This window comes from Citricoccus sp., assembly GCF_032154715.1.
In the GTDB taxonomy this organism is placed as follows: domain Bacteria; phylum Actinomycetota; class Actinomycetes; order Actinomycetales; family Micrococcaceae; genus Citricoccus.
Map to the genome: position 1 here is coordinate 1 of NZ_JALDXU010000015.1, position 46,627 is coordinate 46,627.

Consider the following 46,627-nt stretch of genomic DNA (forward strand, 5'->3'; position numbering starts at 1 on the left):
CGCACTACTGGTGCTGTCCTCCGCGGAGGGAGTGGTTTTCGACTTCATGAAACGCCTCTTCTCTGCAGGAACCACCGGGCCAGGCCGACTCAACCGCGCAACCGCGTCATCTCCGGGTCGTACAGCGGATCGTCCACCACGGTGGCCGCGATCCGGCGCCCGAGGTACTCGATCTCCACCGCGTCCCCGGTCTCGACTCGGTCGGGCAGCCACGCATAGGCGATCGGCTGGCGCACGGTGTATCCGTAGGCCGCGCTGGTGACGTAACCCGAGGCCTCGCCTCCCACATACACCGGTTCCTTGCCGAGGACCACCGAGACCCCGTCGTCGACCGTCAGGCAACGCAGGCGCGTGGTCGCCGCCGCGGCTCGCTCCGCCAGCGCGCTCTTCCCCACGAAATCGTCGGTCTTCGAGGCCTTGACGGCGAAGCCGAGCCCCGCCTGCTCCGGCTCGTGGTCGCTGGTCATGTCCGTGCCGAAGGACCGGAAGCCCTTCTCCAGGCGCATCGAGTTGAAGGCCTCGCGGCCACCGGCGATGATCCCGTGCTCCCGGCCCGCCTCCCAGATCACATCCCAGAGACGGCTACCGACGTCGGCCGAGGCGTAGAGCTCCCATCCGAACTCGCCCACGTAGGACAGGCGCATGGCGGTCACCGGAATGCCACCGATCGAGATCTCTCGGGCCCGGAAGTACTTCAACCCGTCCTTGCTGAGATCGTCACGACTGACCTTCTCCATGACCGCGGCGGCGAGCGGACCCCAGAGGCCGATGCAGCAGGTGCCGGCGGTGATGTCCCGGACGGTGACCCACTGGGCCGGATTCTCCTCGCTCTGGTGGCGTGCCGCACGGGAGATGTAGGCCAGGTCCACGTTGGAGTTCACACCGGCCTGGTACGACTGCTCGGACAGACGCGCGACCGTGATGTCGCTGGTGATTCCCCCGGCCTCGTCGAGCAGCAGCGTATAGCTGACGGCGCCGGGCGCCCGCAGCATGCTGGATGTCGTCAGGCCGTGCAGCAGGGGGCCGGCGCCCGGTCCCGTGATCTCCAAGCGCTTGAGCGGAGTCATGTCGAACATGGCCACGGCCGTCCGGGTCTTCCAGACCTCGGCGGCGGCGATCGGGGAGTGGAACCTGTCCGACCAGGCATCACGTTCCGGTGCGGCCCACTCCGTCGGCATCTCCTGCAGCAAGGCGGCGTTCGCCTCGAACCAGTGAGGTCGCTCCCAACCGGCGGCCTCCAAGAAGAACGCGCCGAGGGCCTTCTGCTGTTCATGAAAGGGACTGACGCGGACGTTGCGCGGGGACAGCCGGGGCTCCAAGGGGTGGCGCACGTCGTAGATCTCCACGAAGTTCTGCTGGGAGGTCTCGGAGACGTACTCGGGCGTGGTCTGCACGTCCTCGAACCGGTTCAGGTCGCAGTCCGAGAGGTCGATGCTTGACTGCCCGCACGCGATCAGCTCGGCAACGGCCCGGGCGATGCCAGGACCGTGCGTGACCCAGACGGCCTCAGCCACGAAGAAGCCGTCGACCTGGCGGGATTCACCCACCAGCGAGCCGCCGTCCGGGGTGAAGGAGAAGATGCCGTTGAACCCGCGCTTGATCTCGGTGTTCCTCAAGTCCGGGAGCAGCTCCTGGCTGGCCTCCCACTCCCCGGCGAAGTCCTCCGGGGTGAAGGGCAGGGATGAAGGCATCCGCTCGCCGGTGATGTCTTCTGGCCGGTAGGCCGGCAGGGCATCGAGGTCCACCGGCAGGGGACGGTGTGCGTAGGATCCGATGCCGATGGTGTCACCCCACTCGCGGTAGTACAGGTCCCGGTCCTGGTAGCGCAGGATCGGGCGGCTGGCGCCGTGGGGCAGCTCGTTGACGCCGGCCAGGGACGGAACCGGGGTGGACCAGGCGAACTGATGGGCCAGCGGCAGCAGGGGGATCTCGGTGCCGACCATCCTGCCGATGTTGGGACCCCAGAAGCCGGCGCAGGAGACGACGACGTCGGCCGGGAAACGCTCCTCGCCCGCCCCGACTGCCGTGACCCGGCCCCCGGCCTGCTCGATGTCGGTGACGGTGGTCCGGTCGCGGAACTCGACTCCGGCAGCCCGGGCCCGCTCGATGACCAGCTGGGTTCCCTGGGCGGCCAGTGCCAGGCCATCACCCGGGGTGAGGAGTCCGCCGAGCGGCAGGTCCGGATTGAGCAGGGGGAAGAGCCGGAGGCACTCCTCGGCATCGACGACGTGCGCCTCCACGCCGTACGACCGGTTCCAGCCCGCACGGCGGTGGAGGTCTTGCAGACGCTCTTCAGTGGTGGCGATCTCGAGGCCGCCGACGGGCAGGAAGGAGCCGCGGCCGTCAGAGCCGGTCAGCGAGGTCAGCTTCTCGATCGTGTACTGCGCGAACGCCGTCATCGACTTCGATCCGTTGGAGGAGAAGACGAGGCCCGGCGCGTGTGAGGTCGAGCCACCGGGAATTCCCAGCGGCCCCTGCTCCAGGACGAGGGTGTTGGTGTGTCCGAGCTGAGCGAGCTCGTCCGCGAGGTTCGCGCCGACGATGCCGGCTCCGATGATGATGACCCGGGGAGAGGGGGTAGGCCTCATTGATCACTCCTTGTTGTGCTGATTCAGGGTGGTTAGGCGTCGACGACCAGGTCGGTCTGGGCCGTCGAGCAGCACGGCAGGAATTTGCCGGCGTCGATCTCACGGGCGCGGATGCCGCCCTGGTGATTCATGTCCACCTCTCCGCTGATCTTGACGACCTTGCAGGATCCACACATGCCCTCCCGGCAGTTCGCCCCGATGCGCACGCCGGCCTCGCGGGCGGCGTCCAGGACGTTCGCCTGCGGGTCGACGCGCACGTTCAGGCGGGTACGCAGGAAGGACATCGTCAGGCTGCCCTCCCCGACCACCTCGAAGGTGGACGGGTCGACCGGCCCGGAGGCCTCAGACGCGGCCGCACTCTCAGGGGCCGGCTTCGGCGTGACCGGACTCGACTCGGTAGACGTGCCGCGAACCTCGGGGGTGTTGAGTTCCGCAATCCGGTAGAGGTCCAGGGCACCCGTGGGCGGATCGACGATGTCGGCCGAGGCTTCCCGGGCGGCATCCTGGGCGGCCGCCATCTCCTCGGCGATACCGCCGGCGAGGGCCACCTCCTCCCGATACTCCAGCACCGTCTCTCGGGTACCGGAGAAGGACTCGATGAAGATGGACGTCTCGTCCACCCCCACCCGTCCCAGCAGGTCGGCGGCGACGTCGATGTAGCCCTCGGGCCCGCAGGCGAACACCTTGCGCCCGTTGGCATCAGGGACGACCGTGTCGATCATCTCCGCGGTGAGCCGCCCGACCATGCCCTCCCACGTGCCGGGGACGCTGCGGTCGCCCAGCGAGTAGTACACGGTGATCCGCGAGTCGACGGCTGCCAGGTGCTCGAGTTCGTGGGAGAACGCGAAGGTACCGGGTGCTGCCCCGTGGTACAGCATGATCACGTCGGCATTGCCCGGGAGGGAGTGGATCGTCCGGATCATCGACATCAGCGGGGTGATGCCGGAGCCGGCCGCCAGGAACAGGTAGCGGGCGCGGCGGTCGTAGTCGGCCAAGTGGAATGCCCCGACGGGACCGAGAACCTCCAGCACGGCCCCGGGCCGGATGTTCTCGTGGATCCACGGCGAGACGGCGCCGCCTTCTTCACGCTTGACCGTGATGGCGAAGGTCCACGGCTCCGTCGGGGCGCTGGAGAGCGAGTAGCTGCGGCTGACCGGCTCGGCGTCCGGACCGTGGACGGGGAAGGCGATGTTGAGGTACTGACCGGAGCGGAAGGCGAGCGGTGCGCCGTCGGTCCGTCGCATGACCACAGTGAGCATGCCCCCGGCCTCGGGAATGGTCTGAACGCACTCGGCGAGAAACTCCTGCGGGTACCAGGGGGCCAGCGCCGTGGCCGCCGCCGCGAAGGGCAGGTCGGCGGAGGCCTGGACCACCCGGTTCCACGGCATCTCCAGGCCTCGGACGCGCCGGACCTCCGGGATCGTGGTGAGGGTGGTGCTGACGGTCATGCCACGTGCTCACGCATACGCCGGGTGTACCAGTTGATGAACGCCTCCACCTGATACTCGCTCTTCATGTACGGTCCCGGCTCGTAGGCCGGGCTGTACGCGCCCTGCTGGCACATCTCCACGAAGTTCTTGTCCTGCAGGTTGGTCTGCTTCCACGTATGGGTGAGCGTGTCCACGTCATAGTCCACCCCCTCGACGGCGTCATCGGCCACGAGCCAGGTGGTGCGCACCAGCGTCTGGTGCTCGTTGATCGGAAACGCGGCGAAGGTGATCACGTGGTCGGAGATCAGGTGGAACCAGGAGTTCGGCTGCAGGTGCATGGAGCAGCGGCCCAGCCGAAAGTCGCGCAGGTCGCCCAGCAGCTTCTTGGACAGACGGCGGCCCGTGGCCGAGAAGGACTCGCCCGCGCCGTCGAGCGGCTCACGGGAGATGCGGATCCCGGTAACGCGGGTGTCGAGTTCCTCAACGACCTCGAAGGGCAGCCCGTAGCGGGTGCAACGCCCCCGCAAGGCATCCTCGGCCTCCACGTTGCGGTTCCAGACATCCTCCAGGTGGGGCGGGACGATGCCCTCAGAGAGGCCCCAGGTCGGGAAGAGCGAGCACGCCAGCTCGGGGTGGCCATCGCAGTGGTAGCACTCCCGGTTGTTCTCCATCACGAGTTTCCAGTTGCCCTCCTCGATGATGTCCTGTTGGTAGGCGACCCGGGCGTTGGCGATCTCGTGCGGGGCCAGGTACGGCTCGAAGATCCCGGCGACCTCATCGAAATCGGCGGGTGGCTCGTCTGCGAGGCAGACGAACACCAATCCGGCGACCACCCGTCCGTGTGCCTTCTTGAGCGCGAAGCACGCTTTGTCGAACGACGTCTCGCCGGGCGAGGAGGCGTGGATCAGGTCGCCATCGGGCGAATAGGTCCAGGAATGGTAACCACACACCAGGTTGCCGGTGGTGCCCGTCTTCTCCGGGAGCACCCGGGCGCCGCGGTGACGGCACACGTTGTGCAGGACGTTCACACCCTCGTCGGTGCGGAGGACGATCAGGGAATACGGCCCGTAGTCGACGGTGACGTAGTCACCCGGCTCCGGGATCTCGGCGAGGCTGGCGGCGAAAAGCCAGTGCCGGCCGAAGATGCCCTGCATGTCCGCGGCGAAGATCTCAGGATCGGTGTAGAACGGCGCCTCCAACGAGTAGCCGGTGCGGCGCTCGTCGAGCAGGAGTCGCAACTGGGCCGTCTGCTCCTCGGTGGGGGCGGCGGCAAGGCGGCCGCGGCTGGCGGCGCTGGATTTCACGGCAAGGGTCACGGTACTGATTCCTCGAGTCTGCGGGGATTGGTGGCGGTACGGCGGGCCGAGCGGGGGGCCGATAACGGCGGTGTGATCAAGGACACGTCGAGCGTAGTAGTCCGGACGATGCAATAAAAAGCGCGAATAACCGAAGATAACCGTGCAGAATAAGTGCATGATCGACCGCCGCCTCCTCACTCTCCGGACGTTCGCCTCCTGCGGCAGCGTCGCGGCGACCGCCGAGCTCACCGGCTACTCCCCGTCCGCCGTCTCGGCGCAGTTGCGAGAGCTCCAGCAGTCGCTCGGCATGCGCCTGATGCTGAAGGAGGGCCGCGGACTGCACCTCACGGCCGCCGGGCGCTATCTCGTCGAGCAGACGGACGGTCTGGTGGAGGAGTGTGACCGCATCACCTCCACCATGGCGTCCGTCGCCGGGGCCACGCCCATCGAGTTCGGCCTGGGCGGCTTCTCGACTGCGGCGTCCAGCCTGCTCGTCCCGCTCGCGGCGGAGTTGCGGGCCACGCAGCCCAAGGTCACCGTGCGCGTGGTCGAGGCGAGCCCGGCGCGGTGCCTGGACCTCCTCCTCGCGGAACGGATCGATCTCGCCGTCGTCGTCGCCACCGAGGCCGAGGCCGACGTCGGGTCGGATTCGCGCGTCGAGGAGACGTCACTGCTCGACGATCCGCTGGACATCATGCTCCCGCTGAAGCACCGCCTGGCCGAACGATCCTCCGTCTCGTTGCAGGAACTCGTAGGGGAGGTCTGGATCACGGACGCGCCGGGGACCGCCTACCGCGCGCTGTTCTCCGCGGCGTTCACCGCGGCCGGCGTGAACCCGAAGATCCAGCACGAGGTCACCGAGTGGGAGACGACGACGGCCCTCGTCGGGGCCGGGATGGGCCTCGGCCTGGTGCCGCGCCTGGCGAGCCTGGCGGGGGCCGAGAACGTGCGGCGCGTGCCCATCTCGGGTCCTGCCCGGCCGACGCGGCGGATCGTCGCCGCGGTGCGCCGCGGCACGGCGACCGCCCCCGTCATCGCCGCCTCCCTGGCCCACCTGAAGGGTGCCGCCCGGCACTTGCTCTCGGAGCGCCTCGCGGAGAATTCCTAGCCCCCCCGACTACGCCGGGATCTCGCCCGGCTTGTACCGGGGCAGCCGTGAGGCGGGAACGGCGGCGATGACGCTGATGCCGGCGAGGATGAAGAATCCGAGCTTCAGCGTGCGCAACCGCTGCTCCTCGTTCAGGGCCACGGCAGCGTCGACCTGCTCCGGGGTTGCGGTGGTCCCCTCGAGGAGGCCCCGCAGGTCGTCGTTGCTGACGAAGTTCACTTTGTCCAGGTCCACTTGGGACACCAGCTCGGGCGGAAGCTCGGGGTGATCCTCCACTGCCTGGGTCAGGCCGAGGCTGAGGACGGTCACCAACACCGCACCCATTACGGCGGTGCCCACCGCGGAGGCCAGGTTCTGGGCCGTGCCCCGGATCGAACCGACGTCGCCCGCCAGATCCTTGGGCGCGGCGGTCACCAGAACGTTGAAGACCAGGGTGACCAGCGCGCCCTGGCCGATTCCGAAGACCACCAGGCCCAGGATGGTCGGCAGGGTCTCCCAGTTATTCGTCACCACCAGGGCCAGCCACACCAGGGCGGCGGTGGTGAGCCCGAAGGCGAACAGGGCGATGGTCCGCGGCGGGAAGCGCTTGTAGAACCGGACGATCAGTGTGGCGGTGACGAACACCGTGAGGTTGAACGGCATCATCGCCAGCGCGGTGTCGAAGGGGGTCCGTCCCTGGACCACCTGGATGTAGGTGGGCACCGTGAAGTTCACGGCGGCTTCCATCACCACGATGGTGAACATCGCATAGACTGCGGCCCGTTCGGTGGGCCGGGCCAGGACGCTGATGTCCACTAGCGGCGTCCGGCCTCTGTCCGTTCGCCGCCTGGTCCAGAGGAAGAAGAGCTGGCCGAACACCACGCCCAGGACCACCATCACCGGCGCCGGGGAGAGCCCGATGACGGAGAAGGGGGCCTCCTCCTCGGCCAGGACGATGCCCCAGGCGTTGAGGTTGTTGAACCCCAGGGTCAACAGCACGATTGCGGCGCCGATCAGCACGGAGGCGACCAGGTCGATGTGGACGTTCGGGTTCCCTCGGTCCGCCCGGAGGCCGAAACTGAGCAGGAAGACGGCCGCCGCGATGGCCAGGGTGATCCCGAAGATGGGGCGCCAGCCGATGAATGTGCCGAGCGCGCCGCCGATCAGGAAGGCACTGACCCCGGAGATCGCCCGGGCCGAGCCGAGGGAGCCCACGGCGGTAGCCTGCTGGTCCCCCGTGTAGTTCTCAGCGATCAACGCGACGAGTGCCGGCACGATGATGGCTGCGGCCGCCCCGGCGAGGATCTGCCCTCCGATGGCCCAGCCGATGGTGGGTGCCAGGATCATCATGAGCGAGGAGCCGGCGAACACCACGAGCACCGCGCGGAAGATCAGCACCCACCCGATCCGCTGCCCGAGCTTCGCGCCTGTCATCACCAGCGCGGCCACCGCCAGCCCGTAGACCACGATCGTGCTGCTGGCCACCGTGGGTGGGACCCCGAACTCCTCCACCATCCCCCCGAGGGAGATCGGCAGGGCGGCCACGTTGAAGGACATCAGCACTTGTGCCAGGAACAGACCAACCATGGGAGCCCAGGAACGCTGCTCGGGAGCGGACGCGGTCGCTCCGCCTGCGGTAGAGACCGTCTCGGACATCGGTCAGCTCACTTTCTGGGAGACGGGGTGGGCGGCGGAGGCGAACAAGCTCAACCCCAGGGACCGCGAGAGATACGCGCAGGCCCGCTGGCCGCGCACGCTGTTCCCCGCGAGGTCCAGCAGGGGTGAGAACGTACCGACAGCGCCCTTGCCCGGCGACACGGCGACGATCCCGCCCGAGACCCCCGACTTGGCCGGCAGGCCGATCTCGAACAGCCATTCCCCGGACCGCTCGTACATGCCGCAGGAGGCCAGTACCGAGAGGGTGTCCCGGGCGACTTCCGCCGAGACCACCCGCTCGCCCGTCCGGGGGTTCGTGCCACCGTCGGCCAGGGTGGCTCCCATGACGGCCAGGTCCGTGGCGGTCACCAAGAGCGAGCACTGCCGCGTGTAGACGTCCACCGTGTCCAGCGGATCAGTGTCCAGCCGCCCGTAGCTCTCCAGCAGCCTACCGATGGCCTTGTTCCGCTGGTTCGCCTTCCGCTCCGAGCGGTAGACCTCTCCGTCCAGCTCCAGGGGGCGTCCGGCGAATCGGGACAGTCCCGAACGGATGTGCTCCCACTGCTCGGCGGGCGTCCCTCCGGGCATCAGCGCGGTCGTGGCGATGGCACCGGCGTTCACCATGGGGTTCATGGGGCTGCCGTCATTGAGCTCGACGGCGATCACGGAGTTGAAGGGCAGCCCCGTGTTGTTCACGCCCACCCGATCGTGCACCTGCTCGTGACCCATCGCCTCGCACACCAGCGCGAAGACGAAGGCCTTGGAGATCGACTGGATGGAGAACCGCACCTCGGTGTCTCCTGCCGCGTGCTCGGTGCCGTCCACGCTCACCAGCGAGAGTCCGAACCATCCGGGGTCGGCTTGCTCCAGCAGGGGGATATAGTCGGCCAGCCGCCCCTCGTCCAGCCCCGCATAGCGTCGGTGTGCACGGGCAATGAGTTCCTCGACGCGGACCTCCGGGGGCAGGTCCCCGGTGAACGCGCGTTGCGCCACGTCCTGCGTATCCGTCTCGAACACCGTCGTCGTCCCCCGTCGCCGCCTGGGTGTGCTGAGACTCTCGCGCGCCTCACTGGCACACAGCGTAGACCTGCTTCTCCGTGCCTGACTAGGTTCTGACTTGGACTGACTAGGAGTCCCGCTGGAACGCCACGATCCGCTCGATCGCCTTCGCCACCGCGTCGTACCCGGCGGCGAAGGACAGCCGCACGTAGTCCTCCCCGTGCGCGGTGTCGAAGTCGGTGCCGGGCGTCAGCGCCACATGGGCCCGCTCCAGCAGCGCTTCGCAGTAGGCGGTCGAGGTGCCGTACCGCGCGAGCATGGCCTCCCCCGGCTTCGCCCAGAAGTAGAAGGCGCCATCGGCGGGTGCGGCATCGGTCCAGCCCAGCCGGTCCTGGTTCTTCAGCACCAGGGCGCGGGCCCGGGCGAAACCGGCCACCTGGGCGTCGCAGGCGGCGTAGGACTCCTGAGAGAAGGCCTCGACCGCCGCGTACTGCGCGGGGGCCGGCGGGCAGAGGGACACCGAACCGGAGAGTCCGCCGATCGCCGGCGCCAGGTCCTCCGGCATCAGCATCCAGCCGATGCGCCAGCCCGGCATGCCCCAGTACTTCGAGAACGAGCTGATCACCATCGCCTCCGTGGAGTACTCCCAGGCGCAGACCCCGACCCCGTCGAAAGATCCGTACGTGATGCCGTGATAGATCTCGTCGGACACCAGGCGCACCCCGCGCTCCCGGCACCACGCGGCCAGCACGGCCACCTCGGCCCGGGTCGCCATGGTGCCGGTCGGGTTGTTCGGGGACGCCAGGATCAAGCCCGCCAACGGGCCGTGGACGGACTCCGCCTCCTCGAGCAACGCGGGGGTGGGCTGGAAGCGGACGGCCGGGCCGGCGTCGAGCTCCACCACCTGGCAACCGAGCGCGGCGAGGATGTTGCGGTAGGCGGCGTAGCCGGGCCGGGCCATCGCCACCCGGTCCCCCGGGTTGAATGCCGCCAGGAACCCGGCCATGAACGCCCCCGAGGAGCCGGTGGTCACGGCCACCCGCGCCGGGTCCACCTCGATGCCGTACCAGCGCTGGTAGTGCCCGGCGATGGCCGTGCGCAGTTCCTCGATCCCGAGTGAGGGCGTGTAGTTCAGCGCCCGCCCGGACGCGTGCAGCTCGACGGCCCGGGCGCTGACCCCGGCCGGCGCTCCCCCGCCGGGCTCACCGGCGCACAGGCTCACGACGTCGGCCCCGGCCGCCCGCAGCTCCGCCACCCGGCCGAGGATGGTCATCACCTGGAAGGCGGGCACCTGGGAGCGCGAGGACGGGGCGAGACCCGGACGACCGGCGGACGCGGCCCCGGCAGCACTGGTAGGGCTGCAGTGGGAATCAGGGTATGCGGGCAGATCGGGCATACACCGAGCCTATCGACCTGGCGCAGGCCCGGGATCAGCTTACGTACCCCCGCCGGTTCGACGCCGCCGCAGGTAGCTGGACAGCCCGACCGCGACCAGCAGGGCGGCGCCGTTGAAGACCTGGTCCACCCAGTTCTGGGCTCCGCTGAGGGTCAGGCCACTGACGCTGACGGCCACGAACAGGACCCCGAGGACCGTGCCGAAGACGTTGAAGCGACCCGGCAGGATGGCCGTGGCCCCGAGGAACACCGCGGTCAGCGCCGGGAATAGCAGATAGGTGCCGTTGTCCGCATTGGCACCACCGGTCCGGGCCGCCAGGAGCACTCCGGCCAGGGAGGCGAGCACCCCGGACAGGATGAACGCTGTCATGGCATGCCGCGTGGCCGGAAGTCCCACGAGAGCGGCGGAGCGGGCGTTGGAACCGATCGCATACAGCGCCCGCCCGAACGGCGTGTGCGTCAGCAGGTACCAGACACCGAGGACGATGACGGTGACCACGAACACGACCCGGGGCAGCCCCAGCCAATTGCTTGAGCCGAAGGCTGCGAAGCCCGGATCGACGCCGATGATCGCCAGTCCGCCGGTGTACCACTGGATCAGCCCGGCCAGCAGCGTGGACATGCCCAACGTCGAGACGAAGGCGTTCATCCCGAACCTCGCCACGAGGACCCCGTTGACAGCGCCGATGACGGCGCCTCCGGCTATCCCGGTCAAACAGGCCACCCACCACGGGAGGTTGAAGTGGGCCATCCCCGCGGCCGTGACCACACTGCTGAAGACGGCAATGCTGCCGACGGAGAAGTCGAAGTGGCCAGCGACCAGCGGGAGGAGCAGTGCCACGGCCACCAAGGTGACGACGGCCTGGTTGCCCAGCACCACGCCGATGTTCGCGCCGCTGAGGAACACTCCGCTGCTCGCCGGGAAGACCGCGAAGAAGACGATGATGACCAGGAGCAATAGGGGAAGCGCAAACCGCTCGAGGTGCTGGCCCATCGGCGTGCGCCGCCGGTCCGGCGTGGGCGCCACGGCCTCGCCATCGGCCGGTCTGCTCCGGTCGGCGCCCCGGCCCGCCCCGGGGCGGCCCGGCGAGGCCCCCGGAGCATGGGACGGCTCGGCTTGGGACACGGGGGGTGAGGAGGGGGAGGTGTTCATGACTGCTCGGTTCCCTTCATCTGGCGAGCGGGGCGGCCCGTCAGGACGGCCGCGGCGAGCTCTTCACGGCGTAGGTCCTGCGCGGAGAACTCGGCGGTGACCTGGCCGTCGGTGAGGACCAGGATCCGGTCGCAGAGTTCAGTGAGTTCATCGAGATCGCTGGATGCAACAAGGACGGCGCAACCGTCCTCAGTGGTCCGGCGCAAGGACGAGTAGATGTCATGGCGGGACATGACGTCCACGCCCTGGGTCGGCTCGTCGAGGAGAAGCAGGTGCGGGTCCAGCTGGAGCCAGCGGGCCAAGATGACCTTCTGCTGGTTCCCGCCCGAGAGCCCGGACAGCGGGAGCTCGGTCCCTGCCGTCCGGATACCGTGACGGTCGATGAGCTGCCGGGTGTCCGCCTGCTCGGCCCGGCGGTCCATCACCCAGCGGCGCCAGTACCGGCCGATGCGGGTCATGGTGGCGTTCTCCCGTACGGACATGTCCAGGAAGGCCGCATCCCGGGCCCGGTTCTCCGGAACCATGGCGACGCCGGCCGCCACCGCAGCGCCCGGCCGCCCCGGGTGATAGGGCCGGTTCCGCAGTCGCAGAGACCCGGACGTCAACGCCAGGTCCCCGAAGACGGCGCGCAGGATGGAGGACCGCCCCGAGCCGGCGAGTCCCGCCAGCCCGACGATCTCCCCGGCGGCCACGGAGAGGTCCACCCCTTTCAGGAGCCCGGTCGTCAGACCCGTGGCGATGAGAACCGTCCCCTGAACGGCCCTCTCCGCGCCGGAGGCCGCTTCCGGCCGTGCGGGGAGGTCGGCCGCCACCGGCGTGGCCAGTGGTCCGGTCATCAGGTCGACGACCCGTCCGGAGGGCATCTCGATGGCTGTTCCGGTGCCGGCGACCGCGCCATCCCGGAACACGGTGATCTCGTCCGCGACGGCCTCGATCTCGCGGAATCGGTGGCTGACCAGGACGATCGACTGTCCCTGGTCAGCTCGGCGGCGGAGCGCCTGCATGAGTTCCGTAGACTCGTGCTCGGGCAGGGATGCCGTGGGCTCGTCGAGGATGAGGATGTGTTCGCTGCCTCGCTGTCCGGCCAGGGCCCGCGCGATCGCCACCATGGTCTGCTGGCTGGGACGCAACGACCCGAGTCGATCGCGGGGGCTGACCCGGATATCGAAGCGGTCGAGCACCTCTGCGGCGTGGTCATGTAGTTCTCGCCATCGGATCCCGCGCCAAGCGGTCGTCGGGAACCCGCCGCCGAGGGCCAGATTCTCGGCCACCGTGAGTGAGTCGAAGATCCCGAGGTCCTGGTGCACGAACCGCAGTCCAGCCGCGTGGGCCGTGCGGGGCGTGACCTCACTGGCGGTCAGGGGAGCACCGTGGACGCTGACCGTGCCGGCGTCGGCGGTATAGACGCCGGCGATGCACTTGATGAGCGTGGACTTCCCGGAACCGTTCCCGCCCAGGAGGGCATGGATGCTTCCGGACGAGACTGAGAGCCCGGCCTGATGGAGGGCGGAAACCCCACCGAAGGACTTGTCGATGCCCGAGGCCACCAGCGCCAGGCGGTGCTCCGCCGGGCGTGGTGGCGTCTCCGGAGAGGCGATGGTCATCGGCCCCACGCCTGCTGGTAGGCGGCTTTGAAGTCCACTTCGGGGTTATAGGAGAAGTCGGCACCCGGGGCGGGCATGTTGTTCTCCGCATCCACCACCTGCAGGCCCGTACCGCCGGGTCGGATCTCCTGGCCGTCCATCAGGCGCAGCGCGGCGTCCACGCCGGCCCAACCGTCCCACTCCAGGTTGAACGCCACTGAGGCGTCCTGGCCCTGACCCGCGGCGATCAGCTCCAGGTTGGCTGTCTGACCGAAGGCACCGATCACGGCCAACTCGTCCGAACGGCCGGACGACTCGATCACCTGGGACAACCCGGCCATGAACCACCCGTCGATCGGGATGGCCACGGCATTGGCCTCCGGGGCCTGCACCAGGGCGCTGGACAGCTTCGGGGCCAGCTGACCGCTCGCGGCGTCACTGACACTCAGGGACAGGGTGGAGACGATCTCACAGGACTCACAATCCGCCATGGCGGCATGCAGGCCGTCATTGAGCCAGGTGCCGAAGCGCGGGGTCTCGAAGATGACGTCCAGGAGCTTGACCTGCCCGTCCGTCTGATCGATCAGCCACTCACCCTGCAACTCACCGACGGTGTTCCACCATTCTTCATTGGTCATTCCGCCGAACTGGACGGTGGTGCCGGAGTACAGCGGCTCGCCTCCGTCAATGTCGCAATCGTTTCCCCCCACACCGATCGTCATGATGCCGGCGTCCTTGGCCTCCTGCAGAGCGCCCTGGACGCTGGAACAGTCCTGTCCGATGACGAGAATCGTGTCAGCACCGGCCGCGATCCCCTGCCGGATGCAGTTTGCCCAGCCGTTGGGATTCTGTTGCCCGTCGCAGATGTTCGACTCCCACCCGAGGGTCTTGGCGGCGGTGGCGACGCCCTCCGAGGGGGTGGAGCAGGTGCCCTGGACCTGACCGCAGGAGACGATCCACGCGGAAATGTCCTCAGGAACGGCCACGGGATCGGTGGGCGGGGCACCGATGATGCCCTCATATGCCGTCAGCTCGGCCGGCTGCCCCTGTGGTGCCGCCGTCGAATCCGTCGCCGGACCCTCCCCGGCAGGATCGGCACTGGCGTCGACGCTCGCGTTCGTCGCCGCGCCGCTGGGCTCTACCGCGGATTCGCCGGCAGGCGCCGCGCAGGCGGAGAGGACGAGCAGTGCTGCGGCTGCCAACGCGGCGAGCGAGGCCAGGGGACCGCGGCGGTGAATCGTTTTGTCAGTCATGTTAACCCCAAAGGTGAGACGGGAGATTTCACGTGATCCACGTCACGTTGATCTAGTCAGCATGCTCAGTCTTTGAAGGAAGCAGAAACAGGAACAACGGATAGAAGGTATCGGCCAGGGCGATAGTCACCTGGCGGCATTCCCTCGCGGCAAAGGCCCCGCCGGACACGGGTGACCGTGCCCGACGGGGCCTTCCTTCGGCGGTAGCGTGTGCCGCGCGTCAGTTCGCCGCGGCCTCCTACCGGCAGGTGTTGCGCAGGGTACCGATGCCGGAGACGGAAGTCTCCATCACGTCCCCCGGCTGAAGCCAGCGCTGCCACTTGCCGCCGTTGCCGGCCGGACTGCCCGTCAAGATGAGGTCTCCGGGCAACAACGGGGTGATCGCCGAGGCCTGGGAGACCAGCCGCGGGACGTCGAACAGCATGTTGGCGGCGGTGTCCTGCTGCATCTGCTGGCCGTTGAGGTAGAGGGACACCTCCAGGTCCCGGTAGTCCCCCAGCACATCTGCCGGGACGATCCAGGGGCCGACCGGCAGGAAGGTTGGCCGGTTCTTGGCCCGCCACCAGTCTCCGCCGAGGGGCCGGTGCTCTGCGGGGAACTGCAGGTCGCGAGCGCTGATGTCATTGGCCACGGTGTATCCGGCCACGTAGTCCAAGGCGTCCTCGGGAGGCACGCGGTCGGCCTGGCGGCCGATGACAACGGTCAGTTCGGCCTCCCAGTCGATCTGCTGAGAGTCCGGGACCAGGATGACGTCGTCGTCCGCACCGGACATCGCGGTGACGGCTCCGGCGAAGAAGAACGGACTGCCTCCCCGCGCCCGCTCATCCATCATCTGTTCGGCGGCGGCCCGCAATTCGCCCTCACTGCGGGAGTCGTCCGCCTCTTTGCCGGAGATGATGATCTCCGCAACGTGGCTGCGGTAGTTCGCCCCGGCCTGGAAGATCTGGCGCGGCTCCAGCGGCGGCAGGATCCGCAGTGCCTCCAGTGGCTCCCCCTCCTGGCGTGCTACCGGAGCCAAGTCGGCCAGCCGCGGCCGGACTCCGCCCCAGTCCTCAAGCAGGTCTCGCACGGTCGGGAGGCCGTCGGTCAGGTCTCCCGGCCGGATCCGCAGGACGCGGTCTCCGGCCACCAGCCCAGCGAAGGGGCCGGAGCCGTCGTCGAAGGTACCCAGTGCGTAGTGCTCCACGAACCGTGTCACGAATGGTTCCTCTCGTTGTTTCTCATCGACGCTCATGCGGACAACAGTCCGGTCAGGGCCGCGGCTCCGGCGTAGTCCGCCGCATCACCGAGTTCGGCCTCGATCCGTAGCAGACGGTTCCACTTGGCCGTCCGTTCGGAGCGCATAGTGGAACCGACCTTGATCTGGCCCGTCCGCCATCCCACTGCCAGGTCGGACAACCAGGTGTCCTCGGTCTCCCCTGACCGTGCTGACAGCACGGTGCCGTAACCGGCGTCCTGGGCCCGGCGCACCACGGCCCTCGCGTCACTGAGCGTGCCGACCTGGTTCGGCTTGACCAGCACGGCGTTAGCCACGCCGTCCTCGATGCCCCGTTCGAGCCGGTCCGCATGGGTGACGAACAGATCGTCCCCGAGGATCTGCCGCCCCGCGAGTCGCCGGGTAACCGTTCGCCAACCGCTCCAGTCGTCCTCGGCGAGTGCGTCCTCGAGGGAGACGATCGGGTACTCCGCACACCACGAGGCCAGTTCCTCCACGAGCTCGTCCGGACGCAGCCGACGTTGTCCCTCGGCGGCCAGGATGTAGTCGCCGCCGTCCGTGACGAACTGGGTCGCCGCCACGTCGATGGCGATGCCCACGTCCTGGCCCGGTTGCAGCCCCGCGTGCTCCACACCGGCCACCACGAGTTCCAGAGCCTCCCGGTTGCTCGCCAGCACCGCTCCGAGGCCACCCTCGTCAGCCACGAGCGCCACGGGGAGCCCCTTGGCGGCCAGCACCTCGGCCGTGCCGCGCCGCACCCTGGCACACATCTCGATGGCCTCGGCGAAGGAGCGCGCCCCCAGAGGCACAGCGAGGAAGTCCTGGACATCAATGGCACGGCCCGCATGGGCACCCCCGGAGAGGATGTTGACCATCGGCAGCGGAAGCAGCGGCCTGGCCTCCGGATCCGCGACGGCACGGTACAGCGCCCGTCCGGTGGCAGCGGCTGAGGCCACGGCCGTGGCTACCGAGACGGCCAGTACGGCATTGGCGCCGAGGCGTTCCAGTTCAGCCGAGCCGTCCGTGGCGCGGAGAGTGCCGTCCACCGTGGCCTGGTCGGTGGCGTCGAGCCCGCGCGTCGCTGCAGCCAGCTCATTGTTCACATGGGCCACCGCCCGGCTGACCCCCATCCCCCCGTAGCGTTCCCCTCCGTCCCGTAGTTCGTGGGCCTCGTGTCGTCCGGTCGAGGCCCCGGACGGCACGGTCGCCTGCCCGCGGGCCCCGCCGGCCAGCTTCACCTCGCAGGCCACCGTGGGCTTGCCCCGTGAATCGAGGGCTTCCCAAGCGAAGAGGCTGGTGATGGCAGTCTGGTTCATATGATGTCCTTCCAGAGGTCCAAGGGGGTTTTGGCGTTCGATGTCAGCGCCAGCCGACCGGCGATCCTGGCGCGGTCCCGGCCGGCATCGTCGAGGTACTCGACCGGGCTGCGTCCGTCCGCTCGGGCGAGGAGCAGGCAACCGGTCTGCCGCAGGAGTTGGTCGGGATCAAGGTCCGGGGCGCCCCGGACCTCGGCATGACCGGCCAGGAACTCCGCTGCGGCTGAGTGGAAGGCCGCCGCGTCCTGTGGCCGGTGCAGGCTCTTCAGCAGCAGGTGCCCCACCGTCCAGGCCGGATCGAAGGTGGCATCACCCAGGTGGGCGACCTCCCAGTCGATGATCCAAACCTCGGCGGCACTCTGGCCCACGAGGATGTTCTTCGGGGTGTAGTCCCCGTGGACGAGGCAGTCCGTGCGCGTGGACATGTGCGCGAGAGTCCGGTCGATCGCCGGCACCAGCTCCGGATGGACGTCTCTGATCTGGCGGTGGAACGGTGTAGTCCGGAGCTGTTCGAAGGCGGTCCGGTCCGCGAACGCCGGTGAGAGTCCGGACAGCCGGGATGAGGTGTCCCGCTGCAGGGTGGCCAGCAGGTGTCCGAGTCGGTGCGCGATCGCAGTGTCTACGCGGCCCTGCATCAGATCGGCCTTCCACGTGCGCCAGTCATCGGGCGCCCGTTCCATGGCCAGGAAGCCGTCCGCCGCGTCGACGACCTCGGGCACGGCGCCGGGGATCACCGCGGCGGCCTCGCGAAGCGCGAGCCCCTCGGTGACCAGCCGGGCGGTGTCCGCCTCCCAGTCCTGGGTCACCCGCAGGCGGCCGAGGGCGCGCTTGACCACCAAGTTGAGGCCCTTGCCGGTGACGGCCAGCACGTCGTTCGAGACGCCGCCAGTCAGCACCTCGCCCCGGAGGTCCTCGACCGAGGGGGCCAGGCCCCGCCGCACCAGGTGCCGGATGACGTCGTCCTCGAGCAGGGTGGTTTCCGCGGTCATGACCGGCTCCGTTCCAGCCGCAGGGAAACGCTGTCCAGCACGCCGGGATTAACGACGTCGGCCGGCACGGTTCCGCGCAACACGTCCGCGACGTTCGTGGCGGCTTTCTGGGACAGCTCGGTCAGGGAACCCTCGGAGGCGAAGGCGGCATGGGGGGTGAGGATCACCTGGTCCAGGGATCTCAACCGATGGTCCGCCGGGAGGGGCTCCGGATCGGTGACATCCAGTCCCGCCCCGGCCAACGCCCCGCGCTCCAGCGCCGCGAGCAGTGCCTCGGTGTCCACCAGCCCGCCACGGGCGGTGTTGACCAGGACGGCGGTGGGCTTCATCAGGGCGAGTTCACGGGCGCCCAACAGGCCCAGGGTCTGCTCGGTCTGCGGCAGGTGCAGGGAGACGATGTCCGACTGGGCCAGCAGGGCCTCGAGGGTGTCCACGGTCCGGACGCCTGCGGGGACCTCACGGTGCCGCCGGAGAGCCATCACCTCCAGGCCAAGGGCACGGGCCCGGGGCACCAGGGCCCGGCCGATCTCCCCCATCCCCACCAGCCCCAGGACCTTGCCCCGCAGGCGGGCCGGAAGGGGCGCGGCCTGGCGGTCCCATCCCCCGCCGGCGGCAGACCGGGACAGGGGGACGAGCTGGCGGTTGAGGGCCAGCATCAGCGCGAGCGCATGGTCCGCGACCTCATCAGTGCAGTACACCGGCACGTTGCTGACCACCATGCCCAGCTCGGTGGCCGTCCGCACGTCGATGTTGTCCACGCCCACCCCGGTGCGGGCCACGGTAAGGCAGCGGGTGGCCGACCGCAGGACGGTCTCCGTGACCTGGGCGAAGCAGGTCACGATGGCGTCCACGTCCCGCGCGAGCTCGGCGAGATGCTCCTCGCCCCCGGACTGTGCGACGACGATGTCCGCCCCCGCCTCAGCCAGGACGCGGCGCTCGACCTCGAGATCCGCACCCGGATGGTCGGTGACCAGGATCCGGGGCCTCATGACCGGCCCCACGGGGTGATCGGTTGGGGGGCCTGCCCCTCGACGATCCGGTTCTCGGTGCCCCCGAGCATCTCGACGGTGGTGGTCACCAGGTCCCCGGGTTCCAGGGCCGGGTAGGCCTCCTGCCCGTGCCGCCCCCACAGCTCGGCCAGGCAGCCGGACTGGCAGGTGCCGGAGCCGAGCAGGTCACCGGGCCTGATCCAGGTGCCCCGGGATGCGTAGGCGGCCAGGGCCGGGAAACTCCAGGCCATGTGGTTCAGGGTGTCGGTGCCGATGGTCCTGCCGTTGACGGCGACCTCCATCGTCAGGTCGAAGGAGGAGCCCGTGGACCGCGGCGCCAACTCGTCGGCGGTAACGAAGAAAGCCCCCAGGGCGGTGGCACCGTCCTTGCCCTTGGCCGGCCCCAGCTTTAACTGCATCTCGTGGAACTGGACGTCCCGGGCGGAGAAGTCATTGATGACCACATAGCCGGCGATGTGCTCGGCGGCCTCTTCCGCCGTCAGATCTTGCCCCGCCTTCCCCACGACGGCGCCTACCTCCAGCTCGAAGTCGAACCGCTGGCTGCCCGGTGAGATCGGGACGTTGTCGTGTGGTCCGGTGATCGCGTACGGATTCGAGAAGTAGAAGGTCGGGATCTCCCAGAAGATCTCCGGCACCCCTCCCTCCGGATCGAGATTCTTGACCACGCCGGCGGTGTGCTCCGGGAAGGTGGAGAAATCACGAAACGTCGGAGGCTCCAGCGGCGCCAGCAGCGTGGCTTGGGCAAGCGCCATCACCTTCTGCCTCCGGTCCAGGGCCCGCTGGGCCAGATCGGTGAGCCGGCCCCGGTCCAGCAGCGGGATGAGGTCGTCAGCACCAGGGAGATCGACGAGGTCTTCGCCGTCCAGCACTGCCAGCTGGGGACCGTTCGCTGAGAGTCTTCGGATGATCTTCATAGTTGTGCTCCGGATACGCGATCAGTTCAGCCACGGCCGTGGTCGCTGTAGGCGGTGAGCACCTCGTGCTTCATCTCCACCGAGAGCCCCTCCTCGGTGGCCGTGTAGCCGTCTGCGGCCGGGAAGGACTCAGTCATGGACATCGGCATGGCGCCATTGCGGTAGAGGTTGTTCGAGCCATCGGACGGCAGCCAGGTGACCGGCTCCCAGTCCGGAACATAGTTCCGGTACCCACCGGAATTCAGCTCCACCCGCAGGCTGGAGGGTTCACGGAAGTACAGAAAGTTCTGCTCGCCGATGCCGTGCACGGATGGGCCGTACTCCATGCCAGTTCCACGCTCCATAAGCACGTCAGCGCAGAGAGCCAGCTCCTCGTAGGTGTCTACCCAGAACGCGATGTGGTTCACCCGGCCACGGACATCAGAGGTATCCAGCACCACCCCCAGGTCATGGGACTTCTCATTGGTGGTCAGCACGCCAAAGACGGTAATGGGGGCCTCATCCAGGTCCGTATAGGCCATGGCCCGGAATCCGAGCGTCTCCACATGCCAGTTGATGAAAGCCCTGACGTCCTGGGTGGCCACGGTGACGTGGTCCAGGAAGCGCGGCGCGCCGGCGTGGTCCGAGCGCCGCTCCGGACGGTCCGGGAAGACGGACGCGTGGTCGGCGTCCGCCTCGTACTTGTCGACATCCCACACCAGTCGCATCGGATGTCCCGAGGGTCCCTCGAACTCATAGGCCCTGCCGAAGCCGTAGCCGCCGGTGCTCCAGGTGCCGGAGATCCCGGTGGCCTCTACCCGCCGGGCTGCTGCCTCCAGCGCGGCGGCGGAGGTGACCCTCCACGCCATCCGCTGCAGCCCAGGGGCGGAGCCGGGGGCCACAGCCAGGCTGTACGTGCTGTAGTCGCCCCAGCAGCGCAGGTAGACAGTGCCGTCCGCACGGTGGATCTCGCGCATGCCGAATTTCTCGACGTAGAAGGCCACCGACGACTCGACGTCAGGGCTGTTGATTTCAAGGTGGCTGATGTGCGCCAGCAACTTCTCCATGAGGGCCTCTTTCTCAAGCGGGGGACCAGTAGTGATCCACTGCACCCATCCTGAACAGTCGCTAGAGAAGCGGGAAGTCAACGTTGGGCATATCACTCATCGGGCGGATCGATACCTGCCGGGTCCAGGTAGCCCCAGACTGCATCGACCAGGGATTCCACGAACTGTCCGTGGGTGATCGGCGGGGTGGCGAACCCGGATCCGTACATGGTGCGGAACACGATGGCTGACACAGCCGGACGAGATCGAGGCGGCGAAGTCCCGGTTGCAGGCCACGATGGGAAGACCTGTTGCCCAGGACGTGTCTCCCTTATGCGCGGAGCCAGATGAGGATTGCGAGCGTGTCGTAGCGGGTGGCCCGCCCGCACCATCGCTTGGCCAAGGCGAGATACCGCTCGACGACATTGCGCCGCAGTAGGACTGTTTATCGAAGGCCGGCGGGCGGCCGCCCCGAAAAAAACTGCCGCGCCGGGCGCGGGCGGCGACCTGATTCCACATCTGCGGGATCATCGCGGTGATCCCGCGCCGACGCAGTTCGGGGCAGAGCACTCCGGTGACGTAGGCCCGGTCGGCGATCACCGCCTCCGTCCGGGTCCTCGCGGGACCCGGGCGGAGTCGTGGAACCTGGATCTCGACCAGCACCTGGACCAGCACTGCCCCGTCATTGCGTTGCCCGCCGGTGATGATGGCGGCAAGCGGCCGGCCGCGCCCGTCCACGGCGTCATGGACCTTGGCGGTCAGCCCGCCGCGAGAGCAGCCGATGCCGTGACCGGCGGTTCAACCTCGTAAAACGGCAGTTTCTCCTAATTCGACCCGGCCCCCGATGTCCTGGTCGGGACGGGTGGTGTTCGTGGCGTGCTGATGGGCTCGGGCGATAGGGATGCCCGCACCGACCCTGATTCGAGGGAAATCACGGCTCGATCCACTCCCACTGCTCTGCTCGTCCGTGGATACCGCGACCCTATGGACCTCACCCGACCAGCCTGCCGCGTGCCGCACCGCCGATGAGGTAGACGCCCCTAGTCGATCGAGGGTTCAACGTGGGCGTCCCGGAGAATCACATCGCATACAAGGTCAGGAATGCGGCGATCGATCCGACAGGAGAGATTTCCTGACTCAAAGGTTGAGCTGCATGAGGTCCTCGCCAACGATGACGCGCCCTCCGTACCCTTCCTTCGCTTCCATCCACCGACTGATCGGATTGTCGGTCGGAACCATGTGAGTCAGCACGAGATTCTTTGCTCCGGCAGGTTCGGCTACGTCTCTGCCCACGGACTCTATGGTGGTGTGTGATACCAGGAGGTGCTCTTTGACTGGGCCCGCTATCTCTGGGGGGAGCGCAGCCGCCAGATCGTCGGCAAACTGCGGATCGATGACTTCATGAACGAGGTAGTCACAGTCGCGGGCGAGGTCGATGAGATTGGCGCTTACACCAGTGTCCCCAGAAACGACCACAGAGCCGTCGGGGGTATCAAACCGATATCCGAAGGCAGGCGCCGTGGGGCGGTGGTCTACCAGGGTGGCGGTGATCGTGACGTCGCCATCCTGCCAAACTTGTATCGGTTTCGTTAGCTTCGGGGGAATCCCGTCCGGATCCACAGTCCAAACCTCATCAAGCCCAATGTCCGTGACATTAAACGTGGTGTCGGGACTCGCGAAATTGCTGTCCCGTGCACGGTCGTTGAAGTCCTGCGCAAAAGCATTGCGCAAGTATCCCGTCATTCCAACGATGCCTGGGGTCGGGTCCGCGGGGTTGTAGAGTTCTGGTGCTTTCCGATCCGGAGGAAAGACTCGGACTAAGCTACCTCTGTCGCCAGGGCCGAAGACCATGATCGGATCTCCGCTTCGCCCGATCGCATTCATGCCCGCGGTCGCGTAAACGGCAGGCCATTCGACAGTGTGATCACTGTGCAGGTGGGTGAAGAAAATTCCCCGCACATTGGTGAAAGAGGTGCCGCCAAAGCCCTCGCCCTGCAGGCCGGCTTTGACCAGTTGGGTGTGGGAGCCGTGTCCTAGGTCCACGAGGTAGATCTTTTCCTCGTAGACCACTGCCGTCGAAATTCCCAAGCGGCCTCCAGGTAAGAGCGTGGGCCCGCCAGCGGTACCAAGCAGAACCACTCGGGTCCGCGAAGCGGAAACAGATGATGCCTGCTCGGTTGGTCCCGCGCTCGGGCTGGAGCAGGATGCAAGGCTCCCGGCCACGGTGGCCAGTCCAGCCGCTTGCAAGAATCTCCTCCGTCCATTGGCGGGGACCTGGGACAAAGCGTTAGCTACCACGTCACACATGCAATTCCACCTCAGTTTGGGGGCGTATCAGGCGTGTTCGGCCCATACCATCGCGATGATCTCCCGATGGTGACCAACATCACCGTCGTCTCATCCTTGCTGTACTCATTCCGCTGGAGAACAAAGATTCGGTGATAGTGGAATCGGTGACGTAAATACTTCAACCTATTGATCTCCGGCCTGCCTCCCTTATTGGTTGAGGATCGCGGCCGTCTGCTGCGGTGCAGCCAAAAGAATCGCTGTATCGCGTGTTCTCGGATGAGCAGTGGCCGATTGCCAGGTCGCGGCCCCGGTGCTGGTTTCAGATCCACTTTTCCCGGGATCGGCCACGGGCCTTCGTGGCCCCGGCCTGAGATGGCGCTCGAGGATCGTGCGGCGGGCGCACCGTTGTGGAGCACTAGTTCGCCTTGGCCAAGTAGTGGCGTGGGCAGGCCACCCGGTACGACAAGCTCACACTCCGCTACCACGCCGCCATCACCTTGTGCGCCATTCGCGCCTGGCTACGAGTATAAGGAAGACACGCCCTAGACGATCTCCACGGGATGCGCCTCGTGGGCCGCCCGTCCGGGCAGCTCGGCGGCGACCTGCTGGAATGCATAGCGGAGCCAGGCATTGGCCGGGTCCGTGCTGCGCATTGGATGCCAGTAGAGCGCCTCGACCACGGAGATCTCGTGTTGCGGGGCGAGCTCCACCATTGTCACCGGCGGGTCGGGGCGCATCCGGACCGCCAGCATCCGCGGTACCAGTGCCACGAGATCAGTGCCGGCGACCAATGCCGGAATGGATTGCCACCCCGAGACCCGTGCTACGACTGTGGGTCGCTGACCACGGTCCTGGAAGAACCGGTCGGGTGGGGTGAGGACCCCAGGGCCAAAGGTGCCGGCCACATGTGGCGCGGCTGCGATGTCCGCCGTCCCCAGTCGAGGTCTGGACAGCAGGTCGTTCCTGGAATCCATCACCACGACGAAGTCGTCCCGGAAGACTTGCCTGCTTTCCCCACCGAACCCGTAGCCCATGGGACCCACCAGGATGTCCACCCCGGCAAAAGAGTCGGTGCGGTGGCCCAGACCCGTCGTCGGGATAAACTCAACAGACACTCCGGACGCCTGTTGCGCCATCAATCGCCTCAAAGGTCGAAGTAGCACGGTGATGGCGTAGTCCGAGGCGGCGACCACGAACCGCCGGTCACTGTTACCCGGATCGAAGTCCGAGCTCAGGTGCATGGCTTCCTGAACCTCGGCAAGCGCCTGGTTGACCCTCGGTGCCAACGCCTGTGCGAAGGGCGTGAGGACGTATTCACGGCCGGAGCGCACCAGGAGCTCATCGTTGAAGTGCCGCCGCAGCCGGGCCAGCGCTCCGCTCATGGACGGTTGGGTCAGGTGGACCCGTTCCGCTGCATGGGAGACATTGCGCAATTCCAGCAGGGCCTGCAGTTGCGGCAACAGATTGAGATCGACGTCCTTCATGGACGCAGTCTAGGCTCCGGCCCCAGTCCGAGATCGGCGGCATTTCCGGACAGGACCGCGGCTTCCGCGGCCTGTCCCAGGCCGGCGTCCAGCACCTCCTGAACGGGCCGCTCCGATCCCATGTCGAAGGGGAAGTCTGATCCCAGCAGAACTCGATCGGCACCGGCGGCAGACACGAGCGCGGCGAGCTGGCCGGCGTCGTGCGTCAAGGAGTCGAACCACAGGCGCCGCAGGTAGTGGGAGGGCGGGTGCTGGCATCCGCGGGCCTCAGGCCGGACCGCCCAGGCCCGGTCCGAGCGGCCGATGGCAGCCGGGAGGTAACCGCCCCCATGGGCGGCGATGACGATCAGGTCGGGATACCGGTCGAGGACACCCGAGAAGATCAGGTGGGACAGGGCCACGGCATTCTCCGCCGGCTGGGACACGGTGTTCGCCAGGTAAAACCGGTCCAGCCGTTCGTCGAGCGAGCAGCCGAAGGGGTGCAGGAACACCACGGCACCAAGCTCCCGCGCCGCGGCCCAGAACGGTTCTAGTGACGGGTCGGAGAGCTCGACGGTCCCGTGTTGTCCACCGCCAACTCCTGGACCGTAGGAACCGATCTCCACACCCCGCAGGCCGCATTCGACCACGGCATGCCGCAGGGTCTCGACCATCCGGGAGGGATGCTGCAGCGGTGACAGCCCGAGACCGGAGAGACGCTGCGGATCCTGTGCCACGAGGTCACGGATCTCCTCATTGGCACGTCGGGCCACGCTGACGGCGTGATCCGGTGCCAGAAAGGGGTAGTAGTGGGACGGGGAGGGAGAGACCACCTGGTGGTCTACCGCGGCCGCGTCCATCGCAGCCAGCCGGGCCGGCAGGTCCGTGAGAAGGCCCCAGCGTTCGCGGATCATGGCACCGGAGGCGGCCTGCGAATCTGCACCGTTGCGCCGCAATTCCAGGTCTTGGGCTTCCTGCCAGCCTTCCGGGTCGATTCCGGCAACGAGTTCTTGCAGCTGAGGGAGCAGGACGTGCGCGTGGACGTCGACGACCGGACCACTCATACCGGCACCGAGACCGTCTCGGCCACCGTGCGCATCAAACCGGGGATATCGGCGTCCCGGTTGTGCTCCAGCATCCACTGGCCCAGCTGTACCGACGATTCGACCACGATCTTCGCCCGTCCATACCGGCGCTCCCTGAAGCGGGTGGCCAAATCGTCGTCATAGTGATCGGCCCGGGTCAGTTCGTCGGCGAGGACGGCAGCGTCTTCGATGGCCATGGCTGCGCCTTGGGCGATGGTCGGAGGGCAACTATGGACGGCATCACCGATCAGCACAATACGGCCTCGATGCCACGGCCCACCCACCAGGTGTGAGGTGAACTGCGTGTAATGGATGGGGCTCTGCTCGGTGATTGATTCCCGGATCTCGTTCCAGGGCCCGCCGTAGTGTCCCGCCAACTCACGCATGATGGCCGGGCCGTCGTCCAGGTCCCGCTCCCGGCCGTCCTCCAACAGGTAGGCGTACATGGTCCCCTCACCCGTTGGGCAGTACCCGGCGAGGTAGGTGTGCCCGCCGTAGATGAGGTCCGTGCGGGTGACCTCGGCCGGTCGTGGCACGAAGGCGCGCCATGCGCCGAGTCCTGTCCGTTGGGGGCCCTCCGTGATGCCGATCGCGTCTCGCACGGCCGAGTGCAGCCCGTCAGCACCAACCACCAGATCGTAGCTGTAGCGCTCCCCGGCATCGGTGATCACGGTGGCGTTGCGCTTGGAGGTGTCCGCAGCAACCACCTTCTGCCCGTACCGGATCCGCACGCCGGCCAGAAGCGCACGCTCGCGGACAACGCCCGCCAGGTCCGGACGGAAGATGCCCAAGGTCGCCGGCAGGTCCGGTCCACCGGTGAGGGCATCCGGGATGACGGCCAGCACCGTGGCCTCCGGGTCGGGTGCTCGCATACCGAGCTCGCTGAAGGAGAATCCCTTCGACTGGAGTTGGGACCATAAGCCGAGCTCGCGCAGGACGCGGAGGGCATTGCCTTGCAGCGTCAATCCCGACCCCAGAGTGGCGGGCCCCTCCGCCCTCTCCAGGATCTCGACATCGAATCCGGCATCGGCGAGGAAGACGGACAGGGTGAGTCCGCCGGCTCCCGATCCGACGATTCCAACGGTGCGTGCAGCAGGCATGGTGTTCTCCATTCGTGACAGTGATTCCAGAGCTGATTCAGGCCCCCTTCGGGCCTGGTCAGAGGAGCGCGATCGGGTTCAGGGGTGACCCGACGGCCCCGGTGATGGGCAGGGGCGCGGCGGTGAGGAGGAATTCGTAGCGGGACTCGGCCGCGCAATGTGCGGCCAGACCCTCCAGGTTCCACATCTCGCCGATAAACAGACCCATGTTGGGGATGACGACCTGGTGGAGAGGCTGGAAGGCACTTTCGAACTCATTGGGCCGGACCTCGAAGCCCCAGGTGTCCGTGGCGACGGCCGCCACCTCACGTTCGTGGAGCCAGGGGGCGGTAGTGAAGGACAGCCCGGGCGCGGGCCCGCCGGCGTAAGTGCCCCAGCCTTCGCGGAGGCTCCGTCCGTACTGACCTGTGCGGATCAAGAGGATGTCCCCGCGCCCCACGGAGGCCGTGATGCCCTGCCGTTCCATAGTTGCTTCGATGTGCTCAAAGGTGATTGCGAATCCGTCGGGAAGTTCCGGCTCGTCGCAACCCAGATCTTCGGCCAGGGCCCGGCCGACGTCGAGCAGCACACCGCGGCTGACGAACTGGTCAACCGTGGTTTCGATACCGGTGAAGTGGTCACCGTCGGAGGTGACCACCTGACCGGCCCGGCGACCGTTCCACGCCTTACCGCGATCGAAGATGTGACCCAGCCCGTCCCACTGGGTGGAACATTGCAGCGGCATCGCGATGATGTCGTCCGCACCGCCAAGCCCATGGGGGAAGCCCTGATTCCCGTACTCGGCATCAGTGCCCGTGTCCAGCATGGTGTGCACGGGGTTGGTCCGGCGCCGCCAGCCCCGCTGTGGACCGTCCATGTTGAAGGGCTGAGCCAGGGAGAACGTCCGCCCCGTCTGAACCAGGCGGGCGGCCTCCAATCGTTTGGCGTCGTCGATGAAGTTCAATGTCCCCAGGACATCGTCCTCTCCCCATCGACCCCAGTTCCTGCACCGGTCGGCCATGTCCGCAATGCTGCCGGCGGGGTCATGGGGATCCATGGTGCCTCCTCTATCCAGGGCCCAGCGGCCGAAAGTGATGCTGATCACCACTGTGCCGAGTCCTGCCGATCGCCGAAAGGCAGTCGCATAGATGCCAGATATAGGAGCCGTCAATACTGACCGGTCATCGAGCCAGGAGGGACTGGAAGCTAGGTGTACTCAGCCATCACGTTGGTGACAGTCGACTGATGGGCGGGCGCCAGCCGAGTGCGCTGTGACCTCGTTCAGTGTTGTAGTACTCCAGCCAGGGGGCAAGGGCGGCCTGACGGGTTGCGTTGGAGGTGAAGACCTGGCGGTAGGCCCACTCGGTGGCCAGGGTGCGGTTAAAGCGCTCCACCTTGCCGTTCTGCCATGGGCAGTGCGGTCGGATGAACCTATGTCGGGCCCCGATCTCCGCGATCGCAGCGCGCACATCGGTGGAGCGCCGGTATGACCAGTGATTGTCAGTGATAACTCGCTCGATGTTGGCGATGCCATGGGCGGCGAAGTACGCCGCAGCACGCAGGATGAACGCCCCGCAGGTGGCACCCTTCTCATCGGGCAGTACTTCCCAGTAGGCCAGGCGGGAGTGGTCATCGACCATGGAGTGCACGAAGTCATAGCCGGACCGAGCCCTCTTCTGGGCCGAGGTCCTGCCCATCATGCGGCCAGGGGCCCGCCAACCACCCCCGTCCGGGATCTTCCCGAGCTTCTTCACGTCCACGTGCACCAGCTCTCCCGGGCGGGCGCATTCGTAGCGCACCGCGGTGGTCTTCGAGGCCCGAATGGGCTCCCCGGTCATCGGATCGCAGGCCCGCAGATAGGGGACTTGGTGCCGGACCAGGATGCGAGAGATCGTCCGGGCGGGCACCCCGGTCAGCGGGGCCAGCACCGCCGGTCCGGCCCGGTGCTCCCACCGGGCAGCCAAGACCCGATCCTCGATCTGGTCGGGGGGGGGTCTTGGTGGGCATCGTGTGCGGCCTGGAGGACCGATCTTGAAGGCCGCCCTCACCCTCGGTGGCATAGCGGCCGATCCACTTGTACACGCACTTGCGGGAAACCCCCATCGCGGCGGCGATATGCGGGGGTTTCCAACCGTGCTGGTGACGCTGGATGATCAATCGGCGGCCATGGACGGTCAGCCGAGCATTACGGTGAGACACGGGAGCCTCCTGTGTGCTGGTGCAACCTTCGACAAGCCACACCTCACCGGGAGTCTCCCCTCACGTCAACCCCGAAACACCGTCACCAACCTCATGGCTGGATACAGCTAGGGCTGAGAACTAGACCCGAGACCGGAAGGCGGGGGCTGGCGCCGGGGCTGGACATCATGCCCCATTGAATCAGCCGGCGGCCGGTGCCGTGAGTCCGTTGACCATGGCGTCGATCCGCTGCGGGGACATGGCATGGTGGATGGCCAGCATGCTGGCGCCGAGGACACCGGCGTCCAGTCCGGAGCCCGATTGGACGATCTGCAGGTGCTGTGTGGCCAGTGGGACGGTCCGGGAGTACACCGCCTCGCGGATGCCCGCGATGAAGTGTTCGCCGGTCAGGGTCATGGAGCCGCCGATCACGATCACGGACGGATTGATGAGGCTGATGCAGGCCGAGAGGACCTCGCCGACGTCCCGCCCCGCCTGCCGCACCGCATGGACCGCCTCGGTGTGACCGGCTTGAACCAGACGCACCACGTCCTCACCCGTGTGGGCGTCCAGTCCCTGCGCACGCAGCTGCGCGGCCACGGCCGGTCCGGAGGCCACGGCCTCCAGGCAGTCCAGGTTGCCGCAGTGACAGGGGACGCCGCCGCCGCGATGCACGCGGATGTGACCGATGTCCCCGGCCACGCCGTCCGCTCCGCGTTGCAGCCGTCCACTGGCGACGATGCCGGCTCCGATGCCCGTGGCCACCTTCACGAACATCAGATCATCCACGTGCGGCCAGGCGACGTTGCGCTCCCCGAGCGCCATGATGTTGACGTCGTTGTCCACCAGGACGGGCACGTGGAAGTGGTCCTGCAGGAATCCGGGCACGTCGAAGCCGTTCTAGCCGGGCATGATCGGCGGGTTGATGGGCCGGCCGGTGCGGTGCTCCACGGGGCCGGGGACACCGATGCCGATCGCCAGCAGGTCGCCCGTGGTGCGCTCCGATTCACCGAGCAGTCCGGTGGCAAGTTCGACGACGGCCTGCAGCACCGCCTCGGGGCCCTGGGCCACCGCGATGGTGCGGGTGGCCTCCCGGAGGCGGTGGCCGGCGAGGTCCGTCACGGCCAGCCGCAGGTGGGACGCGCCGATGTCCACACCGAGAACCACCTTGCTGCCCGCCTGCAGGGCGATGCGTGAGGACGGACGACCTCCGGTGGAGACCGCCTCGTCGACATAGCCGACCAGGCCCAGCTCCATCAGGGCCTCGATGCGGAGGGTCACGGTGGAGCGGGACAGTCCCATGCGATCCGCCAGCTCGGTCCTGGTGCGGGGATTTCCGTCCCGCAGGATCTGGAACAGTTCGCTGGCGCCCGAGCCGCCGGATCCGTCCAGGCCATCGAACCTGCTTATGTCGTTCATCGACTCATTACAGCACACGTCTCGACGCAACAGCCCACTGGTCCCCCCTCCGCGCGGATCACCCTAGACCTTGAGTGGCTTGGCCGTGGCCCGGCGTTCGTTGCGGACGGCGAAGCGCTGCTGCAGGAGGACGGCCACCACGATGATGAGGCCCTTGGCCAGCGCCTGGACAGAGGTGTCCATGTTGTTCTGCGTGAACACGTTGGTCAGCGTGCTGAAGATCAGCACGCCGAGCACGGTGCCGACGATGGTGCCGCGGCCACCGATGAGCAGGGTGCCGCCCACCACGACGGCGGCGATCGCGTCCAGCTCGTAGAGCAGGCCATGCGTGGAGGTGCCGGCCGTCGTGCGGCCCATCATCATGAGCCCGGCGATGCCGGCCGCCAGCCCGGCCAGGACATACAGGTAGACGAGGTGACGCTTGACCTTGACCCCGGCCAGGCGCGAGGCCTCGAGGTTGCCACCGATCGCGACGGTACGGCGGCCGAACGTCGTGCGATTGAGCAGGAACCAGCCGGCCACGGCCACCAGGGCGAAGATCCAGACCAGCACGGGGACGCCCAGGAAGTCGGCGCGCATGAAGTCCAGGAAGTCGCCGTTGTTCACGATCAACGTCCGGCGCCCGGAGATGAGCTCCGCGAGTCCACGCGCGGCCACCAGCATGGCCAGGGTGGCGATGAAGGCCACCACGTTGCCGTAGGCGATGATCACGCCGTTCACGAGTCCGGCGATCCCGCCCACCAGGAGCGCCACCAGCACCATCACCAGCCACGTGGACTGAGTGGCGGCCAGCTGGACACTCGTCAGGCTGGCCACCACGGTGGTCAGGCCCATCACCGAGCCGACGGACAGATCGATGCCGCCGGCCGTGATCACGAAGGTGATGCCGATGCTGATCACGCCGATGATCGAGGCATGGCGCAGGATGGTGAGGATGTTCTCGACCGCCAGGAACCGATCGCCGCTGGTGAGGACACCGACGGCGACGAGCGCGAGCAGGGCGATGACGAGGCCCAGGCTGCGCGCGCCGGAGCCATGGAGGAGATTCCGTCCCGGAGACGTGCCGCCGGGGGCGCTGTGGCTGGAAGCCGGGGCCGGAGGCCGTTCGGCCACGGGTGTCTTCTGCTCGCTCACGCGGCACTTCCCTTCATGACGAGGTCGAGCACTCCGTGCTCGTCGATTTCGTTGGCGTCGGACTCCGCGAGGACGCGCCCGTCGTCGATGACGAGCACGCGGTCCGCCAGGCCGAGGACTTCCTCGATCTCACTGGAGATCACGATGATGGCGGTGCCGTCCGCGGCCAGCCGCCGGATGAGCGAGTAGATCTCCGCCCGGGCGCCGACGTCCACGCCACGGGTCGGCTCGTCCAGCAGAAGCACGGGGGTGCCGTGCACCAGCCACCGGGCCAGGAGGATCTTCTGCTGGTTGCCGCCGGACAGCGTCCGTGCCGGGCGATCGGGATCGGCCGGACGTAGCTCCAGGGCGTCGATCTGCTCCCGTGCCGCCTGGCGCTCTGCCGACTCGTTGAGCAGGCCAGCGCGGGCGAAGCGCGCGAAGGTGGACAGGGTCACGTTCCGGTAGAGCGGCTCGTCCAGGATGAGCCCCTGGCTCTTGCGCTCCTCGGGGGACAAACCGATGCCGGCGCCCACGGCCGCGCTGACCGAGCCGGGCGTGAGCCTCCGGCCGTTCACCCTGACGCGTCCCGCGGTCGCCTTCCGGGCTCCGTAGATGGTCTCGATGATCTCCGAGCGCTGTGAACCGACCAGTCCGGCAAGACCGAGGATCTCGCCGGCGCGGACCGTGAGGCTGACCGGCTCGAAGTGGCCCTCCAACTCGAGGCCGTCCACCTCGAGCGCCACGGGAGCATCTGCCGCGACGGGCGTCCGCGGCGGGAACACGTTGGCGACCTCACGGCCGGTCATGAGCCTGATCAGCTCGGCCTTCGGGGTCTCGGTGACGTGAAGGCCGTTCGCGGTGCTGCGGCCGTCCTTGATGACGGAGATGCGGTCCCCGATCTGACGGATCTCCTCCAAGCGGTGTGAGATATAGACGACGGCGATGCCCTCGTCCGTGAGTTCGCGGATCACGCGGAACAGGTTCTGGACCTCGCCGGAGTCCAGGATGGCACTGGGCTCATCCATGATGATCAGCTTGGTGTCGCGGGAGAGCGCACGGGCCATGCTGACGATCTGCTGATTCGCGGCGGAGAGGGAGCCAACCTCCCGCGAGGGCGAGAGGCTGCCGTGGCCCAGCCGCTGCAGGAGGGCCCGCGCGGCCGCGTTGGACCGCTTCACGTGCAGCACGCCCCCGGTCGCCTGCTCATGGCCGAGGAAGATGTTCTCCGCGATGGTCAGTCCGGCGACCACGTCCAGTTCCTGGTACATCGTGGCGATGCCGAGCTCGAGCGCCGCAGCAGGACTGCCGAGCTCGACCGCGCGCCCCTCCCAGCGGATCTCGCCCTCGTCCGGTCGGTGCACGCCGGAAAGTGTCTTGATGAGGGTGGACTTGCCGGCCCCGTTCTGACCCATGACGCAGTGGACCTCGCCAGCACGCACGTCCAGGTCCACTCCCTTGAGTGCCTGGACGGCGGCGAAGCGCTTGGAGATTCCCCGCACCTCCAGCAGTGGCGAGGGCTGATCCTGTTCCGACATGTGATGAAACTAACACATTACGTCGATCTTCGGTACAAGAGCGTCGATTTCTGCCGATCTTCTGTTATTGTGACTCGCATCACGTCGATGAGCCGTCTTTCGGAAGCAGGCTCCACCCGACGAAGACGCACCCACTCATCGAGGAGACAGACATGCTCGCAACTCGTACCGGACGGTCAATGCTCGTCACCACCGGCGCCCTCCTGGCGGTCGGTGCACTCGTCACCGGCTGCTCATCGGGATCCAGCGGTGACGGCACCCAGCCCACCAACGCCTCGGTGGAAGGCAACACCGAGGAAGGCGAGACCGTGGTCGTGGGCTTCTCCGGTCCAGCGGCAGACCACGGCTGGCTCGGAGCCATCAACGCCGCCGCCACCGCCGAGGCGGAACAGTACGGTGACATCGATTTCCGCGTGGCGGAGGGCACCAACGACGCCAATCTGCAGATCAGCCAGGTCGAGGGGTTCATCAACGACGGCGTGGACGCCATCGTCCTCCTCCCCACCGACGGCGCGGCCCTCACGGCCGTCGCCACCAAGGCTATGGAGGCCGGGATCCCGGTGGTCAATGTGGACCGCGAGTTCTCCAGCCCCGCAGCGGCCCGCACCACGATCCTCGGCGACAACTACGGCATGGGCCAGAGCGCCGGCAACTACATCTGCGAGCAGATGAGTGACACGCCGGACGCTGTCGTCGCGGAGGTCGCCGGTATCGACTCCCTGCCGCTGACCCAGGACCGCAGCCAGGGCTTCGCCGACGCCCTCGAGTCCTGTGGCCTCGACGTCGACAACCGCGTCGCCGCCGACTTCACGGTCCAGGGCGGCGAGGCCGCCACATCCCAGCTGCTCGCGGCCGCCCCGGAGATCGATGCCCTCTGGAATCACGACGACGATCAGGGCATCGGCGTCCTGTCCGCTATCGACAACGCCGGCCGTGATGAGTTCATCATGGTCGGTGGCGGCGGCTCGGCCAACGCCATGCGGGAGATCCAATCCGGTGAGAGCGTCCTCCAGGCCACGGTGATCTACCCGTCCACCCAGGCGGCCGACGGCGTCCGGCTGGCCCGGTTGATCGCCCAGGACAAGGCCATGAGCGACCTCGTGGAGGTGGAGGTCCCCAAGCGGATCGTCCTCAACGCCCCGGTGGTCACCAGCGAGAACGTCGAGGAATACCTTCCCACCGCGTTCGAGTCGTAGAGCCCCGGTGCGGGGCGGGACGTTCCCTGGCCGAACGTCCCGCTCCACTTCCCCGCCCTCAACCAGTTGACACCCCCCTCTCAGGAGACACCATGCCGCACCCCGCACCGCCCCTGAGGATCGCCCTGATCGGGCACGGCTTCATGGGAGCCGCCCATTCGCAGGGCTGGCGGGTGGCACCCCGGTTCTTCGATTTGTCCGCCCGGCCGGAGATGACGTTGTTGGTGGGCCGCCACGCCGCTGGTGCCGAGGCCGCCGCCGCCCGGTGGGGGTGGGCGGAGACCGCCACGGACTGGCGGGCCGCCGTCGAGCGGGAGGACATCGACGTGGTGGACATCGTGACCCCCGGCGGCTCCCACGCCGAGATGGCCATCGCCGCGCTGGAGGCCGGCAAGCACGTGTTGTGCGAGAAGCCGCTCGCGAACACCCTCGAAGAAGCCGCGGCGATGGCCGAGGCCGCGGAACGGACCGGGGCGAACGTCTTCGCCATGGTCGGGTTCACCTACCGCCGGGTGCCCGCAGCGGCCTTCGCCCGTGACCTCGTCCGATCCGGTGCGATCGGCGAGGTCCGCCAGGTCCGCGCCGCCTACCTGCAGGACTGGCTGTACGACGCCGAGGCTCCCCTGACGTGGCGGCTCCAGCAGGAGCATGCCGGCTCCGGCGCGCTCGGTGACCTGGGCGCCCATGCCGTCGACCTGTCCCAGTTCATCACCGGCCAGAAGGTGGCCGGCGTGAGCGGCATCCTGAAGACGTTCGTCCAGGACCGTCCCCTCCCGGACTCGCCGTCGGAGCGCGGCCGGGTGTCCGTGGACGACGCCGCGCTGTTCACCGCCCGTTTCGACGGCGGCGCCATCGGCTCCTTCGAGGCCACCCGCATGGCCACCGGACGCAAGAACTCCCTGCGCATCGAGGTCTCCGGATCCTGCGGAGCGATCGCGTTCGACCTGGAGAACTACAACTCTCTGGGCTTCTACGACGCGACCGCCCCTGGCACCCGCCAGGGCTTCACCGACATCATGGTCACGGAGCCAGAGCATCCCTATATGTCCGCCTGGTGGCCCACCGGTCACGCGCTCGGCTATGAGCACGGCTTCGTGCACCAGGCCCGGGACTTCGTCGAGGCCGTCACCGCGGGCCGGCAGCCGGAGCCGTCCTTCGCCGACGGCTACCAGGTGCAGCGCGTCCTGGACGGCGTCCAGCGCAGCGCGGAGCACGGCAGCACGTGGACGGCTACCGGCCAACTGCAGGGCTGCCGCACCACCGAGCTGCAACACTGAAACCCGCACCGAAGGAGCAACCGGATGGCACGCGACTACACCCTGTTCACCGGCCAATGGGTCGATCTGCCCCTGGAGGAGGTCGCCCGACTGGCAGCCGGCTGGGGCTATGACGGGTTGGAGATCGCCGTCTCCGGCGGACACCTGGACGCCTGGCGTTGGGACGACGACGAGTACATCGCCGAACGTCTCAGCATTCTGGAGCGGCACGGGTTGGGCGTCTGGGCCATCTCGAACCACCTGACCGGCCAGGCGGTCTGCGACGACCCCATCGACTTCCGTCATCAGGCGATCGTCGGCGACCGCGTGTGGGGGGACGGCGACCCGGAGGGGGTCCGCCAACGGGCGGCCGAGGAGCTCAAGAACACCGCCCGGCTGGCACGGCGGCTGGGAGTGGACACCGTCGTCGGGTTCACCGGGTCCTCGATCTGGCAGTACCTGACCCTGTTCCCACCCGTGCCGGGGGAGGTCATCGAGGCGGGCTATCGGGACTTCGCGGACCGGTGGAACCCCATCCTGGATGTCTTCGACGAGTGCGGGGTGCGGTTCGCCCATGAGGTGCATCCGACCGAGATCGCCTATGACCACTGGTCCACGGTCAAGACGCTGGAAGCCGTGGGTCACCGTGAGGCGTTCGGTCTGAACTGGGATCCGAGCCACATGGTGTGGCAGGGAATCGACACGGTGGCGTTCATCTCCGACTTCGCCGACCGGATCTACCACGTGGACTGCAAGGACACGCGCCTGCGGATGGGCAACGGCCGCAACGGCGTGCTCGGCTCACACCTGCCGTGGGGCGATCCGCGGCGCGGCTGGGACTTCGTCTCGGTCGGACGCGGCGATGTGCCCTGGGAGGACGCGTTCCGTGCCCTGACGGCCATCGGCTACGACGGCCCGATCTCGATCGAATGGGAGGACGCCGGGATGGACCGGCTGCACGGTGCGCCGGAGGCCCTTGAAGTACTGAGGAAGCTGGACTTCCCCCCACCGTCCGCGTCCTTCGACGCGGCGTTCACGCAGAGTTGAGGGCAGACCCGGCTGCCGCACGGGTCATCGTCCGTGCGGGGCGTCGGGATTCGACGGCGAGGTGCGGCGCCAGTGCACCACGAGCTCCTTGGTCCTCACGATGCGCAGCGCCGTCACCAACGCGATGCCGCCGATGATGTTGAACAGCAGGGTGTAGCCGAACCAGCCCAGCCACTGCCAGACGGAGATGTCGGCCCCGGACTGCAGGGCGCCGAAGATCAGCAGGGAATCCAGGATCGAGTGGAAGAGCTGGAGTCCAGCCAGCAGGAATCCCCCGGCCACCGCGGCGATCACTCTGACCACTTCCGAGGTCGCGCCCTTCTGCATCCGCGTCATCAACGTCATGGTGCTTCCGCCCAGGAGGGCGAGGCAGACGGTCTGCAGCGAGAAGGGCGCGTCGACGAAGTGATGGGCGGACTCCGCGATGAGCGCGTGCCACTCGGGGAACGCCTGCGTGACCAGCCACATGATGATCCACCCGCCGACCAGGTTGCTCACGAGCGTCCCAGCCCACAGTTTGGCCAATTTCCAGATGCTCGCCTGGCGGGTGACCAGACCCACCACGGGCATCAGGAAGTCTTCCGTGAACAGCGCGCTGTGCGCCAGCAGCACGGCAATCAGCCCCACACTGAAGGCCAGGCCCGCGAGCAGGTGACTGTCCGTCTCATGCAGGACCGCCAGGTAGGCCATCACGCCCAACCCGACTTCCATGCCACCGAACAGGCCGGTGATGATCACGGCACGGAAGGATCGGTGCAGCCGTTCGGCGCCCTCCTCCACCGTGCTCTCGAAGGCCTCCTGCAAGTGCTGCTCCACCGGAAACTCATTGTCGCCGAGCTCCCTGCGCCGTTCCTCGCTCATCCGCGCTCCCTGACGTGCCTGCTCCCCGTGGTGACTCCTCGCGGAAGGTGCTGCACTTCAGCGTAGCCCGGCCGGCTCACTGATCTGCAGCGCCGATCCGCAGTACCGGCTTGATGGTCTTGCCGGACTTGGAATCGGCGAAGGCCTGATCCACCTGGTCGAAGTCATAGAACCGGACCAGCTCGTCGAACGGGAACCGGCCCTGTTGATACAGCGCGATCAGGGCGGGGATCAGGTCCTGAGAGGTGCCGGACCCGCCCAGGGTGCCCACCACGTGCTTGCCCCACAGGGTCCGCTGGTGGTCCAGGCTGAACCGGGCCTGGGCCGGCGCTCCGCCGATCAGGATCAGCGTGCCGAGCATCCCGATCGCCTCGGCGGCCTCCTCGATCACGGCGACCACCCCCGTGCACTCCACGGCGTAGTCCGCCGGACCGCCGCAAATCTCCAGGATCCGCTCCAGGGCGTGCTCCCGCCCGGAGTTGATGACATGGGTGGCGCCGTATCGGCTGGCCAGGTCCAGCCGGGAGTCGTGCAGGTCGATGGCGATGATCGTGGTGGCCCGGGTGTTCCGGGCCGCCATGACCGCTGCGAGTCCCACAGCCCCCGCACCGTAGATCACCACGGACTCCCCGGCGGCGGGACGGGCGGTGTTCAGGATGGCGCCCGCACCGGTGGTGATGCCGCAGGCGAGCACGCCCACCAGCTCCAGTGGGACCTCGGGATCCACCGTCACGAGGGCGTTCGCGTTGGCCAGTGCGTAGGTCGCGAAGGAGGACTGGCCGAAGAAGTGCCCGGACAGCGTGGATCCATCCGCACGGGAATACGCGGAGGTTCCGGCCCGCGGGCCGAGGAACCGCTGACCGCTGGCCACGGCGGGACCGAGCAGGTCGCAGTAGCGGTGTTCGCCGCGGCGGCAGTTCCGGCAGTGGCCGCAGTAGGGCCAGCCCATGATGACGTGGTCGCCCACCGCCACGGTGGTGACCCCCTCACCGAGCGCTTCCACCACCCCCGAGCCCTCGTGTCCGAGCACGCCGGGCAGCGGCAGGGGCATGTCCCCGGCCTGGGTGATGGCGTCCGTGTGGCACACCCCGGAGGCCACCACCCGCACCAGCACCTCTCCGGGGCCCGGCTGCTCGAGCTCGAGCTCCTCCCGGACGAACGGGGCGTTCTTCTCCTCGACAACCAGTGCTTCGATCTTCACAGTGGCCTCCTAAGCCATGATCAGGGCGGGCTGATACCCGTCCGGGCGTTTCCGGTAGACCCGGGCCGGCCGGCCCAGTCCGTTGCCGCCCGGCGGCACGGCCCGCTCCTCCAGTGCCTCGAGGAGCGGCTCCATGGTCCGCCGGAAGGTGTCCTTCTGATGGACGGCTCCCGCCACGGCGTCATGCGCCTGGCGCAGCTGGGTCATGGTGAATTGGGAGTCCAGCAGGTTCCACGGGTCCGGGGCCTGCCCGTACTCCCAGCGCACCATCCTCACGGCCCACGCGATGATCTCGTCGTGGCTGAAGGGCAGGCCCTGCACCTGGGACACCGGCCGCAGCTGGCCGTGGCCGTGCCGCAGTCCCAGGTCGAGCGCGGACAACGGCAGCACGTCCAGGTGGGTGACGGTGAGGACCCAGCCGCGTTCGTCCCGTCCGGGATCGTCGAAGACGTGAAGCTGCCGCGGCGAGCGGCCCTGGATGTGCATCCGCGTGTCCAGGCATCGCAGCACCGCGTCACCCAGCCGCTCGCGTTCGCGCAGCATGGTGCCGGGCAGCATCCACTCCCCCGCGTGGCTGCCCTGGTCCCGCTTCCGCAGGACCACGTTCAGTTCACCGTCGGCCACGGTCAGGAGCACGACGTCGGCCGCCACGGACGGGCGGGGATAGGCCAGCAAGTCATCGCGTTCCGGGGACATGCCACCCAATCTATCCAGCCCGGAGGCGGGCCCCGCATCAGACGAACAGAGCGGCAGCGTCACGGACGAACTCCTCGCCCGTGCGGAAGGTGGTGTCCCAGATCTTCAGCGCATCGGCCACCGGCTCCTGCATGGTCGCGCGGCTGAAGCCCTCCACGCCGTACCGCCCGGCATAGCCCAGGGCCTGAACCTCCTCCAGGATTCGGAGCAGGTCCAGGGACCCGGTGGAGAGCAGCCCGCGGGAGGACTGCCCGAACTCCAGGTAACCGAGGTGGGGCAGCGCCAGGGACACGGCGCCGATCAGGTCCGGTTCCTCGATGGCCAGGTGGAAGGTGTCCAGGTGGATCTTCAGGTTCCTCGACCCGGAGAGTTTCACGAACCGCACGGCCTGAGCCGCCGTGTTCAGCACGGAGGTCTCGTACCGGTTGACCACCTCGAACGTCATCAGGATCCCGGCGGCGGCGGCCTCATCGGCCACGTCGCCCACCAGTTGCGCCGTGTTGGCGAGGGCTTCGTCAGCGGGCCGAGCGGTGGTGTCCCCGTGGACGCCGTACGGCACCCCGTTGAGCTGGTCCCCGCCCATTCGCCCCGTCATGTCCACGAACCGGCGCAGCTGCTCGAATCCGCGCCGGCGCACGGTCGGCTCGTCAGATATGACGTTCGCCTCCGGGGACTGGACGGCCATCGTGATGGGGGCCAGGCCGGCGTCGCGAATCCGCTGGCCGAGGGACTCGATCCCGCGGCTGGAGGGGTCCAGTGGGCCCAGCACCACACGACGGTAGCCGGCGTCCTTCAGGACCGGAAGCGAGCGGGTGAACTCCTCGCTGAAGGGGTCCGTGGTGAAGGCCGCGCTCTGACAGGCCAGGTCCACCCGCACCTCAGAACTCCGGGAGCTCGAAGCGGTGCTTGAACACCGAGTAGCCGTCGTCCACGTTCACCACGGTGCCGTTCATGGCGTTGGACTCCTCGGAGAACAGGAAGGCCACCACGTTCGCGATCTCCTCCGGCTCGGTCATCGTGTTGCGCAGCTGCTCGGAGGCGAACAGGTCCCGCAGGTGCTGGGGGAACTGCTGGATGATCGCGGTGTTGGCGCGGCCCGGGGTGATCGCCAGCACGCGGGTGCCGTGCTCGGCCAACTCATAGGCGGCCGAGCGGGTGAAGGAGATGACGGCGGCCTTGGCGGCGCTGTAGGTGAAGGACAGCTCGGCTGCCTGCTCGCCGTAGATGGAGGAGGTGTTGACGATGACCCCGCCACCGCCCTGCTTCACGAACTGCCGTGCCGCGGCCAGGATGCCGTAGTAGACGCCGTCCTGGTCGATCCGGATCATCGGGTGGTAGTCCCGCTCGGGTTCGTGGTCCAGCAGCGGCTTGCCGCCGGCGATCCCCGCGTTGTTGAAGATGCCGTCCAGGCGTCCGAAGGCGTCCACGGCGGACTGCACCGCACGCTCGACGGCGGCGAAGTCCGAGACGTCGACGTCCACGGCGTGCGCCGTGCCTCCGGCCGCCGCCACCTCGTCGGCCACCGACTGCGCGCCGGCGAGATTCAGGTCCGCCACGACCACCGTGGCCCCCTTCTCCGCACAGCGGCGCACGGTGGCGCGGCCGATGCCGCTCGCTCCGCCGGTGATGAGCAGGACTTTGTCCGTCAGGGTGGTCATGGATACTCCTTGGGTCGAAGGGGACATCGGTCAGAACATGCCGTGCGAGAGGGCCAGAGCCCCGCCGTCCACGGCCAGCACGGCGCCGGTGACGAAGGAGTTGCCGGGGGCCACGAGGAAGAGCATCGGGGCCTGAATCTCGGCCAGAGTGCCCATCCGGGCCAGGGGGATGGTCTCCTCCCACATCCGCTCCCCCGCCTCGTCCAGCACGGCGTCCCCGCCGATCCGGGTCCCCTTGAAGGGACCGGGGGCGATCACGTTGACACGGATCCCCCGCGGCGCGAGTTCCAGGGCGGCCTGCCGGGCGAGATTGATGATCCCGGCCTTGGTGGCGCCATAGGCGTAGGAGACCATCGGATCGGTGCGCAACCCGGCGGTGGAGGAGGTCACCAGGATCCGGCCGTGGTCCGGCAGCACACGGGCGGCGGCCCGGACGGTCTCGAAGGTGCCGTTGAGGTTGGTGGCCACCACGTCCCGCCATTCTTCATCCGAGTAGCGGCCGATGGCCCCGCCCTCCGTGCGGTAACTGCCGCCGCCGGCGATGCCGGCATTGGCCACCACCACCGTCGGACGGCCCACCTCTGCCACGACCCGCTCCAGCACCTCGTCGACGGCGCCCGGCGCGGCCAGGTCGGCGGCATAGGCGTGGGCTGTGCCCCCGGTGGCGGCGATCGCGTCCCTGACCTCGTCCAGCCGGCGCTGGTCCCGGCCGAGCAGGGCGACGGTCGCGCCGGCGTCGGCGTAGATCTCCGCCGCCGCGCGGCCGATGCCGCTCGAGGCCCCGGTGACCACGACGATGTCGTCCCGCATCGAGAACAGGTCCAGTAACCGCGCGTTGCCGGCCGAGATGCTGGGGTCGGTGGTGGTCTCACTCATCGGCCACCTCACATCTTCGGTTCGTAGGTGGCCACGTTGGTGCGGTCGATGAGTTCGGCCTCGACCTCCACGAAGTTCTCGGCGGGAAGCTCTCCGGTCTCCCGGTAGGCCTCCACGCTCTCGACCGTCATGTCCACGACCTGGGACCAGTCCTGCAACACCGATGCGTAGAAGGGGCCTTCCTTCTCGATCTCCGCCGCAGCGGCACCGAGGGCGTCCACACCGGTCACGTAGATGTCCTCCTGACCGGACTCGTTGATGGCCTGGACGGCGCCGAGCGCTGCGTGGTCCCATCCGGTCCAGATGCCATCCAGCCCGTCCGGATTGGCCTGCAGGTAGTCGGTGACGAACTTCAGGGTCTCCTCCTGCGAGGTACCCGGGTTCAGCACCTGCTTCATCTCGCCGCCGGCGATGGTGGCCCCGGCGGCCTCGAGCTCGTCAACGGCGATGTTGCTGCGGGTCATGATGCCGACGTGCGGATCGTGGCCGATCACCATGACCTCTTTGCCCTCGAGCCCGCCCATGGCCTCGTCGAGCGCGCTGATGCCCAGATCGGCGATCTGTTGCTGGTCGAACGTGATGTCCTGGACGAAGTCCTCATTGGGTTCCACACCACCGTCGATCGAGAAGATCGGGATGTCCGAACCTTCCGCGGCGTTGACCAGGGGGGCGATCTGGCGGGGGTCCGGGAAACCGGCCACGATGACGTCGGTCCCCTGGGTGATGGCCGACTGCATGTCCGTGTTGATCTTGTCGTAATCGAAGTCCGAGGTGTACAGGGTGATGTCCCAGCCCTGTTCCTTGCCCTTCTCGACGAGTTCGTCGAGGGACTCCTTCCCGGCGGGCGTGCCGTAGCCGGCGGTGAAGGCGGCGACCTTGAAGGGCTCGCCCTCTCCGTCTCCGGAGCCGGTTCCGGCGTCTCCTGAACATCCGGTCAGGGCCAGCAGTCCGACAACGGCCAGGCCTGCGGTGAGCTTCAGTGGTGTGCGCATGATCTTCTCCCTGGGGAAGGTGCCGCCAAGGGCGGCCGTGGGGTGAGTGGACGGGGATGTCCGGAGGTGCGGGGAGCCCGCGGTGCTACGAGTGTTTGGACTTGAAGGAGGACAACAGGACGGCCCCGACGATGATGACGCCGGTCAGGACTTGCTGGACGTAGGTATTGACGCCCACGATGTTCAGGCCGTTCTGCAGGACGCCGATGATGCCCACGCCCACGAGCGTGCCGCCGAGGTTGGCTTGACCGGAGTTGGCGATGGTCATTCCCAGGAAGACGGCCGCCACGGCGAGCATCATGTAGTCATTGGCGCTGGTGGCGCTGGCACTGGAGAGCCGGCTGACCAGCACGATCCCGCCGAGCCCTGACGCCAGGCCGGCGAGGGCGAAGGCCCAGAACACATTCCGGCGGACGCTGACGCCGGAGAGCCGGGCCACCTCGGCGTTGCCACCGACGGCGTACCAACGGCGGCCGATGGTGGTGTACCGCAGTACCACCCAGACCACGAGGGCAACGGCGGCCGCGAAGAGGATCGGCATGGGCAGGCCCAGGGGGCGAGCCTGCCCGATCCAGAAGAAGGACTCGGGCATGCCGTAGAGAGTCGTGCCGTCCGTGACGATGAAGGCCAGACCGCCCACGGTGGTCATGGTCGCCAGCGTGGCCACGATCGCGGAGATCTTGAGGTAGGCCACGAGCAGCCCGTTGATCATGCCGACCACCAGCCCGGCCGCCAGCCCCAGCAGGATGGCCACCGGTACCGGGAGCCCGGAGAGCATCAGCGCCGAGGCGGTGGCTCCCGACAGGGTGGCCGTGGTGCCCACCGAGAGATCGAAGTGGCCGGTCACCATGACCATGGTCTGGGCGGCGGCGATGATCGTCAGGATGGCCACCTGGGCCAGGACGTTCGTCAGATTCCCCAGGCTGAGGAAGGCGGTGGGGTTCAGCACTCCGAAGATCAGGATGAGTGCGATCAAGGCGATGATGGTGCCGCCCTGCCAGACCATCTGAACCAGGGGTGGGCGCTTCTCCGCCAGCGGGGGCGCGGCCGAAGCCTCAGGGACGGTTGCGGTGGCCATCTCAGCCACTCCTTCCATAGCAGTATGAGAGTAGGACTTCCTCGTCCGCACCCTCGGCGGGCATCTCGCCGGAGATCCGGCCTTCGTGCATGATGAGGATCCGGTCGGACAGTCCGATGAGTTCGGGGAGTTCGGAACTGACGGCGATCACCGTGGTTCCCTGCGCGGCCAATTGCCGGATCAACCGGTAGATCTCCGCCTTGGTCCCGACATCGATCCCGCGGGTGGGTTCGTCCAGCAACAGCACGTGGGGGTCACGCGCGAGCATCTTGGCCAACACGACTTTCTGTTGGTTGCCGCCGGAGAGCAGCCCCACGGCCTGCCGGGGGCTTTGGGCTTTGATACGCAGCTCCTCCATCCCCTTCCGGGCCAGAGCGGTCACGCGGCGGGCGGACATCCAGCCGGCCGAGCTGACCTGGTCCAGGTTCGCCATGGCGATGTTGTCCTGGATGGACGCGCCGAGGGACACCCCTTGACTGCGGCGTTCCTCGGGGACCAGGACCATGCCGGCGTCCAGCACGGCACCGACGCCGCCGGACGCCGAGAGTTGTCTCCCCGCCACGGTGACGCTTCCCGAGACGTACTTCTGGTCACCGGCCAGCAGTCGCAGCAGCTCGCTCCGCCCGGACCCGGCGAGACCACCGACTCCGAGCACCTCTCCGGCATGCGCGGTGAACGAGACCTCCTGCACCCGGTTCCCGGTGAGGCAGTCCACCGTCACCACGGGGCGGTCCGTGGCCGTGCCGCGGCCGGGGTACATGTCCCCGGGGGCGCCCCCGACCATGGTGGAGATGACCTCGTCGATGGAGATATCCGCGACGTCCCGGGTGGTGATGGTGGAACCGTTGCGCATGATGGTCACCCGGTCGCACAGCTCGAAGACCTCCTCGAGCCGATGGGAGACGTAGACGATCCCCACCCCCTCCGCCCGCAAGGTGCGCAGCACGGAGAAGAGGTCCCTGATCTCGGTGTCCGTCAGAGACGCCGTGGGCTCATCAAGGATCAGGACGCGGGCATCGGCGGCGAGCGCCCGGGCGACGGCGACCATCGTCTGCTGCACCGGGGATAGCCTGCCGGCCAGTCGGCGCACCGGGATGCGCTGATTGAGCCGGTCGAGATGCCGTTGCGCCTCACGGCGCACCTCCGACCAGCGGAAGATCCCTGCCGAGCTCGGCGTCTGATCGCCCAACAGGATGTTCTCAGCCACGCTGATGGTCGGGATGATCGACAGCTCCTGGTAGAGCGCCACCACACCGGCGTGGTTGGCGTCACGGACCCCGGAGAAGTGCACGGCGGTGCCGTCGGACTCGATCGTGCCGGCGTCCGGTTGGTGCACCCCGGTGAGGACCTTGATCAGCGTCGACTTGCCGGCACCGTTCTCCCCCAGCAGGGCGTGGATCTCCCCCGGCCGGACCGCCAACCGCGCCTCGGTGAGGGCGGCCACGCCGTCGAAGTGCTTGGAGATGCCGGAGGCCCGCAGTGCCAGGCGCTCGGTCCCGACCTCGTCTCGCTGCTCCATCACCGGGGCGCTCATGTGTCCTCCGGCAGCCGGTTGCAGCGGATGACGACCTTCGGGAAGGTCCCACCCAGGTGCGTCTCGAAGGCCTCGGCGGCCTGTTCCAGGTCGAAGACCGACTGCAGGAAGGGCTCCACGTCCAGTTCCCCCAAGAGCCGCATGGCCCGCGGGAACGTGTACGGGGAGACGAAGACGCCGGTGAGCGTCAGTTCCTTGCGGTACAGGTAGTCGGAGAGGTTCAGCGGCAGCTCGTAGTCCTCCGGGTACATGGCCCCGTAGACCACGGTGCCCCCCGGAGCCGCGATGTCCAGCAGCCCCGCCACCGCGTGCCGGGAGCCGGAGGCATCGATCACGACGTCGAAGCCAGCCCCACCGGTGATCTCACGCGTCCGCTCCTCCAGGGACTCATCAGCGGGGTCGATCACGTGCAGTGCCCCGAAGCGCCGGGCGAGTTCGCGGCGCTCCGCGATCGGTTCGATGAGCGTGAGGGAGGTGGCCCCGTACCGTGCCATGAGCTGCAGGGCGAGCTGGCCGATGGGCCCGCCGCCGCAGATCGCCACGCGGTCCCCCGGGCGAACCCGGGCCTTGTCCGCGATCCGAACGGCCACGGAGGTCGGCTCCAGCAGGCATCCCTTGAGCAGGGAAATGTCCTCGGGGAGTTGGTAGACCTGGGATTCGTGCCAGACCACAGACCGGGCCATGCCGGGACGGTTGTAGTCGCCCAAGTGTTCGCAGAACTGCTGGCGCCCGTCCTGACACGGCTGGCAGGCCCCGCAGAAGCGGACGAAGTTGCCGGAGACACGATCCCCCACCCGCAGGTCGGTCCGGCGGACCTCTGGCCCCAGCTCGGCCACGACTCCGGAGATCTCGTGTCCGAGGCCGATCGGCACGTCCGTGCCGAAGAATCCCTCGGCCAGGTGCGGGTCGGAACCGCAGATCGCGGCATAGGCAACGGTGATGCGCACGTCCTGCGGCCCCACGGTGTCCGCCGGGAAGGTGACGACGCCGATGCTGCCGCGCTGGCCGGCGTCGGGGGCCCGCAGGCTGCCGATGCGGGTGACCGCGACGGTCTCGACGCCGCTCGGCGTTCCCTCGGAGGCGGCACTGACGGTGGTGGTGGTGCTGGTCATGCGGTGCTCCCCACGCTGGCGCCTTCGGCCGGGCGGCCCTCGGT

The 46,627-nt window shown here is 68.0% G+C and carries 37 protein-coding genes and 3 pseudogenes; 4 read left to right on the forward strand and 36 right to left on the reverse strand.

What is annotated here, in order from left to right:
- Positions 1 to 89: 89 nt before the first annotated feature.
- The 3 genes from RUH65_RS04365 to RUH65_RS04375 are packed head-to-tail and all read right to left on the reverse strand — an operon-like array spanning position 90 to position 5,334.
- Positions 90 to 2,588, reverse strand: coding sequence for an FAD-dependent oxidoreductase (locus tag RUH65_RS04365; protein ID WP_313815984.1), 2,499 nt, complete (start codon positions 2,586 to 2,588; stop codon positions 90 to 92).
- 32 nt (positions 2,589 to 2,620) lie between these two features.
- Positions 2,621 to 4,036 (reverse strand): iron-sulfur cluster-binding domain-containing protein, encoded by a 1,416-nt coding sequence (locus RUH65_RS04370; protein ID WP_313815985.1) that lies wholly within the window; start codon positions 4,034 to 4,036, stop codon positions 2,621 to 2,623.
- Positions 4,033 to 5,334: an aromatic ring-hydroxylating dioxygenase subunit alpha gene (locus tag RUH65_RS04375; RefSeq protein WP_313815986.1), complete on the reverse strand. Its 1,302-nt coding sequence runs from the start codon at positions 5,332 to 5,334 to the stop codon at positions 4,033 to 4,035. The genes RUH65_RS04370 and RUH65_RS04375 overlap by 4 nt, the downstream gene beginning before the upstream one ends.
- Positions 5,335 to 5,491: 157 nt before the next feature.
- Between RUH65_RS04375 and RUH65_RS04380 the strand changes: the two genes are divergently transcribed.
- Positions 5,492 to 6,424 (forward strand): LysR family transcriptional regulator, encoded by a 933-nt coding sequence (locus tag RUH65_RS04380; RefSeq protein WP_313815987.1) that lies wholly within the window; start codon positions 5,492 to 5,494, stop codon positions 6,422 to 6,424.
- Between the two features lie 9 nt (positions 6,425 to 6,433).
- Here RUH65_RS04380 and RUH65_RS04385 read toward each other — a convergent pair whose 3' ends face one another.
- The 23 genes and pseudogenes from RUH65_RS04385 to RUH65_RS04495 all read right to left on the reverse strand — a co-directional run bounded on the left by RUH65_RS04385 (position 6,434) and on the right by RUH65_RS04495 (position 33,076).
- Positions 6,434 to 8,059 carry an MFS transporter gene (locus RUH65_RS04385; RefSeq protein WP_313815988.1) on the reverse strand — a complete coding sequence of 542 codons (1,626 nt, stop codon included), beginning with the start codon at positions 8,057 to 8,059 and terminating at the stop codon, positions 6,434 to 6,436.
- Positions 8,060 to 8,062: 3 nt separating this feature from the next.
- Positions 8,063 to 9,076, reverse strand: a complete 1,014-nt coding sequence (gene glsA, locus RUH65_RS04390) for a glutaminase A (protein ID WP_313815989.1) — start codon at positions 9,074 to 9,076, stop codon at positions 8,063 to 8,065.
- 109 nt (positions 9,077 to 9,185) lie between these two features.
- Positions 9,186 to 10,454, reverse strand: a complete 1,269-nt coding sequence (locus tag RUH65_RS04395; protein ID WP_396179592.1) for a pyridoxal phosphate-dependent aminotransferase — start codon at positions 10,452 to 10,454, stop codon at positions 9,186 to 9,188.
- Between the two features lie 39 nt (positions 10,455 to 10,493).
- A complete protein-coding gene (locus RUH65_RS04400; RefSeq protein ID WP_313815990.1) occupies positions 10,494 to 11,606 on the reverse strand; it encodes an ABC transporter permease subunit in 1,113 nt (370 codons plus the stop codon).
- On the reverse strand, positions 11,603 to 13,210 hold the full coding sequence (locus tag RUH65_RS04405; RefSeq protein WP_313815992.1) for a sugar ABC transporter ATP-binding protein: 1,608 nt from the start codon (positions 13,208 to 13,210) through the stop codon (positions 11,603 to 11,605). The genes RUH65_RS04400 and RUH65_RS04405 overlap by 4 nt, the downstream gene beginning before the upstream one ends.
- Entirely contained in the window at positions 13,207 to 14,442 is a 1,236-nt protein-coding gene (locus RUH65_RS04410; protein WP_313815994.1) for a substrate-binding domain-containing protein, read from the reverse strand. Before RUH65_RS04410 ends, RUH65_RS04405 begins: the two co-directional genes overlap by 4 nt.
- Positions 14,443 to 14,680: 238 nt before the next feature.
- Entirely contained in the window at positions 14,681 to 15,640 is a 960-nt protein-coding gene (locus tag RUH65_RS04415) for a fumarylacetoacetate hydrolase family protein (protein WP_313815999.1), read from the reverse strand.
- Between the two features lie 32 nt (positions 15,641 to 15,672).
- Entirely contained in the window at positions 15,673 to 16,974 is a 1,302-nt protein-coding gene (gene eno / locus RUH65_RS04420) for a phosphopyruvate hydratase (protein ID WP_313816002.1), read from the reverse strand.
- Positions 16,971 to 17,963 carry a phosphotransferase gene (locus RUH65_RS04425; protein WP_313816004.1) on the reverse strand — a complete coding sequence of 331 codons (993 nt, stop codon included), beginning with the start codon at positions 17,961 to 17,963 and terminating at the stop codon, positions 16,971 to 16,973. Before RUH65_RS04425 ends, eno begins: the two co-directional genes overlap by 4 nt.
- The gene (locus tag RUH65_RS04430) at positions 17,960 to 18,952 is read right to left on the reverse strand and encodes a C-terminal binding protein (RefSeq protein WP_313816006.1); all 993 of its coding nucleotides are present in this window, start codon (positions 18,950 to 18,952) and stop codon (positions 17,960 to 17,962) included. Before RUH65_RS04430 ends, RUH65_RS04425 begins: the two co-directional genes overlap by 4 nt.
- On the reverse strand, positions 18,949 to 19,887 hold the full coding sequence (locus RUH65_RS04435; protein WP_313816008.1) for a fumarylacetoacetate hydrolase family protein: 939 nt from the start codon (positions 19,885 to 19,887) through the stop codon (positions 18,949 to 18,951). Before RUH65_RS04435 ends, RUH65_RS04430 begins: the two co-directional genes overlap by 4 nt.
- Before the next feature lie 26 nt (positions 19,888 to 19,913).
- On the reverse strand, positions 19,914 to 20,933 hold the full coding sequence (locus RUH65_RS04440; protein WP_313816010.1) for a VOC family protein: 1,020 nt from the start codon (positions 20,931 to 20,933) through the stop codon (positions 19,914 to 19,916).
- A gap of 92 nt (positions 20,934 to 21,025) precedes the next feature.
- Positions 21,026 to 21,166, reverse strand: coding sequence for a hypothetical protein (locus tag RUH65_RS04445; RefSeq protein ID WP_313816011.1), 141 nt, complete (start codon positions 21,164 to 21,166; stop codon positions 21,026 to 21,028).
- Between the two features lie 238 nt (positions 21,167 to 21,404).
- Positions 21,405 to 21,695: pseudogene (locus RUH65_RS15690) on the reverse strand (transposase); the annotation flags it as partial.
- Between the two features lie 354 nt (positions 21,696 to 22,049).
- Positions 22,050 to 23,000, reverse strand: a complete 951-nt coding sequence (locus RUH65_RS04450) for an MBL fold metallo-hydrolase (RefSeq protein WP_313816012.1) — start codon at positions 22,998 to 23,000, stop codon at positions 22,050 to 22,052.
- A gap of 743 nt (positions 23,001 to 23,743) precedes the next feature.
- Complete coding sequence (locus RUH65_RS04460) at positions 23,744 to 24,685, reverse strand: LysR substrate-binding domain-containing protein (protein WP_313816013.1); 942 nt, start codon at positions 24,683 to 24,685, stop codon at positions 23,744 to 23,746.
- Complete coding sequence (locus RUH65_RS04465) at positions 24,682 to 25,728, reverse strand: amidohydrolase family protein (RefSeq protein ID WP_313816015.1); 1,047 nt, start codon at positions 25,726 to 25,728, stop codon at positions 24,682 to 24,684. Before RUH65_RS04465 ends, RUH65_RS04460 begins: the two co-directional genes overlap by 4 nt.
- Complete coding sequence (locus RUH65_RS04470; RefSeq protein ID WP_313816016.1) at positions 25,725 to 26,849, reverse strand: FAD-dependent monooxygenase; 1,125 nt, start codon at positions 26,847 to 26,849, stop codon at positions 25,725 to 25,727. The genes RUH65_RS04465 and RUH65_RS04470 overlap by 4 nt, the downstream gene beginning before the upstream one ends.
- A gap of 58 nt (positions 26,850 to 26,907) precedes the next feature.
- Positions 26,908 to 27,885 (reverse strand): cyclase family protein, encoded by a 978-nt coding sequence (locus RUH65_RS04475; protein WP_313816017.1) that lies wholly within the window; start codon positions 27,883 to 27,885, stop codon positions 26,908 to 26,910.
- A gap of 166 nt (positions 27,886 to 28,051) precedes the next feature.
- Positions 28,052 to 29,027, reverse strand: a pseudogene (locus tag RUH65_RS04480) (IS481 family transposase).
- Positions 29,028 to 29,207: 180 nt separating this feature from the next.
- Positions 29,208 to 30,425, reverse strand: a pseudogene (locus RUH65_RS04485) (ROK family protein).
- Between the two features lie 63 nt (positions 30,426 to 30,488).
- A complete protein-coding gene (locus RUH65_RS04490) occupies positions 30,489 to 31,559 on the reverse strand; it encodes an ABC transporter permease (RefSeq protein ID WP_313816018.1) in 1,071 nt (356 codons plus the stop codon).
- Positions 31,556 to 33,076, reverse strand: a complete 1,521-nt coding sequence (locus RUH65_RS04495; RefSeq protein ID WP_313816019.1) for a sugar ABC transporter ATP-binding protein — start codon at positions 33,074 to 33,076, stop codon at positions 31,556 to 31,558. Before RUH65_RS04495 ends, RUH65_RS04490 begins: the two co-directional genes overlap by 4 nt.
- 152 nt (positions 33,077 to 33,228) lie before the next feature.
- Here RUH65_RS04495 and RUH65_RS04500 point away from each other — a divergent pair, with 152 nt between their 5' ends.
- From RUH65_RS04500 to RUH65_RS04510, 3 genes are all read left to right on the forward strand, one after another.
- On the forward strand, positions 33,229 to 34,272 hold the full coding sequence (locus tag RUH65_RS04500; RefSeq protein WP_313816020.1) for a substrate-binding domain-containing protein: 1,044 nt from the start codon (positions 33,229 to 33,231) through the stop codon (positions 34,270 to 34,272).
- 92 nt (positions 34,273 to 34,364) lie between these two features.
- Positions 34,365 to 35,549 carry a Gfo/Idh/MocA family oxidoreductase gene (locus RUH65_RS04505; RefSeq protein ID WP_313816021.1) on the forward strand — a complete coding sequence of 395 codons (1,185 nt, stop codon included), beginning with the start codon at positions 34,365 to 34,367 and terminating at the stop codon, positions 35,547 to 35,549.
- A gap of 24 nt (positions 35,550 to 35,573) precedes the next feature.
- The gene (locus RUH65_RS04510; RefSeq protein WP_313816022.1) at positions 35,574 to 36,575 is read left to right on the forward strand and encodes a sugar phosphate isomerase/epimerase family protein; all 1,002 of its coding nucleotides are present in this window, start codon (positions 35,574 to 35,576) and stop codon (positions 36,573 to 36,575) included.
- Positions 36,576 to 36,599: 24 nt separating this feature from the next.
- On the opposite strand, the gene RUH65_RS04515 is transcribed toward RUH65_RS04510, so the two are convergent.
- From RUH65_RS04515 to RUH65_RS04560, 10 genes are all read right to left on the reverse strand, one after another.
- Entirely contained in the window at positions 36,600 to 37,436 is an 837-nt protein-coding gene (locus tag RUH65_RS04515) for a formate/nitrite transporter family protein (RefSeq protein ID WP_313816023.1), read from the reverse strand.
- Between the two features lie 76 nt (positions 37,437 to 37,512).
- On the reverse strand, positions 37,513 to 38,637 hold the full coding sequence (locus RUH65_RS04520) for an NAD(P)-dependent alcohol dehydrogenase (protein ID WP_313816024.1): 1,125 nt from the start codon (positions 38,635 to 38,637) through the stop codon (positions 37,513 to 37,515).
- Between the two features lie 9 nt (positions 38,638 to 38,646).
- Positions 38,647 to 39,333, reverse strand: a complete 687-nt coding sequence (locus RUH65_RS04525; RefSeq protein WP_313816026.1) for an NrtR DNA-binding winged helix domain-containing protein — start codon at positions 39,331 to 39,333, stop codon at positions 38,647 to 38,649.
- 37 nt (positions 39,334 to 39,370) lie between these two features.
- Complete coding sequence (locus RUH65_RS04530) at positions 39,371 to 40,210, reverse strand: sugar phosphate isomerase/epimerase family protein (protein WP_313816028.1); 840 nt, start codon at positions 40,208 to 40,210, stop codon at positions 39,371 to 39,373.
- Position 40,211: 1 nt separating this feature from the next.
- The gene (locus RUH65_RS04535; protein ID WP_313816029.1) at positions 40,212 to 40,991 is read right to left on the reverse strand and encodes an SDR family NAD(P)-dependent oxidoreductase; all 780 of its coding nucleotides are present in this window, start codon (positions 40,989 to 40,991) and stop codon (positions 40,212 to 40,214) included.
- Between the two features lie 30 nt (positions 40,992 to 41,021).
- On the reverse strand, positions 41,022 to 41,867 hold the full coding sequence (locus tag RUH65_RS04540) for an SDR family NAD(P)-dependent oxidoreductase (protein WP_313816031.1): 846 nt from the start codon (positions 41,865 to 41,867) through the stop codon (positions 41,022 to 41,024).
- An 8-nt stretch (positions 41,868 to 41,875) separates the two neighbouring features.
- Positions 41,876 to 42,859: a sugar ABC transporter substrate-binding protein gene (locus RUH65_RS04545; protein ID WP_313816032.1), complete on the reverse strand. Its 984-nt coding sequence runs from the start codon at positions 42,857 to 42,859 to the stop codon at positions 41,876 to 41,878.
- A gap of 85 nt (positions 42,860 to 42,944) precedes the next feature.
- Entirely contained in the window at positions 42,945 to 43,937 is a 993-nt protein-coding gene (locus RUH65_RS04550; protein WP_313816033.1) for an ABC transporter permease, read from the reverse strand.
- Position 43,938: 1 nt separating this feature from the next.
- The gene (locus RUH65_RS04555; RefSeq protein ID WP_313816034.1) at positions 43,939 to 45,471 is read right to left on the reverse strand and encodes a sugar ABC transporter ATP-binding protein; all 1,533 of its coding nucleotides are present in this window, start codon (positions 45,469 to 45,471) and stop codon (positions 43,939 to 43,941) included.
- A complete protein-coding gene (locus RUH65_RS04560) occupies positions 45,468 to 46,583 on the reverse strand; it encodes a zinc-binding dehydrogenase (protein WP_313816035.1) in 1,116 nt (371 codons plus the stop codon). The genes RUH65_RS04555 and RUH65_RS04560 overlap by 4 nt, the downstream gene beginning before the upstream one ends.
- Between the last annotated feature and the right edge of the window lie 44 nt (positions 46,584 to 46,627).

Bases quoted from the DNA above. Each gene is read 5' to 3' on its own strand.
- RUH65_RS04365 (WP_313815984.1), bottom strand. From the start codon at position 2,588: ATGAGGCCTACCCCCTCTCCCCGGGTCATCATCATCGGAGCCGGCATC.
- RUH65_RS04370 (WP_313815985.1), bottom strand. From the start codon at position 4,036: ATGACCGTCAGCACCACCCTCACCACGATCCCGGAGGTCCGGCGCGTC.
- RUH65_RS04380 (WP_313815987.1), top strand. From the start codon at position 5,492: ATGATCGACCGCCGCCTCCTCACTCTCCGGACGTTCGCCTCCTGCGGC.
- RUH65_RS04385 (WP_313815988.1), bottom strand. From the start codon at position 8,059: ATGTCCGAGACGGTCTCTACCGCAGGCGGAGCGACCGCGTCCGCTCCC.
- RUH65_RS04395 (WP_396179592.1), bottom strand. From the start codon at position 10,454: ATGCCCGATCTGCCCGCATACCCTGATTCCCACTGCAGCCCTACCAGT.
- RUH65_RS04400 (WP_313815990.1), bottom strand. From the start codon at position 11,606: ATGAACACCTCCCCCTCCTCACCCCCCGTGTCCCAAGCCGAGCCGTCC.
- RUH65_RS04405 (WP_313815992.1), bottom strand. From the start codon at position 13,210: ATGACCATCGCCTCTCCGGAGACGCCACCACGCCCGGCGGAGCACCGC.
- RUH65_RS04410 (WP_313815994.1), bottom strand. From the start codon at position 14,442: ATGACTGACAAAACGATTCACCGCCGCGGTCCCCTGGCCTCGCTCGCC.
- eno (WP_313816002.1), bottom strand. From the start codon at position 16,974: ATGAACCAGACTGCCATCACCAGCCTCTTCGCTTGGGAAGCCCTCGAT.
- RUH65_RS04425 (WP_313816004.1), bottom strand. From the start codon at position 17,963: ATGACCGCGGAAACCACCCTGCTCGAGGACGACGTCATCCGGCACCTG.
- RUH65_RS04430 (WP_313816006.1), bottom strand. From the start codon at position 18,952: ATGAGGCCCCGGATCCTGGTCACCGACCATCCGGGTGCGGATCTCGAG.
- RUH65_RS04435 (WP_313816008.1), bottom strand. From the start codon at position 19,887: ATGAAGATCATCCGAAGACTCTCAGCGAACGGTCCCCAGCTGGCAGTG.
- RUH65_RS04440 (WP_313816010.1), bottom strand. From the start codon at position 20,933: ATGGAGAAGTTGCTGGCGCACATCAGCCACCTTGAAATCAACAGCCCT.
- RUH65_RS04460 (WP_313816013.1), bottom strand. From the start codon at position 24,685: ATGAAGGACGTCGATCTCAATCTGTTGCCGCAACTGCAGGCCCTGCTG.
- RUH65_RS04465 (WP_313816015.1), bottom strand. From the start codon at position 25,728: ATGAGTGGTCCGGTCGTCGACGTCCACGCGCACGTCCTGCTCCCTCAG.
- RUH65_RS04470 (WP_313816016.1), bottom strand. From the start codon at position 26,849: ATGCCTGCTGCACGCACCGTTGGAATCGTCGGATCGGGAGCCGGCGGA.
- RUH65_RS04475 (WP_313816017.1), bottom strand. From the start codon at position 27,885: ATGGATCCCCATGACCCCGCCGGCAGCATTGCGGACATGGCCGACCGG.
- RUH65_RS04495 (WP_313816019.1), bottom strand. From the start codon at position 33,076: ATGTCGGAACAGGATCAGCCCTCGCCACTGCTGGAGGTGCGGGGAATC.
- RUH65_RS04500 (WP_313816020.1), top strand. From the start codon at position 33,229: ATGCTCGCAACTCGTACCGGACGGTCAATGCTCGTCACCACCGGCGCC.
- RUH65_RS04505 (WP_313816021.1), top strand. From the start codon at position 34,365: ATGCCGCACCCCGCACCGCCCCTGAGGATCGCCCTGATCGGGCACGGC.
- RUH65_RS04510 (WP_313816022.1), top strand. From the start codon at position 35,574: ATGGCACGCGACTACACCCTGTTCACCGGCCAATGGGTCGATCTGCCC.
- RUH65_RS04515 (WP_313816023.1), bottom strand. From the start codon at position 37,436: ATGAGCGAGGAACGGCGCAGGGAGCTCGGCGACAATGAGTTTCCGGTG.
- RUH65_RS04525 (WP_313816026.1), bottom strand. From the start codon at position 39,333: ATGTCCCCGGAACGCGATGACTTGCTGGCCTATCCCCGCCCGTCCGTG.
- RUH65_RS04535 (WP_313816029.1), bottom strand. From the start codon at position 40,991: ATGACCACCCTGACGGACAAAGTCCTGCTCATCACCGGCGGAGCGAGC.
- RUH65_RS04540 (WP_313816031.1), bottom strand. From the start codon at position 41,867: ATGAGTGAGACCACCACCGACCCCAGCATCTCGGCCGGCAACGCGCGG.
- RUH65_RS04545 (WP_313816032.1), bottom strand. From the start codon at position 42,859: ATGCGCACACCACTGAAGCTCACCGCAGGCCTGGCCGTTGTCGGACTG.
- RUH65_RS04550 (WP_313816033.1), bottom strand. From the start codon at position 43,937: ATGGCCACCGCAACCGTCCCTGAGGCTTCGGCCGCGCCCCCGCTGGCG.
- RUH65_RS04555 (WP_313816034.1), bottom strand. From the start codon at position 45,471: ATGAGCGCCCCGGTGATGGAGCAGCGAGACGAGGTCGGGACCGAGCGC.
- RUH65_RS04560 (WP_313816035.1), bottom strand. From the start codon at position 46,583: ATGACCAGCACCACCACCACCGTCAGTGCCGCCTCCGAGGGAACGCCG.